Raw genomic sequence first — 56,049 nt, forward strand, 5'->3', positions numbered from 1 at the left:
CGAGCTGTCGGCCACCGATGGTCATTGTGCGCTCGGTCGCCGAGTCGATTGGCAACAGGCTCAGTACACTATCGTCAGATGCCCGCTGTGTAGAAGCATCGCCTCCGCCCTCCTGCGATACGGCGGGAGTGATCGGGGCAAGCAGGGCGGTTGCGAGCAGAATGGCGGACAGGAAACGCAAGACTTCTCCTCCGGCGGAAGCGGCATGGAAGAGGTCAGCCTAGCATCGCCCGGTGAGGGGAGAAATCAACAGATGGTGAGGCGGACGTCAGTCCGCCTTCTCGATCGTCCGCGCATTGACGAATTGTGCACGGCCGGCGTTCCAGCCATTGATGGCGGCACCGGTGCCCAGCGCCACGAAGAGCACCGCCGACCAGCCAAAGCTGCCGGTCCAGCTGCGGATCAGCCCAACGACGAGCGGACCGATCGCCGCAAGCAGGTAGCCGACACATTGGGCCATGCCGGAAAGGTGGGCCGCGACATGCGGATCGCGAGACCTCAAGACGATCGTCGTCATGGCAACCGCAATCAGTCCGCCTTGGCCGATACCCTGCAGCACGGCCCAGACCCAGACCGTGGACAGCGGCGCAAATAGCAGGCCGAACAGGGCGACGACGGCGACGGCGCAGAGCGACGCGTTGATCACCCGCTGATCCTTGCCCCTGACCGCGATCTGCGGGGCGACAAGGCATGCCGCGGCCTGAACCATCACCGACACGGAAACGATCGCCCCCGCAGTGATGCCGTCAATGCCGCGTTCGCGCAGGATCGGAACGAGCCAGCCGAACACGCAATAGGCCAGTGCTGATTGCAGCCCCATGAAGAGTGTGACCTGCCAGGCCAGGCGATCGCGCCAGAGCCCTTGCACCGAAAAGCCGGTGCGCTTGACCTGGTTCTTCGTGGACAGCACCTGCGGCAGCCAGATAATCGCGACGACCAGCGCGGGTATCCCCCACGCGGCGAGCGCCGCGGAAAGGGAATCACCGAGAATGTGTTCGAGCGGCAAGGTGAAGCCCGCCGCGCTCGCGGCGCCGGCGCACAGCGCCATCGTGTAGAAGCCGGTCATCAATGCGGCGCGATCGGCAAAGTCGCGCTTGACCAAGCCCGGCAGCAGCACGTTCCCGACAGCGATGCAGCCGCCGGCGAGGGCAGTGCCGACGAAGAGCAGCGGAATCGAGGAAAGGCCACGCAAGGCTGTCCCGAGCGCCAGCAGGACGAGCACGCCGAGAAGCGTGCGTTCCGTGCCGATCCGCTGGGCAAGCCGCGGCGCCAGCGGTGAAAAGGCACCGAGGCAAACAACGGGCAAAGTGGTCAGCAGGCTGGCGCCCAGCGCGGAGAGGCCGAGTTCAGATTTGATTTCGGGCAACAGCGCCGAGGCGCTGGAGAACACCGGACGCAGATTGAACGCAATCAGAACGAGGCTTGCCCCAAGCAGAAAGCGCGCCGCGGCGCTGCTGCCGACCGGCGGCTTCGGTTGCGGGACGCTGTCGGCCTCGGCGTCGATGAGCTGTTCGTCCGCCAGGTCGTAGACGTGAGCGGAATCCTGGAGGGGCGTTGTCATGAATGGAGCATCCGGTCGAGAGCACTGATGATCGGGGCCATGAAGCGGCGTACGGCGGCGTCGGCCTGCTGCGGATTGCCGCTGGCGATTGCGTCGATGATGTCCGCATGCGCCCGCATATCGGGCTCCGGAATTTCATCATCCAACGTCGCCTTGATCGTCTCGGTGATCGAGGCGGAGAAAAACTCATAGATTTCAATCATCGCACGGTTGGCAGACGCGGCGATGACCGCCTTGTGAAAGGCAAGATCGCGTTCGACGAAGGCGCTTTTGTCGCCGCCTTCGAAATTGCCGCGCTTTTCAAGAAGTGCCCGAAGCTCCGCGATGATCGCAGGCGTCTGCCGTAGGGCCGCGAGCCGTGCCGCCTCGACGTCGAGCGCGCACCGGGCCTCGAACAGATCGCGCAGACTGGCGCGACGGGCCATGGTGAGCGGCAGCCGGGTATCCGTGGTCGAGAGCACGTAGGTTCCCGAGCCCTGCCGGGTCTCCAGCAGGCCTTGCGACACCAGCACCCTGACCGCCTCGCGGACAGTTCCGCGGCTGACGGAGAGCATGGACGAAAGCGTCGCCTCGTTCGGCAATTTATCGCCAACCGCCCACCTTTTTCCGAGGATCTCCGCACGGATCGCCTCAATGGCGGTATCTGCTAGCTTGGTTTTTGCGAGTGGTTCCATCGTTCGTATTCGTAAAGTCATCAGATGACTTTACGAATACTCCGAGATCATGATGTTCGTCAATGCCATCGCGAAAATTGGAAAAGGGCCGCGCGAGCGACCCTTTCCATGAGTTCTGGCCTGTAAATGGCCGGACCGTCAAAGCGGCCCTAGGAAGGTGGGCTTAGAGCGAGGGCTGCCTCGCTTTCATCACCACTTCCATGCCTTTTACGAGGTCTGAAATCTCATTAGACATTGGATCACCTTCCTTTCGTTCTGTTGTCGATAAGAAGAAGGTAGGATGATTCGCCGGCGATGCAAGAAGAATTCCTGACGAGGACGGCGCGACAACTTGCCAATCCCACGATTTCATTTCGCTGTCATCGGTGATCCTGTAATGATTACAACGGAGTGCTTGCTTCTGTTCCATTGTAGACTTTAGTGGGAAAGCCTGTGGATTGAGCCGGCTCAATGTGCGGCCTTGATGAACGTGCCATTCTGCAGTTCGCGCATCGCCTGCATGATCTCTTCGCGGGAATTCATGACGATCGGCCCGTGCCAGGCGACCGGTTCCTCGATCGGCTTGCCCGAGACAAGCAGGAAGCGGATACCTTCGTCGCCGGCCTGCACTGTCACTTCGTCACCGCTGTCGAAGACGACCAGCGTTCGGTTGCCCGACATGTCGCGGATGTTCAGCTCTTCGCCGTTGACCTCTTTCTCGACGCGGACGCCGAAGGGTTTCGACGCGTCGCGGAACGTGCCGGAGCCAGCGAAGATATAGGCAAAGGCATTGCGATAGGTATCGACCGGCAAGCGCTTCTTCTTGCCTGGCGGTACCGAGACATCGAGGTAGATCGGCTCGGCTGCCACGCCGTCGACTGGGCCTGCCTTGCCCCAGAAGTCGCCGCAGATGACGCGCACAGCCGTGCCATCGTCATCGACCACGACAGGAATGTCGGCGGACTTGACGTCCTGGTAGCGTGGCGCCGTCATCTTCAGCGACGAGGGGAGATTGGCCCAGAGCTGGAAGCCGTGCATGCGTCCGGCAAAATCGCCCTTCGGCATTTCCTGATGCATGATGCCGCTGCCCGCCGTCATCCACTGGATGTCGCCGGCGCCGAGCAGGCCGCGATTGCCGAGGCTGTCGCCATGCTCGACCGTGCCGGCGAGAACATAGGTGATCGTCTCGATGCCGCGGTGCGGATGCCATGGGAAGCCGCGGATATATTCGGCCGGATTGTCGTTGCGGAAATCGTCCATCATCAGGAACGGATCTGTCATCGACGGATCTCCGAAGCCGAAGACGCGATGCAGCTTCACGCCGGCGCCTTCCATTGTCGGCGTTGCAGTGCTCATATGCTTTACGGGACGGATCGACATGGCATCCTCTCCAAGGTTCAACTTAGCCCGAAATATAGCCATCGGGCCGGCCCGAGCGAAACCGCCGGAGGCAGGAACGCACTGTTCACAAAAGAAGATGCGCCATTGCGCAATGTGAACGCGTCAACCGTCAGAAATTTGTCATCTTCCGCTTGCAAGCCACGAAGCCGTTCAGGTCTTATTAACCATCGGATTCGACAATCATTGTCGCGTTTCAGCATTTCTCCCGCTTCCGACGGAGCGGGTTCCGGAGTGGAAAGAGCATGTGTCGCTGGGCAGCCTATCGCGGAGAACCCCTCTATCTGGAGGAACTGGTGTCATCGCCCGCGCACTCGCTGATCGAGCAATCGCATTGCGCCACCCGGGCCAAGACGCCCACCAATGGCGACGGCTTCGGCATTGCCTGGTATGGCGACCGACCGGAGCCGGGTCGCTATCGCGACACCTTGCCGGCCTGGTCCGACTGCAATCTCAAGAGCCTTGCGCGGCAGATCCGTTCGCCGTTGTTCCTGGCGCACGTGCGGGCGGCGACCGGCGGCGGTACCCGTCGCGACAACTGTCACCCTTTCACCTACGGCAACTGGTCGTTCATGCACAACGGCCAGATCTCCGGCTTCGAGCGGCTGCGCCGACCCATGGAAGGCATGCTGGACGACGAACTCTTCAATGCCCGCGGCGGGACGACCGATTCAGAGCTGATGTTCCTGCTTGCCCTGCAGTTCGGTCTACAACAGACGCCGGTGGCTGCGATGGCGGAGATGATCCGCTTCGTCGAAAGCCTCGCCGACAAGCTGCTGGGATCTGTGCTGCTGCGCTATACGGCGGCCTTCTCCGATGGCAAGTCGCTCTATGCGATCCGCTATGCGACCGATCGCAAGGCGCCGACGCTTTACGCCTCACCGCTCGGCAAGGGCTATTGCCTAGTGTCCGAGCCGCTCAACGATGACGTCGATGCCTGGGCAGAGATCCCGGACGGCAGCGTCGTCACGCTCGGCGACGGTGGTCTCGACATCGTACCGTTTCGTCCGGTGCAGGCTGTGGTGAGAGCCGCTCCGGTCGCCATCACGGCTTGAGCCGTTCGGCAATCATTGCCGCCAGCCTGGTGGCAACCTCTTCCTTTGCAAGGTCCGGCCACTGCTCGATGCCGCTGTGGGCGACGATCTTTACGCGGTTGCGCACACCGCCCATGATGCCCGTTGCCGGCGAAACATCGTTGGCGACGATGATATCGGCGCCCTTGCGATCAAGCTTTGCCCTGGCGTTGTTTTCGACGTCCTGGGTTTCTGCGGCGAAGCCGATCACCAGCTTCGGCCGCATCGTGTGATGGCCGACTGTTTTCAGGATGTCCGGATTTTCCGTTAGCGCGAGCGTCGGAATGGATTCGCCCGGATGCTTCTTGATCTTCTGGTCGGCGGCTGAGGCCACGCGCCAGTCGGCGACGGCCGCGACCATCACGGCGACATCGGCGGGCAGCGCTGCGAGCACGGCATCCCGCATCTGATCGGCGCGCTCCACATGGACAACCTTGACGCCAAAAGGATCGGGAATGGAAACCGGTCCGGAAACGAGGGTCACATCTGCGCCAAGCGTGGCGAGTGCCGCGGCAATTGCATGCCCCTGGCGGCCGGAGGAGCGATTGGCGATGTAGCGCACGGGGTCAATCGGCTCATGCGTTGGCCCGGAGGTGACGATGGCCCTGCGACCGGCAAGCGGTTTTGGCCCATCGCTGAGCAAAGCTTCTGCCGCAGCAACGATCTCCAGCGGTTCGGCCATGCGACCGATGCCCGCCTCACGGCTCTCCGCCATCTCGCCGGACATCGGCCCGATGAAGCGGATGCGGTCGCCGCGCAGCGTCTCGACGTTGCGCTTCGTCGCCGGATGCGCCCACATATGCGGGTTCATGGCGGGTGCGACGAGAACCGGCCGGTCGGTCGCAAGCAACACCGTAGAAGCAAGGTCGTCCGCAAGCCCGTTCGCCATCTTGGCAAGCAGGTCCGCCGTCGCCGGCGCGATCAGGACAAGGTCGCAATCGCGCGCCAGCCGGATGTGCCCGACATCCTGCTCGTCCTGCCGAGAAAAAAGATCGGTGAACACATGGTCGGCGGCAAGCGCGCCGACGGCAAGCGGCGTCACGAATTCCTGCGCGCCTGTGGTCATCAGCGGTCGCACGGAAGCGCCCCGCTCCCTGAGCCGTCGGATCAGGTCCAGGCTTTTATAGGCCGCGATCCCGCCTGAAATGATGAGGAGGATGCGTTTGCCGCTGAGAACCATGGCTCTTTCCATCGATTAGCTGATTGCATCAAACCCTAAGCCTTTGGGGAATAATAAGCAATCGGCACTGGAAGCGCATCGGTCGCAGTGACAACGCGGACGTCCTGTGGCATGGAGCGAAGCATGGGGACCATGCGGAGAATCTTGCGGGATCGGGTATCGGTAAGCGCCGTCGCGCTGCTGTTCGCCTGCCTGCTTTTGATCCAGGGGCTGCTGACCGGCACCGCGCAGGGATCGATGGCGGCATCCGCCGTCGATCCCTTCGCGATCATCTGTTCTTCGAGCGGACACGGTTCCGTCGATGATGCCGGGCACGGTAATTTGCCGGCCAAGAAGATGCCGGAGTGCCCGTGCGGCACGCTCTGCCGCCTCGCATCGACTGCCATGCCGGCAATTCTCGGCGGGCAGACAGCTCCTCTTTATGTTGCGGTCGAGGCCTCTATCGACATAGCGGCCCGAGCGGATGCCGTTGTTTCATATCCTTTGCGCGGACGGATCGCCGAACCGCGTGCACCTCCCATCACAGCCTGACGTCATCGTCGTCCGCCTCTACGCCTGTTGCTGCAGAGGCCGATTTTCTCACGTTGGGAGTCCTCCATGTCCGATCTTACCATCGGTCGCGAGAGCGTTGGCGCTTCGGTGCGCTCCGCCTCCGACCTCTACCGCGCCGTCTGGCGTTGGCATTTTTACGCAGGCCTTCTCGTCCTGCCTTTCATGATTACGCTGGCAATCACCGGCGGCCTCTATCTCTTCAAGGATGAGATAGACGCGGCGATCCATTCCGATCTCAAGCGCGTCGAAGTGCAGCCGGGCGTAAACCCTGCGGCACCTTCAGCTATGGTGGCCGCCGCGCTTGCTGTCCACCCTGGAACTGCAGTCAAATTCACCGACCCGGTCACGCCCGACGCTTCTGCCGAAATCACCGTCGGTACCGAGACGGAAGGTAAACTTGCTGTTTACGTCAACCCCTACACCGCCAAGGTGCTGGGCGCATTGCCGGATCGCGGCACCGTCATGTGGACGATCCGCTATCTTCACAGCCTAAAATATTTCGGAAACTACGCACGCATGCTGATCGAAATCGCGGCCGGTTGGTCAATCCTGCTGGTTGCCACGGGCATCTACCTCTGGTGGCCGCGACGCCAGACTGGGGGCGTTCTTTCCGTTCGCGGCACGCCGAAGCGCCGGGTCTTCTGGCGGGACATGCACGCCGTGAGCGGCATATTCGTCGGCTTCTTCATCGTCTTCCTGGCCATCACGGGCATGCCGTGGTCCGGGGTCTGGGGTGGCAAGGTCAATGAGTGGGCGAATGGTAATAACTTCGGCTATCCCGCAGGGGTGCGCGTCGCCGTACCGATGTCCGACGAGCACCTCGATCACATTGCCAAGACCTCGTGGTCGCTGGAGCAGGCGCAGGTCCCGCAGTCTGCCGGGCACGCGCATCATGCACAGCCGATCAGTCTCGACGGCGCCGTCGCCACCTTCGACCGTCTTGGCCTGCATCGTGGCTACGCCGTGAATATTCCGACGACGTCGGACGGTGTGTTTACCGGATCGGTCTATCCCGATGACCTTACCAAGCAGCGGGTCGTACATCTCGACCAGTATTCCGGAACGCCACTGATCGACATGAGCTATGCCGACTACGGTCCGCTCGGAAAGTCGCTCGAGTGGGGCATCAACACCCATCTCGGTCAGCAATTCGGGCTTGTGAACCAGCTTGTGCTTATCGTCGCTTGTGCGGCGATCATCCTGCTTGCGGTTTCGGCTGCGATCATGTGGTGGAAGCGACGCCCGGCCGGATCGCTCGGCGTTCCGCCGATGCCGGCGGACAAACGCGTGTTTCGCGGCCTGATTGCGATCCTTGCCATCGGCGGGGTGCTCTTCCCGCTGGTCGGCCTGTCGCTCATCGTTATGCTCGGCTTGGATTGGCTCTACGTCAGGTCCAGAAGGTTGCGATCGATGTGACATCGCGGGGGAGGCGGACACACTCGCGCCTAGCCCGATCGACAGATAGCAGAAAGGCCGTGGAGGAGAGAATCCACGGCCTTCTCACGCATCCTCTCTCGGGGTCTCGGTCCTCAGAGGTTGCTCATCCCGCCATCGATGACAAGTTCGCTGCCGACGATGTAGGCAGCTTCATCGGAGGCGAGGAAGATGATCGTCTTGGCAACCTCGCCGGCGTCGCCGAACCGGCCGACCGGAATTTGCGCCTGGATCTGCGATGCCATCGCCTTGGCGTCGGCTTCCGACATTCCGAACTTGCCATAGAGCGGTGTCGCGATCGGACCGGGGCTAACCGCGTTGACGCGAATGCCGCGGCCGATCAATTCGCCGGAGAGCGTCTTTGCCAGCGTCAGCAGCGCGCCCTTGGTCAGGGCGTAGACGCTGGAATTCGGCATGCCGATATGGGCGTTGATCGAGGTGTTGAGAACGATCGAGGCCTGCTTCGAAAAGAGCGGCAAGAGTGCCTGGATCAGGAAGAACGGACCCTTGACATTGATCGCGATCGACTTGTCGAAGGCTTCCTCGCTCCATTGTTCGAGCGGGCCGAACTCGGCCACGCCGGCATTGACGAAGAGGATGTCGAGATGACCGAAAACTTCCTTGATGGTGGCGGCGACGGTCTTCTGGCCGGCAGCGTTGCCGGCATCCGCCTGGATGACCAACGCCTTGTCGCCAAATTCGGCACGGGCGGCCTCGACGCTCTTTTCGCTACTGCCGGTGATGGCAACGCGAGCGCCTTCGGCGATGAATTGACGGGCGGTTTCGAGGCCGATGCCGCTGGTGCCGCCAGTGATGAGAGCTGTCTTGTTCTGCAAGCGTGCCATTGTCGTGGGTCCTTATGATCCATTGATGTTGGGAGGATGCGATTGCAATTGCTAGCCGCGATATCCGCTCTTTCCACAATCTTTCCGGTCAGAGCGGATAGCTTTCGAACTCAGGTGCGGGTGATCGAGGCGCCACCGTCGACCAGCGAGGCGGTGCCGGTGACGAAGCTCGAGTCGTCGGATGCGAAGTAGAGCACGGAGCGGGCAAGTTCCTCAGGCGCAGCGACACGCTTCAGCGCATGCAGGTTGGTGATGAAGCTCTGCTTGCCTTCGGTGTCGTTCATCTCGCGATACATGTCGGTGTCGACAGCACCCGGCAGAACCGCATTGACACGCACATTCTTCGGGCCGAATTCGGCGGCGAGCGCCTGCGTCAGGCCGATGAGGCCGGACTTGCTGGCGGCATAAGCGGCAACGCCCGGGAAGGCGAAGCTGTAGCCGACGAAAGTCGAGGTGAAGATGACCGAGCCGCCGCCGTTCTTTTCCATCTGGCCGATCTGATGCTTGGCAGCCAGGAAGGAGGCCGTCAGGTTGATCGTCAGCGCCTCCGTGAAACCGGCTTCAGAAACGCCAGTGCTAGGACCGGCTTCGCCAAGGATGCCGGCATTGTTGAAAGCAATGTCGAGCTTGCCGTAGCGATCGACTGCGGTGGCGACCAGCGCCTTGTGATAGTCTTCCGAGCGGACGTCGCCGGCAACGGCAACGGCGTCTCCACCGGCTGCCTTGATCTCTGCCACCAGGCTTTCAAGTTCTGCCTGGCGGCGGGCGCCGACCACGACCTTTGCGCCCTCGGCAGCAAAGAGCTTGGCCGTTGCGCGACCGATGCCGGCGCTTGCGCCGGTGACGATGGCGACTTTTCCATTCAAGCGGTTCATTGTTCCATCTCCAGTGTTGGGTAGTGGGTGGCGATTGCCGTCCCTTTCGATGAGCAGAAGATGGCATTTTCTTTTCGTTCGGATTAGTCTCCAAATGGTGGAACTCGAATTCGGATTTGCCGAACGATGATCAGGGTTGAGGGAATAACGGCTTTCGTGGCGATCGTGGAAGCCGGCTCGGTCAGCGAGGCCGCCCGGCGCCTGCGGTTGTCGAAGTCTGTCGTCAGCGAGCGACTGGCGGAGCTTGAAAAATCGCTTGGCGGTGTGCTCCTTCATCGCACCACGCGAAAACTCACCCTCACGGAAGACGGCACGGCCTTTCTGGAGCGCGCGACGCGGATCGTTCAGGAAATAGAGGAAGCCACCGCCGAGATGGCGGTACGCCGTGGCACACTATCCGGACCGCTGCGCATTGCCGCCCCCGTCACCTTCGGGCGCATGCATCTTGGCCCTGCGCTATACCCGTTTCTGGCCGAGCACCCGGAGATCCAGCTTGTGCTCGACATCGACGACCGCCGCGTCGATGTCTCCTCGGAAGGGTATGATGCCGTGGTCCGCCATGGCCCGATTGTCGACTCCCGGCTGGTTGTATGGAAGCTCAGCCGCAGTCGTCGGATTTTGGTCGCCTCGCCGGATTATCTCGGCCGCCATGGTATGCCGAAGACCCTTGCCGACCTTGATGACCATAAAGGCATCTTCTACACCAACCGGGGCGTTGCCGACTGGCGGTTCCAGACCCCGGATGGAGCGATCGTCGTGCGGGCAAGCCAGGCCGTCGGCATGAACAACGGAGACATGATCCGCGATGCCGCGGCCGCCGGTCTCGGAATCGCGCTGCTGCCAGCCTTCATCGCTGGACCTGCGATCAGTAAGGGACAGCTGCAGGAAATCGATGTCGGCTACAGGCCGGAAGCCGAGTTCATCTATATGGCGCATCCGGAGGGCCGCAATCCGTCCGCGAAGTTGCGCGCCGTCGCGGACCATCTGCGCAGGACCTTCGGAGATCCGCCCTATTGGGATCCCGCCGGCTGATCAGATGAGGCTCATCATGTTTGCGGCGACGCGCGACCGCTGTGCCTTCAACATAGCAAGTCCGAGACGCGCCACCAGCGGTGGCCCCTCGATCGGTCGGTAGGCGACGCCATCGAGAGCCAGATGGGCAATCGAAGCCGGAACGATCGACACGCCGAGATCGGCGGCCACAAGATTGACGACCGACGGAATCTGTGGCGCCTCCTGTGTCACGACGAGCTCGAAACCGGCATCGCGGCATCCGCGCACGATATCGTCATAGAGACTGAGACCAACCGTGCGTGGAAACAGAATGAAAGGTTCGCCAGCAAGCGCCGAGAGTGGCACCTTCCCGTATTTTGCAAGCGGGTGGTGCGCCGGCAAAGCAATCAGCATCGGCTCGTCCGCCAGTCGCTTCAGCGTGACGTCTTTCGGATCTTCCAGACCGGGTCTGATGAAGGCGACGTCGATTTCCTGCCGCAGCAATTTCTCCATCAACCAATTGCTGTTCATCTCGGTCAAGGAAAGGCTGACATCGGGCCACTGGCTGCGAAAGCGGCGGATCGTGCCGCTGACCGCCGTGTTGAAGGCGGAGGATGCGGTAAAGCCGAGTGCCAGCCGCCCGGTCTCGCCACGTGTCGCGCGCTGTGCGGCGAGTTTCGCTTTTTCGGCCGCAGCAATGGCAGCCCGGCCTTCCGGCAGGAATGCGCTGCCCGCCTCCGTCAGTTCCGCGCCATGCGGGACGCGATGAAACAGCGCGGCGCCGACCTCATGTTCAAGGTCGCGGATCTGCTGGCTGAGCGGCGGCTGGCCGATGCCGAGCTTCGCGGCGGCGCGGGTGAAATTCCCCTCTTCGGCCACTGCCAGGAAATAGCGGATATGGCGCAACTCCATTGGTATCTCCAAAAGCTATCAACAATGGCACTTTCATATATTGGACAAATAGCGCGCTGCTGGCTAGGTCAAAAGGCGTGAAAGGTTGGTGCCCCGATGCAACGCGCCGCAGATAAGCCCTTAGACGCCTCCGAAATCCACTCGCGTCCAAATCTCCACGTCGTGCGAACGACGGCGGGGCCGCAGGACAGGCAGTTCCTGCTGCGCGGCACCTCGTCCTATCGGCGCGCCAGCCTCGCGCTCTTCCTTTCCGGCTTTGCTACCTTTTCGCTGCTCTATTGCGTGCAGCCGCTGATGCCGATCTTTGCCGCGGACTTCGGAGTAAGCCCGGCGGCGAGCTCGCTATCATTGTCTTTGTCGACCGGCTTTCTCGCCTTCGCCATCTTCTGTGCCGCGGCCGTCTCCGAAAGCTTTGGCCGCCGCAGCCTGATGTTCGCTTCGCTGCTCGGGGCCGCGCTTTGCACGATCGCCTGCGCCCTCGTCCCAAGCTGGCACGCGCTGCTTGTTATCCGCGCGCTTGAAGGGCTGTTGCTCGGAGGCGTACCGGCTGTCGCGATGGCCTATCTCTCCGAGGAAATCGATCCGCGGGGACTTGGCGCTTCGATGGGCCTCTATATCGCTGGGAATGCCTTCGGCGGTATGGCAGGCCGTGTCGTCACGGGCACGCTGGCTGAATTTTTCTCCTGGCGCGTCGCATTGGGCGCGCTCGGCGTGCTCGGCCTTGCTGCAGCAATCGGCTTCTTCCTGCTGCTCCCCGCATCGCGCAATTTTACACCGCGCAAGGGTTTCGACGCCCGATTTCACGTGAGGGCCTGGGCCGGACATCTTAGCAATCCTGCCCTGCCGCTGCTCTTCGCCATCGGCTTTCTCGCCATGGGCACCTTCGTCACGGTTTACAACTACATCGGCTTCCGCCTAGTTCAGCCGCCATACAACCTCAATCAAACCGAGCTTGGCCTGATCTTCACGGTTTACCTCTTTGGCATTGCTGCCTCGTGGGTTGCCGGCATGCTCGGTGATCGCATCGGTCACTTCATCGTCCTGCCGGCCGGCATTGCGGTCGCGGCATTGGGTGTGACCGCGACGCTCTCGTCCTCCTTGCCGCTGATTGTCCTTGGCATCGTGCTGCTGACATCGGGCTTCTTCGTCGCCCATTCGGTGGCAAGCGCGCTCGTCGGTCGCCTTGCCCGCGGCACCAAGGGGCACGCTTCCGCGCTCTATCTGCTGTCATATTACATCGGTTCCAGCGTTGCCGGTTCGGTCGGTGGCTATTTCTGGGGTGCCGATGGCTGGGATGCCGTCGTTTCCTTCACGCTGGCGCTGCTGGTGCTCGGTATGGTCGCGGCGCTCGCCGCCGCGAGGCTGGCCAAACGATAGGCGTCATAACCAAAGATAGTAAGCGGACTAAACAGTCTTTGCTGTGCGCCGCGGTTGAGCCCCTCTCATGCCGCTCCACAGATACCAGAAGACGGAGATCAGGATGATCACACCGCCGATGATTGTGGAAAGGGTGGGCGTCTCCGAGAAGGCGAGCCAGACCCAGAGCGGACCGAGTACGACGTCAAGCAAGCCGATCAGTCCAGCCTCGCTCGACGGAATATAGCGGCCGCCGGTCATGAACAGCAGATAGGCGATCCCCGATGTCGTCGACCCAAACACCACGAGCACGAGGATTTCCTGCCAGCTCGGTAGCGTGTGGGACATCAGCGGCAGACAAAGCAGCACACAGAGGCCCGACCCCAGCGCGTTGACTGGCGCCAGCCGCAGCGCCGGATAGCGTCGCGCTGCCACGAGCAGAATGCTGAAGGTTAGCGTCATCAGGAACGCCAGGGCATTGCCCGCGATGTCCTGGGGCCTCGCCCCGAAACCTGCAACAATCAGGACGCCAACGAAGGCGATCATACTGGCGATAAGCACGCGCCGGCTGATCTTCTCCTTCAGCCAGAGATAGGCGATGGCTGCGGCGACGAAGGGAACGGTCGCATAGATCGCCAGCACGTTGGCGACGGTCGTCAGCTTGAGCGCGCCAATATAGCCGTACATCGAAATCGCGGCCATCAGACCAAACAGCGGATAGAAATAGAGCGGTACCTTGCCAGGCGCGGCACTAATCCGCTTCTTTGCCAAAATGATGATCGTCAGCGCCAGTCCACCAAACAGTGAGCGCCAGCCGAGCACCGTCCAGACATCGAGGTCGAGCGCCCGGACGAAGAGCCCCGCGGTGCTCCACATGATCGTAGCAATGCTGACGAGGAGCATACCGTAGGTGCGGGGCTGCATGGTGAGGTCCGTTCGTTGGAATGGCAGCTGTCGAGTCGACATCCGATCTCTATCAGAGACGCCAGACCAGCGATCGATCGGTTGCGCCACGCCATAGCGTAATCCGACACAAAATGCCTCCAGACAGCCGCCGCGGCGCTATCCGAGCCTGATGTAGGGTACGTCCTTCTTGGCCACTTCGTCGAGAGCCTCGTCATAGCCGGCATCGGCATAGCGCATGACGCCAAGTGCCGTGTCGTTGGTGAGCGCATGGTCGAGCCGCTCGTCGGCGGCATCGGTACCATCGGCCACGACGGTCACGCCGCAGCTCGTCATGTAGCCGGCATAGCCGCCGCCGCCGGAATGAACGACGACGAGATCAGCCATCGACGAGCAGAGCATCATCGCATCGATCAGCGGCCAATCGGCGATCGCGTCGGAGCCGTCCTTCATCCGCTCGGTCATGATGTTCGGATGCGCCATCGCGCCGGCGTCGAGATGATCCCGCGAGAAGGCGACGGGCCCTTTCAGCTCACCGCTTGCGACGAGTTCGTTGACCCGGCGGGCGAGCATCGTGCGCTCGCCGTGGCCGAGCCAGGCAATGCGGGCCGGCAATCCCTCGAAAGGCACATGCTCGCGCGCCAGCCGGATCCAGTTGGTGATGATCTTGTTGTCTGGGAACAGTTCCAGCAGCAGATCATCGATCCGGGCGATGTCGCTTTCTTCGCCCGACAATGCCATCCAGCGGAAGGGGCCGATTGCCCGGGCAAAGAGCGGCCGCAGATAGGCTTCGGTGAAGATCGGAATATCGAAGGCGTTGGCGACGCCGCCTTCCTTCGCCTGTGTGCGAATGAGGTTGCCGTTGTCGAAGACCTCAGCACCTTTTTTCTGGAAGTCCAGCATCGCCGTCACATGCTGCACGATCGAGGCGCGGCTTGCCGCCATCAGCTGTCCCTGGCCGTCGTCGCGCAGCTCGCGCACCTGCGCGAGGCTCATCCCCTTCGGCACGTAACCGTAGACAAGATCGTGCGCGGAGGTCTGGTCGGTGACGATATCGGGCACGATGCCGCGCCGTGCGATTTCGGGATAGATTTCCGCGGCGTTGCCCACGAGACCGACGGATAGCGCCCGCTTTTCCTTCACGGCGGCGTCGATCATCGCAAGCGCCGTACCGACATCCGGCGCAATTTCCTGCAGGTAGCCGATCTCCTGCCGCTTCTTCGCGCGCTCCGGATCGATGTCGACGCAGAGGATGGCTGCACCCGCCATGCGGCCAGCCAGCGGCTGCGCGCCGCCCATGCCACCGAGCCCCGCCGTCAGCACGAAGCGTCCGAAGAGATCGCCGCCGAACCGGCGTTCGGCAATGCGCATGAATATTTCATAGGTCCCCTGGATGACGCCCTGGCTGCCAATATACTGCCAGGCGCCGGCCGTCAGCCCGCCCCAGCAGATCAGTCCCTTGCGCTGCAGCTCGTAGAAGACCTCGGCCTTCGCCCATTGCCCGACGATGTTGCAGTTCGCCATGATGACAAGCGGCGCCTTAGCGTGCGTCTTCACAAGGCCGATCGGCTTGCCGGACTGGATGAGCAGCGTCTGGTCTTCGTCCATTTCGGTCAGCGCCTTGACGATGCCCTTGTGCGCCGCCCAGTTGCGCGCGGCTTTGCCGAGCGCGGCGTAGACCACGAGATTGTCCGGATCCTCGCCGACGGAGAGAACGTTTTCCAGAAGCCGCAGCAAGGCCTCCTGCCGCCAACCCTTGGCGCGCAGGTCCGGCCCGCCCGGAATCGGAAATTTCGGATGACGTGGATTGGGCTTCGGCATCTTGGTTGTTCCTCTATCTTCGCTTGCCGCGTCGGAATCCGGCGCGGCTCAGGCTCTTGCCGCGAGCGCGTAGCGGGCAAGCTCGATGCCCATCGCCTTCTCCACCGGGGGGTAGACGGCCGGGTCGAGAACGCTGGCCGACAGCGGAATGATGTTCATCGGCACATGCAGGATGAAGACATGCATGCCGCCCTTCAACTGGCCGACGCTCAGCGGTTCGCCCTCGGGCGAGAGGGTTGTGATGACCGAGGGGAAGGTGGCGATCCGTTTGCCCTCGATGTCGTCGACGGCCATGTATTCATTCATTACATGCATGGTCACCGCCTTGTCGCCGGAGCCGACGACGATTGAGCCGATGTCGAAGGCCTCCTTGGTATAGACGACGTCCTTCTTGGTGATGATACCTTCGGCCAGGATATGGCCGCCGGTTGTGTTGCAGATGGCGTCGATCACGGCTGAACCGCCTTTCTTCTCAGCCGCAATGATCGCCTCGCCCAGTGCCAATGCCATCGATATGCCGCCAAGTGCTGCGTGGGTGCGCACATAAGAGGCACGCAGCGGGTTGCGGCAGCTGGCGATGAAGCCGCCCGACTGGTCGGAAGCTGCCCGCAGAATCGGCGAGATCTTCGCTGTCGCGCCCTTCACGACAAGCTCGATGTATCGGTTCTCGGCGCGGTTCCCGCCGACCGCCGTCTGGATCATCTGTTCAGGCGAACCCGCCATGCCGATCGAGCCCATGTCTCCGGTCGGATGCGCGCGGATATCGCCGACGGCGTCGACGACCTTGGTTCCGAGAATGGCAGAGGGCAGCCAGCCGTTCAGCGTTGACGACTTGCCGTTCTGGCCGATGATCAGGCCGGACAGTTTCTCGCCGAGTTCGTCCTGCAGCAGCTGGACCGCCTTCACATAGTCGATGCCCTGCATTTCCCAGGCTGTCGTGGAGGCGGGTGCGCCGATCGCGGCGGCCGTCGCGATCCAGTCGTCATCTTTCAACTCGTCGATCGACACAAGTTCCGGCTTGCCGACGTTGACCGCTGCATAGCCGAGCATGCGGCCGTGATCCGCCCAGCCGCCGCCACCGGCAGCATAGACCGACCCGCCCTTGACAGCTGCTTCGACGTCCTTTTCAACCAGTATGCGTCCCATCAGGCATTCTCCTGCTTCAAGCTCTTGTCCATGTCCAAGACGGCTTCGAAAAGCACGGCCGCCCCAAGCGCAATGTCGTCGTTGTCAGCCCATTCGTCAGCGGAGTGGCTGCGCCCCTCCCTGCAGGGCACGAAGATCATCGCGGCGGGCGCGACCTTGGCAATCCAGGCCATGTCGTGGCCGGCGCCCGATGCCATTCGGCGGTGGCTGGCGCCTACGGTTCCGCACGCCTTTTCAAGTGTCTTCAACAGTCCGGCATCGCTTGGCGTCGGACGGTTATCCGAAACCCGCATGGGACTCTTGATCGATACTCCGTAAGCGATGGCTAACTTTATGACATGTTCATCCAGCCACTCGCAGAAGGCTTCCATGTCGTTGCGGACCTCGGCGCGTCCATCGATCAGCAGGACGACCTTCGAGGGAACGACGTTGGCCGCGTTCGGCTCGATCCGGAACTCGCCGACCGTCGCCGCGAAATGCCCCGGTGTCTTCGCACGGGCGGCTGCGGCATTGCGGATATCGAGAACCAGTTGTGCGGCGGCGACCAGCGCATCCGAGCGGCTATCCATGGGCGTCGTGCCGGCATGGTCGGCGCGCCCCTCGACGACAATCTCAATCCGGGTGATCCCGGCGATCGCAGTGACGATGCCGATATCCTTCTTCTCGTTCTCGAGGACTGGGCCCTGCTCGATATGCAGTTCGAGAAAACCGGCAATGTCAGGCCGGTTCTGCTGCGAGAGCACGCCCGGGCGGCCGCCAACCTCGGCAATCGCCTCGGCGAGATCACGTCCTTCAGTCACGCGCGAAAGCCAGGCTTCCGGCAGTTGCCCGGTCATGCCTCGGCTTCCGATACAGGAAACGCCGAAGATGCTGACCTCCTCCGCAAGGAAATCGACGATCTCCAGGTCGTGATCGAGCTCGAGGCCCTTGTCGCTGAGCGCACGAGCGACCTCAAGTGCGGCCACCACGCCGGCAATACCGTCAAAACGGCCACCATCAGGTACGGTATCCGAGTGCGAACCGAGCATCATCGTGCCGCGCCCGTCAATGGCGCCCCGCCGCTTGCCGATCAGATTGCCGGCGGCATCGATCCTTGTCTCAAGGCCAGCCGCCCGCATGCGCGCTTCGATATAGGTGCGGCCCTCGAGAAAGAGTGGCGAGAAGGCGCGACGGGTCCAGGGATGGCCGGGCTCGGTGATCCCGGCCAAGGCGTCGATATCTTCCGCGATACGACCCGTATTGACCGGCAGGTTTCTGGTCATTCTGCGGCTCCGGCGATTACTTGCCTCGGCAGCGGACGCACAAATCGGCCGGTCCGAGGTTCAGCCAATACGGTCGCGCCGTCGCTGATCTTCTCCCCGCGCAGATAGGTCGCAGCGACTGTCCAGGGAAGGCGGATGCCGTTGTACGGGCTCCAGCCGACCACGTTGTTGCCGCTGGCTGCGGCGTCATAGACCGTTTCGCGTGGCTCAAGCACGACGATATCGGCGTCCTTGCCTGGCGTCAGCGCGCCCTTCACGTGGTCGAGACGAAAATGCCTCGCCGGGTTTTCCGCCATCAGCTTCGCCGCCCAGGTCAGCGGGATGCCGCGCTCGAAGGCACCCTTGATGAAGAGCGGTATCATCACTTCGAGCCCGGGCACGCCGGACGCGTTTGCGAGCATGTCAGGGTTGGTCTTGCGATTTTCGGACCAGCTGACGTGGTCCGTCGAGACCAGCCAGACATTGCCTTCCGCAACCTTGCGCCACAGCGCCTCGACCTCGGCGCGTGGTCTGATCGGCGGATTGATCTTTGCCTTGCCGCCGAGCCGCTTGACGTCGTTTTCCTCGTCCAGGGTCAGGTAATGAATGCAGCATTCAACCGTCGCCTCGAAACCATCGCGGCGGTAGGCGCGTGCGATGTCGTAGCCGCGTCCAAGCGAGCAATGCACCACATGTGACGGGCATCCCGTATTGGCCCCGGTTTCGAAGATCGTGTGCATGGCGAGCAGCTCGGTGATCGGCGGCCGGGACAGTCCATGCGCGCGCCAATCCGTGATGCCGCTTGCCTTCACGCGATCCATGTAGGTGCGAACGGCCTCGTCGTCCTCGTTGTGAACGCCGGCGGTCAGCCCGGTCGGTGCAATTGCGGCAAAGCATTCGTCCAGCAGGGCAAGGGGGATGCGCGGAAAGCGTTTCGGATCCGTACCGAACGTCGAAAACTTGAACGCGGCAACGCCGGCATCGACCATTTCGGCAACCCGCTTGGCGCCTTCCTCAGGATCCACGGTGCCGTAGAGCGCAAAATCGACCCGCGCCTGCGGGCCGGCATGGGCAATCTTCTTCTTCACGGCTTCTGCCGAGCAGACGAGGTTGCCTTCATCATAGGGCATATCGACGATCGTCGTCACACCGCCGGCAGCAGCCGAGCGAGTCGACCAGATGAAATCCTCCTGGTCCTTCTGCGACAGCGAGTGAACCTGGGCGTCGATGGCGCCCGGCAGGATCAGGGCCTTGCCGAGGAGATGGCGCTCGCGTGCAGCAGGCGGCACGCCGAGGCCGACTTCCGCAATCTTGCCGTCGCGGACGGCAACGTAGCCGGCTTCCAGGATGCGCTCCGGCAAAACGACCGTGCCTTGCAGAACGAGATCGAAATCAGCCATGCCGCTTTCTCCGTGGCAGATATTGAAGGGATCAGATGGCGACGGGTTCCTGGGTCAGGCGCTGCTCGATGCGCGCCAGCGAGCCGAGTGCAAAGAAATCGTCGAAGGATGCGATCGGCACCTCTTCGATCAGCTTCGACATGAAGGCGTCGGAGCCGAATTCTTCCTCGATCGCTTCCACCTCGGCAGAGAGTGGCCGGTCGACCGTATAAAAGTCCGCATGCTTGCGAACGATGTCATAGAGCATCCCGCCGACGCCTTTCGGCTTGTCGCCGAGAATGTCCACCGCCTGCGCTGAAAGCAGCGCTTCGAGAGCGGCGAGGCGCATCAGCGCGCGCGTCTGGCGTTCGAAGCGCTCGATCACCAGCGGCAGGAAGGCAGCCTCATCCTCGAGGCCGGCTGCAACCACCAATGACTGCGCCGAAACCGGGTTGGACATCGACAGCACGCGAGAAAAGATTTCGCCGGCCAGCTTGATGATCGGACCGAAGCCAGTGGCGATACGGCCGGGCGGCACGAGATTGACCGGCAGGTCACGGCGCTGGCCGTTGCCGAGCAGGACACAGCGGTTGAAGGCATTGCGGGCGGCGTGCGCCATGCAGAGAGCAGCTGATTCCAGCAGGATTGTCACGTCGAGCGGCAGCGATCCGCCCGAGGTCATTACCCGCCCCTCGACGACGACTGGATTGTCGTCGGAGCGTCCGGTGGCGGCGAGGATCTTGTGACCCGTCGTCAGCAGGTTCTCGATGACGGCGCCGAAGACCTGCGCGATCATGCGCAGGCTCAATGGGTCCTGGACGTGAGTCTTGATCGGCCAGTGCCAGGCGTCCGACGCATTGCAGAGCCAGGAGCCGATCAATGCCTCCCGGGAGGTGCCGACATGGCGAACGGAAAGCCACGGGTCGCGGGAAGCGCCAAGCGCGCCTGAAGCCATCATGCCGGAGGCGAGCAGCACGCGAATGGAAGACGCAGCATTGCGAGTCGCGTCCGCTGCCGCGGCAAAACTCACGGCATTGACGCTGAGCGAGGCCAGGCTGTCGCGCGGTGCCATGGTGAAGGGTTTCATGCCGGCAGCGGCGAAAGCGTCGGCTGCCTGCATGCGCTTGCCGCGATGGACGGCTTCACCGACTCCCGTCAGTACAGCGCCGATCTGCCCCATCAGGCCGATGTCGGCGCAGCCAATGGAGCCAGTACGGCGGACGACCGGAATGATATCCGCCTCCAGCATCTGCATGTACGCATTGACGAGTTCGGGTGTGCAGCCGACTTGGCCTGTCAGCGCAGTATTGATGCGGATGGCCATAGCGTTGCGCACGACCGAGCACGAAAATGGCGTCCCGGTGCCGAAGTGATGCGCCCGCACCAGCCCGAGATTGAAGGCATCGAGGTCCTCGGGGGACCACTCGACATCCTTCATGGCGCCGACGCCGGTGGTCGCTCCATAGACGGGCATTCCAGACTTGATCGCATCCTCGACGATCCCGCGCGCGATCTCGACGCGAGCCATCCCGGTCGCAGAAGCCGAGATCGCCACCTTTCCCGATCCGACCCTCACCATTTCGGCAAAGCTGAGCGGCTGTCCGGAAAGTTCGATGCGGGGGCGTTCATGCTTCATCTGCCATATCTCCTTGAAAAGTGAGACTATGCGACGGCGCTACTCGATGGGATATCCCAAATATCGAACACAACATGCATTGCTGCGATGGATCAGGTGACCACCCAAGCAATATAAAGAAGGGCGAGCGCGATAATCCAGAGGGCGAACCGGCCGGAACGATTGTGTCGCGCCTCGGATTTGCCGATCGCCTCAGCCGTTTCCGCGTCGAACCGCAATCCGTTCTCGCTCATCTGCAGCAGTTGATGGTGGAATTTCTCGGTCTTGGCGGCAATCTCGGGCGCTGCTTCGGCTAGCTTCACAGCCGCCTTCAGCCCGTCCTTGAGATCGGTGACGATGCGCTTCGGGCCAAGATTGTTGCGGATCCAATCGCCGACAACGGGTTCGGATGCCTTCCACATGTTGAAGCGTGGATTGAGCATGCGCGACACGCCTTCGACCACGACCATGGTCTTCTGCAGCATGACCAGTTCGGGCCGCGTCGCCATGTCGAAGAGTTCGGTCACCTCGAACAGCAGGGTCAGCAGCTTGCCCATCGAGATCGTCTCGGCAGGCTGGCCGTGGATCGGCTCGCCGATCGCGCGGATCGCCTGCGCGAAGCTTTCGACATTGTGGTGGCCCGGCACGTAGCCCGCCTCGAAGTGGACTTCGGCGACCCTGATATAGTCGCGGGTGATGAAGCCGAAGAGAATTTCGGCCAGGAAGCGGCGTTCCTTTTTCCCCAGTCGTCCGACGATCCCCATGTCGACCGCGACGATGTCGCCGTGCTCGTCGACAAACAGGTTACCGGGATGCATGTCGGCATGGAAGAAGCCGTCGCGCAGCGTGTGGCGAAGGAACGACTGAATCAGCGTGTCTGCAAGCAGATTGAGATCGTGACCGGCGGCGCGCAGGCCCTCGACATCCGACATTTTCACGCCGTCGATCCACTCCATCGTGATCACGTCGCGGCCGGTGCGCTCCCAATCGACCTTCGGGACACGAAAGCCCGGGTCTTTCTCGGTATTTTCGGCGATCTCGGAAAGGGCCGCCGCCTCGAGCCGCAGATCCATCTCAACCTTGGTCGTCTGCTCCAGAGTCTTCGTGACTTCCACCGGCCTCAGGCGCCGGCTCGAGGGCATGAAGCGCTCCTGCATGTGAGCGACGAGATACATCGCTTCGATGTCATGGGTGAAACGCTGGCGCACGCCGGGGCGGACGACCTTCACCGCAACCTTCTTGCGTCCCGCAGGCGTATTGACTTCGGCGGGGTGCACCTGCGCGATCGAAGCGGCGGCAATCGGCTCGCCGAAGCTTGCATAAAGTTCTTCTGTCGGGCGGCCGAGCGATCCGGCGATGCTCGCCTTGGCGGCGGCGAGCGGAAAGAATGCCATGCGGTCCTGAAGCTGCGACAGATCGTCGGCGAACTCGACACCAACGACATCGGGGCGCGTTGCCAGGAACTGGCCGATCTTCACATAGGAGGGGCCCAGCCGCTCAACGGCTTGCGCCAGCCGGTCGCTGCGCTTCTTCGATTTTGAACGATTGCGCGCGAACAGGCCCACAAACGACTTGGCAAGGCCGACCGATGGCGGCAGGTCTTCCGATGGCAAAGCCGAAATCACGCCTTCGCGCACCAGAATCCAGCCGACGCGCCAGAGCCGGAAATATGCCCCCAGAGTGCTCATGCCGGATTGCCTGCCTGCGAAAGCGAGCGGGTGAACGATTGTTCTCGAACCATCCCTTAGAGCTTCCAGCCGGAGTGGAGGGCCGCAATCCCGCCGGTGTAGTTCGTAAAGCTCACGCGCGAGAAGCCGGCGTTGCGGATCATCTCGGCGAAATTCTCCTGGTTGGGAAACTTGCGGATGGATTCGACAAGATATTGATAGGGCTCGGCCTCGCCGGTGATCGCCTTGCCGAACTTCGGAATGGCGTTGAATGACCAGCTGTCATAGACGCGGTCGAGGAGCGGCATGTCCACTTCAGAGAACTCGAGCACCAGCAGGCGGCCGCCACGTTTCAGGACACGATAGGCTTCGCTGAGCGCCACGTCGATGCGCGGGACATTGCGGATGCCGAAGGCTATCGTGTAGGCGTCGAAGCTGTTCGGCTCGAACGGCAGATCCTCGGCATTGGCCTCGACGAAAGTCAGGTTGTCAGAAAGCTTCTTCTTGGCGGCGCGCTCGGCGCCGACGGCGAGCATCGAGCCGTTGATGTCGAGCACGGTCGAATGCGCCATCCGGTTCGAGGCTTCGATGATGCGAAAGGCGATATCGCCGGTGCCGCCGGCCACGTCGAGCGTCCTGTAGCCGGGTTCCTTGCGCGGATTGAGTGCCGCAATCATTGCGTCCTTCCAGACGCGATGCATGCCGACCGACATGACGTCGTTCATGATGTCATAGCGCTTGGCGACCTTGTGGAAGACCTCGTTGACGAGACCCTGCTTTTCACCGTCCGCCACTTCACGGAAGCCGTAGGATGTTTCCATGCCGCCTTCGGCGGAGGTACGGCTTTCTGACATCGAAATACTCCATCTATCTGAAATCGGCGCGGCGACCATAGCGAACGGACGCGCGCGGCGCTATCTGTGGGCCACGGTCAAGGCCGCGGCACCTTGGCGCTATAGCGCACAACGCCCGTGGTTGAAACATGTTAGATATAGATGGGTTAAGATGCCGGAATTGCCAGAAGTCGAAACCGTCCGACGCGGGCTTGCCCCCACGATGGAAGGCGCGCGGATCGCCCGCCTAGAGCTGCGTCGCAAGGACCTGCGGTTTCCCTTTCCGGACGGTCTGGAGACGCGGGCAACCGGCCGCGAGATCGTCGCGCTCGGTCGCCGCGCCAAATATCTGCTGATCGACCTCGACGACGGCACGACGATCATCTCGCATCTTGGCATGTCCGGCTCGTTCCGCATCGAGACCGGGCCAGTGTCCGATCAGCCTGGCGACTTTCATCATCCGCGTTCGAAGGATGAAAAGCACGACCACGCCATCTTCCATCTCGAGGGACCGACAGGCATCAGCCGCGTCATTTATAATGACCCGCGCCGCTTCGGCTTCATGGATATGGCGCGGCGCTCCGAGCTTGAGCTCAATCCCTTCCTCTTCGGCCTCGGGCCGGAGCCGACCGGTAACGCACTCAGCGCCGCCTATCTGGCGGAACGTTTCATCGGCAAGGCGCAGCCGCTGAAGAGCGCGCTGCTCGATCAGAAGAATATCGCAGGGCTCGGCAATATCTACGTCTGCGAGGCGCTATGGCGCGCGCACCTGAGCCCGACCCGTGCTGCGGCGACGATCGTGACCAAGACGGGGAAACCGGCCAAGCAGATGGATCTTCTGGTCACCTCGATCCGCGACGTCATTGCCGACGCCATCAAGGCGGGCGGCTCGTCGCTGCGGGACCATATCCAGACGGACGGTTCGCTCGGTTACTTCCAGCACTCCTTCTCGGTCTATGATCGCGAAAGTCTGCCTTGCCGTACTCCGGGCTGCGGCGGTACGGTCGCACGCATTGTTCAGGCGGGGCGTTCGACCTTCTATTGCCCTACCTGCCAGAAATAACGGGAGGATTGTCCATGGCCTACGAAACGCTGATCGTCGAAACCCGCGGTGCAGTCGGGTTGATCACCTTGAACCGCCCGCAGGCGCTGAATGCGCTGAACTCGACGGTGCTGAAGGAACTCCTGCAGGCCTACGAAGCCTTCCAGGCCGATGATGCCATCGGCGCCATGGTCCTGACCGGTTCCGAGCGCGCATTCGCGGCCGGCGCCGACATCAAGGAAATGCAGCCGCTCAGCTATGTCGATGTCTACAGCCGCGACCTGATGAGCGGCTGGGACGATGTCGCCAAGGTGCGCAAGCCCGTCATTGCGGCCGTCAGCGGCTTTGCGCTCGGCGGCGGCTGCGAGCTCGCCATGATGTGCGACATGATCATCGCCTCGGAAACCGCCAAGTTCGGCCAGCCCGAAATCACCCTCGGCGTCATCCCCGGCATGGGTGGCTCACAACGGCTGACGCGTGCCGTCGGCAGATATAAGGCGATGGACCTGATCCTGACCGGCCGGATGATGGATGCTGCTGAAGCCGAGCGCGCAGGACTCGTTTCGCGTGTGGTGGCGCCGGATCGGCTGCTGGACGAGGCGCTGGAGGCGGCCGCCAAGATTGCCTCGCTGTCGCGTCCGTCCGTGCTGATGGCGAAGGAGGCGGTAAACCGCGCGCTGGAGACGACCTTGGATGAAGGTCTGCGCTTCGAACGCCGGCTTTTCCATAGCCTGTTTTCCACCGAAGATCAGAAAGAGGGGATGACGGCTTTCATCGAAAAGCGTAAGCCTGCCTTCAAGAACCGCTGAGCCTTGGAGAAAGGCGGCGTTTCCTCGAAAATGCGCGTTGACGTGGGTCGGCTTTAGGGTTATATGCCCGCCCACGGTTCGGGAAGCCACTCCGGTTTTCCGATTATGCTCCCGCATTGCTGTATGAAGTGGCCGCAAGGCCCGCGGTAATGACGGAGTTTGTTCGAATTCTTAGAGAGGCATCCATGGCCAATACAACTTCGGCGAAAAAAGCGACCCGCAAGATCGCCCGCCGTACCGACGTCAATAAGGCTCGTCGCTCGCGCGTTCGTACTTTCGTTCGCAAGGTCGAAGAGGCAATCGCATCTGGTGATGCTGCCAAGGCAAAGGAAGCTTTCCTGGCCGCGCAGCCTGAACTGGCTCGCGCCGCAAGCAAGGGCGTTGTTCACGCCAACACGGCTTCCCGCAAGGTTTCGCGCCTCGCAGCTCGTGTGAAGGCCCTGTCGGTTTCTGCGACAGCATAATCCTTCGTTAATAAACGCATCATTATGATTAGCCCGGCAACTTTGTCGGGCTTTTTCGATTCTGCCGACTGGCTTCCGTATGGTTAACTCGGCGACGATTTCATGTCGAGCGTGTGACACGAAAAATATAACAAAAACAAATACTTGTTGTAGGATACTTCAGGTGCACGCGACTCGGGCTCTACAATCTGCGGTCTGAGCAGAGTCAAGAAGCTTTTTTATTTTTTTCTTTTTATGCGTGTCAAAAATGTCAGCGAGGCGAATCTCCTTGATTCAAAAGCGATTCTTTTTTGACACGGATGTGACGCCCTAAAGGTGCCGCGGGAGTCAACGGGCCGCTCTTAATTTTGCGTAAAATTCATCGTTGATTCCCGCAATCGATCCTGCCTAAATGCCCTCCAACAAGGGGTCCAGACATCACCTGCGAAGGCTCGGTCTGAAACTGCCACGTCGGCAGGACGATGATCCTGTGCCACTTGTTACGGAGAGTCAAAGTCTCCGGTTTTTCACGCACTTGAGCATTTTTGACCGCGACGTGGCTGTCGCGGAATGGTGATGTTTTGTGTGTTGGTTGCACGCGTGGCGTGAAGCCGGAATGGGGAAGAGAAGTCGTGACAGGACGACCGGATGCTGGCTTACGAGGAGCGGCATCCAGTCCGACAGGGGGCAGTCGGGCCGCATGAAGCGGGCTCGCGCTTTCTCGGGAAGTCTTGTGAGTGGGGCAGTATTCGAGTGAACCGGCAGGCGAGTGGCTCATGAGGGTGCCACTTTCTGGTCATAGCGGGGAAATAATCGGGCGACGAACAAAGTCGGCCGACGAATGGAAGGCGGCATGATGCAGATGAATACAATGACGGCGGATGTCCTGGAGAGTGGGGACAATGAACCGCAGGCGTTTGGCTCTATTTGCGCCGAAACGGCAGGGGAAAAGGGAGAAATGAAGCATGGTGTACTTTTCGATCGTGTCAGCGCCCGTCTGAAGGCGCAAGTCGGTCCGGATGTCTATGCAAGCTGGTTTGCGCGGCTGAAATTGCATTCGGTTTCAAAGAGCGTCGTGCGCCTCACGGTGCCGACAACTTTCCTGAAGTCCTGGATCAACAATCGGTATCTTGAGCTGATCACCAGCCTGTTCCAGGCCGAAGACTCCGAAATCCTGAAAGTCGAAATTCTCGTGCGCACCGCAACGCGTAGCGTTGGCAAACCGGCTGAAGAGCCGGTTTCTCCAGAGCCTGTTGCTGCCGCACAGACGCGCCGCTCCGTGGCGCAGCATGCCGGGCAGATTGTTCAGCACACGGTCTCATCCGCGGCTGCGGCCCGTCCGGCCAGCTCCGGCCAGCCGCTCTTTGGCTCGCCGCTGGACTCCCGTTTCACCTTCGACACCTTCGTTGAAGGCAGTTCGAACCGTGTAGCGCTTGCTGCTGCCAAGACGATTGCGGAAGCCGGACAGGGCGCTGTTCGCTTCAACCCGCTTTTCGTCCATTCCAGCGTTGGACTCGGCAAGTCGCATCTTCTGCAGGCGATCGCCAATGCCGCGGTTCAAAACCCGCGTGCGCTGCGCGTCGTCTACCTGACGGCGGAGTATTTCATGTGGCGTTTCGCAACCGCGATCCGCGACAATGATGCTTTGACGCTCAAGGACTCGCTGCGCAACATTGACCTTCTGATCATCGACGACATGCAGTTCCTGCAGGGCAAGATGATCCAGCATGAGTTCTGCCACCTGCTGAACATGCTGCTCGACAGCGCCAAGCAGGTCGTGGTCGCTGCAGACCGCGCTCCCTGGGAGCTGGAATCGCTCGATCCACGCGTCCGCTCGCGTTTGCAGGGCGGTGTGGCCATCGAGCTCGACGCCCCGGATTACGAGATGCGTCTCGAAATCCTGAAGCGTCGTCTCACTGCTGCTCGCCTCGAGGATCCGTCGCTGGAAATCTCGGCCGAGTTGCTGAACCACGTTGCGCGTAACATCACGGCAAGCGGCCGCGAGCTGGAAGGCGCCTTCAACCAGCTGCTTTTCCGCCGCTCCTTCGAGCCGAACCTCACGGTCGAGCGCGTCGATGAGCTTCTTGCGCATCTCGTCGGCTCGGGCGAGCCGCGCCGAGTCCGCATCGAGGACATCCAGCGCATCGTCGCACGGCACTACAACGTGTCGCGCCAGGAGCTGGTTTCGAACCGCCGTACCCGCGTCATCGTTAAGCCGCGCCAGATCGCCATGTATCTGTCGAAGACGCTGACGCCGCGCTCCTTCCCGGAAATCGGTCGTCGCTTTGGCGGTCGTGACCACACGACCGTGCTGCACGCCGTGCGCAAGATCGAGGAGCTTATTGCCGGGGACACGAAGCTCTCGCACGAGATTGAACTGCTGAAGCGCCTGATCAACGAATAATAAGTAGGCAACCTCTCTGAGCAACTTTTAACGGCCGGGCTATGCTCCGGCCGTTTTCCTTTGCCGGCAATCTTCTGTACGCTTGACGCTGGGAACGTGTCGCCATGCGCTCGTGGGAGGGATCGATGGGATTTGACAGGATTGCCGTACTTGGGCTGGGCAAGGTCGGGCGGCTGGCAGCCACGCTCCTCCACGAAGGAGGCTTCGACGTTCTCGGCGTCGACCTTCAGGCGCCAAACGAGGAGGTGCCGTTCAAGTGCTGGAGTGGAGACATTTCCGATCCGGTCGTGATCGGTGAACTGCTATCAGGCGTCGAGGCCGTGCTTTCCTGCCTGCCTTATCACCTCAATATCGGCCTGGCGCGTGCCGCCCACCTTGCGGGGATCCACTACTTCGACCTGACCGAGGATGTGCCGACCACCAATTTCATTATTGAATTGTCGAAGACAGCGCGTGGGCTGATGGCGCCACAATGTGGCCTTGCCCCCGGCTTCGTCGGCATTGTCGGATCCAGCCTTGCGGACGGATTCGACAAATGCCGTTCCATTCGCATGCGGGTAGGCGCGCTGCCGCAGAACCCGACCGGTCTCCTTGGTTACGCCTTCAACTGGTCGCCGGAGGGCGTGGTCAACGAGTATCTGAACGACTGCGAAGTGATCGAGGGCGGCGTTCGCAAACTCGTCTCGCCGATGGAATGGCATGAGACGATTTATGTCGAAGGCGTCAAACTTGAGGCGTTCACGACGTCAGGCGGTCTCGGAACCATGTGCGACACGCTCCTCGGCAAGGTCGAGAACCTCGACTACAAGACGATGCGCTATCCGGGGCACATGGATCTGATGAACTTCTTCTTCCACGAACTGCTGATGCGCGACAGGCGCAAGCTTGCCGGCGAGATACTGACCAATGCCAAGCCTCCGGTCGATGACGATGTTGTCTATGTCCATGTGGCGGCGGAGGGTACGGTAAACGGCACCCTGCGCCGCAAGGAATTTGTCCGCGCCTATTATCCGATCGAGATCGCGGGGGCCCGCCGCACCGCGATCGCGTGGACGACATCGGCCTCGGTGGTTGCCGTCATCGAGATGGTGCGCGACGATCTGCTGCCGTCCACCGGCTTCCTGCATCAGGAGTACATTCCGCTGGCGATGTTCCTGAACACGCCAACCGGCAGCCTTTTCAAGACTGGCGCGCCTGCCCGTTAGCCTGTCAGGCTCGTCCAATATGCGCCCTCGAAGGGCACAGCCGCAAAACGCTCGTTGATCTCGGCGAGGCTGCCCGTCGGATCGAGATCGCCGAACAGGTCGGGCCTGATCCAGGATGCTACCGCTTCCGCCGCCAGCACGTTCAGCGGCACGGCGTTGAAGAAGTTCCACATGCCATGCACGTTCCCTTCGCGCACCGCCTTCAGCGGCGCAAGCGTGGGGGCCTTCACGGTCTCCTCGAGCGACCGACGCGCTTCCGCAGGATCGACGCCAGGGCCGATCGAGAAGGTGTAAGTCCCGCCGGGCGAGCCGGTGGCGATATAGACGTCCGGCTCCGCCGCGATGACATATTCCGCCGTAACCGGACCGCCCTGTGGCGGCAGGTTCTTGTCCGCGATGTTGCGTCCGCCGGCAAACGCAATCAATTCGCCGAGGCTGGTTCGACCGTATGCCCAACTGCCGCGCGTTGCGCTCGGGAAGGCATCCATTAGCACCAGCGGCCCATCCTCGCCTTTCCCCGTCGCTCCCGCTCTGATGCGCTGCACCCGTTTTTCGAAAAGCTGGGCATAATCTTCAGCCTGCTGATCACACTCCAGGATGCGACCAAGGAGGCGGATGTCCCGCGGGGTGCTCTTCAGTGGATCGACATTGAAATCGACGACGATGACAGGCACGCCGGTCAATTGGAGATAGTCGATGGCACGCTTTCCTTGCTCGCCCTCTGCCTGCCACATGCCCATGACCGCCAGGTCGGCCTCCAACGAGAGGGCAGCTTCGAAGTTCATACCATCCGCCAGGCCGTTGCTGACAAGCGGGACTTCGTTGAGGGCGGGAAACTTGCCGCGGAAGGCATCATAGATGAACGGATTGTCCGTTTTCATGTCCGTCGCCCAGCCGGCCAGCAGGCTGACCGGATCCGGATGGATCAGCGACAGCGCGACAAGATTGAAACCCGTGCCGAGGATGATCGACTTCGGCTTTTTGGGTATCGTGACGGTCCGCCCGACGGCATCGATCACGGTCAGCGGCCATCGCGTCTCAGCCTTCAGCAGAGCCGGCGCACAGAGCGTCGCAGACGCCGCGGCGAGAAAGCCACGCCTTGTGATGGTGAGGCAGGTCATTGCATATTCCTTTGACTGGGAAGGGCGCAAAGCTTGCCGCAGCTCTGGACGCCAGGCAGCATGTAGCGCAGGCAGCATATCTTCCGGCGAGCGACGCGCTCTCCGTCTTCCTCGACATATCGCAGGCTGCCGCAAAGTGGGTTGACGCCGCCATCGGGCAGACAGCCGCGCACAAAGACGGTGAGATCCGGGCCTTCCGGCGGCAGGGTCAACCGCAGCACGTAGTCGAGATACACCGCGGCATTGTTCCAGCACAGCTTGGCCGAAACACCGCAGGCGGTGAGCCTCCTGATCGCTTCCGGAAGGTGTTCCTCCAGCAACGGGCCAATCGCCTCAAAGCCGTCTTCCTCGCCGTTCCGGGCATTCCGGCCCCGGTGCGGCACGCCGAACGCCCGCGGCAGGCCATTATCCTGCAAAGCAATCGTCATGTCGTCAAAAGCGACCGGCAGCTCCTGTGCGGCGAGACGGCGAGCCAGCACATAGGGAATGGAGAGAGCGGAGAAGTAATACAGCGACCACATCGACACGACCGCACGCCGGTCACTGTCGCCACAGGCCGTGGCATAGCGACCGATCGCCTGCTCGAACCCGCCATTTCCGAAGAACGACGGCAGCGGCACGCCGTCGGGCAGATCGGCGGAAAGAGCCATTTTCTCGCTGCACCATGCATGCTCGCCGGCAAAAGCCGGCGAGAGGACCGAGGCACTGGCGCCCGGAGCAGCGATATGGTGCCCAGCACTCGCCATCAGCTCACCACGTATAACGCAGGCTGCCGATCACGGTGCGACCCTGATCGCGATAGCAGAAGCCAGCCGAGCAGATGGGCTCGCGGCGGTCGAAGAGGTTGGTGGCATTCACCTGCAGGCTCAGGCCCTCGTATTTCTTATCGAGCGCCGCAAAATCGTAGCTGACAGCGGCGTCGAAGAGGACGCGCGACCCGTTCTGGGCGGTGTTGGTGTCGCTCGTATAGCTCTTGCCGAGATACCGCGATCCGAAACCGATACCGAGACCGTAGATCGGGCTACTCTCCCGGAATGTATAATTCGCCCAGAGCCCAGCCATGTGCCTCGGAACCGATGAGACGGAATTGCCTACAGTCCCGGTCGTTCCTTCCAGGATCTCGGTATCGGTGTAGGTATAAGACGCAACCAGCGACAGGCCATTATCGAGGCTCGTGTTCGCTTCGAGCTCCAATCCACGAGAGCGAATCTTGCCGCGCTGCACCTGAATGTTCGCCGGTCCGGTCGGCAGATTCACGACCTCGTAGTAAAGGCTATTCTTCTGGTCGATATTGAACAGCGCCGCCGTGAGCAGCGTATTGCTGTTCGGAAGGAGGTACTTGACCCCTATCTCTTCCTGGTCGCTTTCCGTCGGTTTAAAGGGCTGGTCTGTCTCCTGGTTGATGCCCGCATTGGGTGAGAAGGCGGTGGAGTAGCTGGCATAAGGTACGACGCCGAAATCTGTCTCGTAGCCTAGACCGATGCGGCCGGAGAATGCCTTGTCCCTCTGCGAAATGGTCGTCAAGGCGTTCGTGCTGAGGTCGGTATTGTCGGTGTCCGTCGAAACCCAATCGTAGCGACCTCCGAGGGTCAGTATCCATGCGTCATAGCGGATCTGGTCCTGCAAATAGGTGCCGACTTGCCATTGGTCCTGGACGGTACGCGTGTCGAAATCGATCGGCGCAACGAAAGCCCCTGCCGTCGGATTGTTGGTGTCGAGCGGCGGCGACACGCCGCGGCCATCGAGCGAACGCCAGCGCAGCTTTGTCAGGTCCAGACCCGCAAGCAGCGTATGGTCGACGGCGCCGATCTCGAACTGCGCTTCTAGCTGGTTGTCGATAACGAAGGCCGTCAGCCGCTCGTCGAACGTTCCGGCGCTGCGATCGAGGAGACTTGGATCGATCTCATTGGGGGCGTAGGCGAAGGCCCAGTCGGCGTCGATATTGAGCGTCGATGCACGGGCGTTTTGGCGGAATACGAAGACATCGTTCAGCCGATGCTCGAATTCATAGCCGATGCGGGCCTGGTTTTGGACTGAATCGTTGAAGGCCGGATTGCCTGCGAAAAAGTCCGTTACGTTGCCGGCAGGGTCGTTGTAATAGGCCGCGGTGCCGCCGGTCTTCGTTCGGGAGTATTCGCCGAGAATGGTGAGCCTCGTGTCTTCGTCCGGCTTCCACATGAAGGCTGGCGCGATATAGATGCGGTCGTCGGGAACGCTGATCTGCTCGGTATTGGCATCGCGGTAGAGGCCAGTCAGACGATAGTAGAAGGGATCCGTATTGTTGACGGGGCCTGAAACGTCGAACTGGGTTTGATAACGCTGTTCAGTGCCGTACTGCAGCTGAACTTCATGAAATGGCTCTTCCGTCGGCCGTTTGGTGATGAGGTTGAAAAGACCACCGGCACCTGTTGCCCCATAAAGCGCGGAGGAGGGACCACGAAGGATGGAGACTCCTTCAAGCCCGTAGGGCTCGGTCTTGAAGAGCGATGAGCCTGCGCCTGGCTGACGGAGGTTGTCGCGGAAAATCCCGGTATAGGTCACGTCGAAACCGCGTACCGAGAACGAATCGAAACGCGGATCGAAGCCATAGGCGCCGACGCGTGTGCCGGGTGTGTAGGCAACGGTATCGAGCAACGTCTGCGGATTGCGATCCTTCAACTGCTGTTCGGTCACCGACGAAATCGATTGTGGCACCTCGATAAAGGGTGTGTCGGTCTTCGTGCCCGTGGCGCTGCTCTTGCCGACATATCCCTCTGCCTGGATCACGCCGCCGCTGCCGCCATTGACAATGATGTCTTCCAGAACCGTCGCACCGTCCTGCTGCTTTCCCGTCGCGTCCTGTGCTGCGACTGGCGTGAGAAGATGAACGAGCGCCATGCCGGCCAATGCCGACGTTGAAAGGATTCGAGAGGAAAATCGGAGACTATTCATTGGCTTATCACACCGGGAATGTGCATAGAGAAAAATATGTGGAGTGTAATAGTCAAGAAATTGTCCGAAGAAAACCCTATTTTATGATTAAATTACTCCACTTTTTAATCAGCATGATTTTAATCAGCATGATAAAGTGAGCGCATCCAATCAGGCTTGTGCCTCCGACAACAGCCACCGACGGAAGGCAGCTGCAGCCGGCCGCTCCAGCGCAAGGCCCGGATAGACGAGATGAAAGGCAAGCCGGCTTGCAATGCCGATCGGGAAGGGCGTGACCACTGCGCCTTCTTTCAGGTCTCGTTCCAGAAACGAGCGTCGCATCAAGGCAAAGCCCAGCCCGGCCTTCATCGCGTCATAGGCTCCGTTGCCATGCATGAAGACCGGCCCGCGCGAGGGGTCGACTCCGGTCGCGCCGGCTGCTTCCAGCCAGAGCTGCCAGTCATGGCGATAGACATCATGGATCAGCTGGAAACCAGAGAGGGCGCCCGCGGACGGATTGGGCCCCAGTTCTGTGGCGAGCTTTGGCGTGCAGACCGGCACCAGTTCGTCATCGACAAGCCGTTCGCTGATCAGGTTATCATATCCGCCGAGGCCGTGGCGGATCGCGAGGTCGATCCCGTCACGCTGAAAGTCGAGGACGCGGTGTGATGCGCTGATGCGGACGTCGATTTCAGGGTGCATAGCCTCGAAACGTCCAAGGCGCGGCACCAGCCAGTAGGTTGCAAATCCCGCCGTGCAGGTGACATTGAGGACGGCGCCGCGTCCACGCGCCGTGATCGCCGCCGTCGCTTCCCGAACCAGACGAAATGCCGCCCTCAGGGTCGAGAAATAGTCCGCACCCTCCACCGTCAAGGCGAGCGCCCGCGTCTTGCGCTCGAAGAGCTTGATGCCAAGCGACGCCTCCAGGTCGCGAATCTGCAGGCTGACGGCGCCTGGTGTGACGTTCAGCTCCTTTGCCGCCAGCGTCATGCTGAGATGCCGGGCGGCAGCCTCGAAGGCCCGAAGCGCTGAAAGCGAGGGGAGATAATCACTCATGGTTTAGCTCAGCTATATCATGTATCGAGAAAGACTCGTTTGTCTCATGCCAGGAATGGCAATAATATCAGCAGGAAAGCCATCGCAAAAGCCGTTTCCGGCTGAATGAAGAGCGAGAATAAATCGAGAAAACCGCTCTTAGATCGCGCAACAATCGGGTGGTGGCCGTTGGCGATGGCATATATGCCGTAGCAGACTGACTTTGGGAGTAGATGATGCAGCAGAAACAGATGGGTTTTTCCGAATGGGGGATGTTGCTGGTGCTTTCCCTCTTGTGGGGCGGCTCCTTCCTCTTCAACGGCATTCTGGTGAAGACCCTGCCGCCGTTCACGATCGTCACGGGCCGGGTCCTGATCGCCGCGCTGGCGTTGAACATGATCGTCCGTGCAACCGGCCATACCATGCCGCGTGACGGCAAATCCTGGGCGGCGTTCTTCGGCATGGGCATCCTGAACAATATGATCCCCTTCTGCCTGATTGTCTGGGGCCAGACGCATATCGCAAGCGGTCTCGCTTCCATCCTGAACGCCACCACGCCGCTCTTCGGCGTCGTTGTCGCGCATTTCCTGACCGCGGACGAAAAGATGACCGGCAATCGCCTGCTTGGCGTTCTCGTCGGATTTGCCGGCGTCGCCTACATGATTGGCTTCGACGTTTTGCGTGATCTCGGCTCGAACGTGCTGGCGCAGCTGGCGGTGCTCGCTGCTGCTCTGTCCTATGCCTTTGCCGGGATTTTCGGCCGCCGCTTCCGCCAAATGGGCATGGCGCCGCTCATTCCCGCCGCAGGGCAGGTCACCGCCTCCACGGTCCTGATGCTGCCGATCGCGCTCATCGTTGACCAACCTTGGACACTAGCCGCCCCGTCAGTCGAGACTTGGCTGGCGCTGCTGGGTCTGGCCCTGCTATCGACCGCGATCGCCTACGTGCTGTTCTTCCGCATCCTTGCGACGGCAGGGGCAACGAATCTGATGCTGGTGACCTTCCTGATCCCGGTCAGCGCCATCCTGCTCGGCGCGGCCATCCTCGGCGAACAGCTGCAGTCCAAGCATCTGATCGGTATGGCGATGATCGCGATCGGCCTTGCGGCGATCGATGGGCGGTTGTTCTCCCGTTGGCGCGGGCGGGTGGCGTGACGGGTGAAGATTGCAAACCCGCAGGGTATGGCTACTATCCCGAAGACCGCAATTTCGGGCGTCGAGATGAAGCAGCAGGCAGGCAATACGATCAGGATCGAGCGGGCGTCGAGCGATAATATCGACGCGTGGGCGAAGCTTCGCGCAGCCTTATGGTCGGACCAGTCGATGGAGGAGCATTCCCGGGACCTGCGGCGGCTGCTCGATGATGACGCTGCCGATTTCCGCGGTTTTCTGGCCTTTCGGCCGGATGGCGAGGCGGTCGGCTTCGCCGAAGCATGCTTGCGGCGTGACTACGTTAACGGCTGCAGATCGTCGCCGGTTCTCTTCCTCGAGGGCATCCATGTCGAACCGGCGTTTCGGCGGGGCGGCATCGGGCGGGCTTTGCTTGAGGCCGTGCGCGCCTTCGGCAAGGCGTCAGGCTGTACGGAATTTGCGTCGGATGCGCTTTTGGACAATGTCGACAGCCACCGCTTCCACGCTGCCCTCGGCTTCGAGGAAACTCAGCGCGTCGTCTATTTCAGACAGCCGCTCTAGCAGGCCAGATCGGCGACGACGGAATCGAGGATCAGCATGCCCGACGGCGTGCAGCGAAGCCGGGAATTGCCGATCCGCTCGATGAAGCCGTGCTCCAGCAGGAACTCCTCCCGCTTCGGGTCGAGATCGCGGCCCGAAAGCTGCTGCCAGCGGGCGAGATCGACGCCTTCCTTCAGGCGCAGCCCCATCAGCAGCAGTTCGTCCGCCTGCTCCTCGTAACCGAGTTGTTCCTGGTCGATCATCCCATGGCCGTCGCGCTCGACAAGATCGAGCCAGCTTTCAGGCTTGCGTTCGGTCGCGGTTGCGATCTTCATGGAGCCGCGTGTCAGTCGTCCGTGGGCGCCGGGGCCGATGCCGGCATATTCGCCATAGCGCCAATAGGTGAGGTTATGGCGGCTCTCGGCACCTGGGCGGGCGTGGTTGGAGACCTCGTAGGCAGGCAGCCCTTCGCGGGCCGTGATCTCCTGGGTCGCCTCGTAGAGCAGAGCCGACTGATCGCCATCCGGAACGATAAGCTTGCCGGCCTTGTGAAGGCCGAAGAAGGGCGTGCCCTCTTCGATCGTCAGCTGATAGAGCGAGAGATGGTCGACCGCGTAGGAGATCGCCTCCTTCAACTCGCGCTCCCACTCGTCGACCGTCTGGTTCGGGCGGGCATAGATCAGATCGAAGGACATGCGCGGGAAGATGTCGCGCGCGAGCTTGATCGCCTTCAGCGCATCGGCAACGTCGTGCAGTCGTCCGAGGAACTTCAGATCACGATCATTCAGCGCCTGGACGCCGAGCGAGACGCGGTTGACGCCGGCGGCGCGATAGCCGCGGAAACGCTCCGCTTCGACGCTGGAGGGGTTTGCCTCCATGGTGATCTCGATACCATCTGGCATATGCCAGTGCTTGCCGATGCCGTCGAGAATGGCCGCAACCGTCGAGGGGTTCATCAGCGAGGGCGTGCCGCCGCCGAGGAAGACGCTCGTCACCGTCTTCGGCCCGCTCAGTTGGCGCACCGTCGCCATCTCCTTCAGGAAAGCCGCGGTGAAGCGCTCCTGATCCACCGGCTGATGGCGGACATGGCTGTTGAAATCGCAGTAGGGGCACTTGGCGGCGCAGAACGGCCAATGCACGTAGACGCCGAAGCCGGGTTCACCGGTATCGGGCAAAAGAGCGGCATAGCGCGTCAGGTCAGGCTGTTCCAAAGTGTCCACGTTTGCCCTTAGGCTTCCAGGCAGGTTTCGACGAAAATCTTGAAGGCGCGGGCGCGGTGCGACAGGGCTTCTGCGTCGCCCGGCTTCCAGCCGTGCTTTTCTTCCGCGCTCATCTCGCCAAAGGTAGTGTCATAACCCTCGGGTTGAAAGACCGGATCGTAGCCGAAGCCCTGGCTGCCGCGCGGCGGCCAGACGACAGCGCCTTCGACTTCCCCACGAAACAGCTCGGTATGGCCATCTGGCCAGGCCAGGCAGAGCACGCTAACGAAGCGGGCGGCGCGTTGTTCAAGTTCGGAAGCGCCGGCCTTGTCCAGCGCCACCTCGACCTTTTCCATCGCCATCGCGAAGTCGCGGGTGCCATCCGGCTTTTCTGCCCAGTTGGCGGTGTAGACGCCCGGGTCGCCGCCGAGCGCATCGATAACGAGGCCGGAATCGTCAGACAACGCCGGCAGTCCGGAGGCTTCGGCAGAGGCGAGCGCCTTGATCTTTGCGTTTTCCTCGAAGGTGGTGCCCGTTTCGTCGGGCTCGACGAAGTTCAATTCGGCCGCCGACTTCGCGGTGAAGCCGAAGGGGCCGATCAGGTCCTGAATTTCCCGGATCTTACCGGCATTGTGGCTGGCAACGACGATGGTCTTGGTTTCGAGCTTGCGCATGATGGTCCTATTCGATGCCCCAGATGCGGGCTTCAGCGCATTCGAGGCTGTTGCCCGCCGGATCGCGGAAATAGATCGAGCGGCCGCCTTGCGGCCAGGTGACTCCGGATTCGATGGCAACGCCGTTGGACTTCAGCCGGGCCGCAATTGCATCGAGATTTTCCCCGGAGACACGGAAGCAAGCGTGTCCCGCGCCGGTCGTGCCATGCGGCGGCACCTGCAGGGAGCCGGGCGAGGGTGGCTTGATCGTTTCGTCAGGGTTGAAGATCAGCAATACACCGGCACCGCAGCGAAAGAAGACATGCCGGTTGCCGCCCCGCGAGATCTTCGAAAGGCCGAGGATGCCTTCATAGAAGGCTTCTGCCTTGTCGAGATCGTCAGCATAGAGCGCCGTTTCCAGCATGCCTTCCAGCATGTCGTTCATCCGGCGATTGCCTGCTTCTGCATTGCGACGAGTTCGGCGATACCTGCCTTGGCGAGCGTCATCAGCGAAGCGAACTCCTCGTCGGTGAAGGGCGTACCTTCTGCAGTGCCCTGGATTTCGACGATACCGCCGGTGCCGGTCATCACGAAGTTCGCGTCGGTCTCGGCCGAGGAGTCTTCGAGGTAGTCGAGATCGAGCACCGACTGGTTGGCGAAGATTCCGCACGAGATGGCAGCGACATGGTCCTTCAGCACCCGCTCGACCTTGAGCATGTTGCGGCTCTCCATCCACTTCAGGCAGTCGTGGAGCGCAATCCAGGCACCGGTGATCGATGCCGTGCGCGTGCCGCCGTCCGCCTGGATGACATCGCAGTCGAGCGTGATCTGGCGTTCGCCGAGTTCCTTGAGATCGACGACGGCGCGCAGCGACCGGCCGATCAGGCGCTGGATTTCCTGGGTGCGGCCACCCTGCTTGCCGGCCGCAGCCTCGCGCTTCATGCGGTCGCCGGTTGCGCGCGGCAGCATGCCGTATTCAGCCGTGACCCAGCCCTTGCCGGTGTTGCGCAGCCACGCCGGCGGCTTTTCCTCGACGCTAGCCGTGCACAGCACATGCGTATCGCCGAACTTCACCAGACAGGAGCCTTCTGCATGCTTGGAGAAATTGCGCTCGAAAGAGACCTTGCGCATCTGGTCGGTTTTTCTGCCTGAGGGCCGCATACTATTCTCCTAATCGTCATGCCGAAGACGCGAGCAGCCTTCGGATAGATCATGCGTGCTGTGGTGTTGAGAGCTTCTACGATTGGCAGCGCCCATTTGCAATTTCCCTTTTGCCGCTGCGGGGAGATTGGCTATATTTTGTCGGATCATCGTCAGCACGGGTACGCAAGGCTTCATGGAGTTCAGATCGACGTCGGTTTCAGATGCAGTGGCTGCGCTGGATGAACGCTCTAAGGAAATCTTTCGCCGCATTGTAGAGGGCTATCTGGAAACGGGTGAACCGCTCGGCTCCCGTAACCTTTCGCGCATCCTGCCGATGTCGCTGTCGCCGGCATCTGTGCGCAACGTCATGAGCGATCTGGAAGAACTTGGCCTCATCTATTCACCGCATGTCAGCGCCGGCCGTCTGCCGACGCAGATCGGCCTACGCTTCTTCGTCGACGCCTTCATGCAGGTAGGCGATCTCTCAGCCGAGGATCGCGCCAATATCGATCGGCAGGTGCGCGCCGAAAGTCGCGACAATCCGATGGAGTTGATGATGAACGAGGCGAGCCGCATGCTCTCGGGCATTTCGCGCGGCGCCGGACTGGTCATCACCTCGAAGAGCGATCCTGTTCTCAAGCATGTCGAATTCATCAGGCTTGAGCCGACCAAGGCGCTCGCGGTGCTCGTCGGCGATCACGACCAAGTGGAAAACCGGATCATCGAGCTTCCGGCAGGCGTCACGTCATCGCAATTGACCGAGGCCGCAAACTTTCTCAATGCGCACATGACCGGGCAGACGCTGCCGGAACTGCGCAATCAGTTGAGCCGACTGAAGGATGATGTGCGCCGCGAGCTAGACACGCTGTCGCAGGATCTCGTCGAGCGCGGCATCGCCGTCTGGTCCGGTAGCGCCGACGAAGGCAAGCCCGCGCAGCTCATCATTCGCGGCCGTGCCAATCTGCTGGCCGGTCTCGCCGGTGCCGACGATCTTGACCGTCTGCGCATGCTGTTCGACGATCTGGAGAAGAAAGACAGCTTGCTCGAGCTTCTGAACCTGGCCGAAAGCGGCCCCGGGGTGCGGATTTTCATCGGCTCGGAGAACAAGCTGTTCTCGCTCTCGGGCTCGTCGTTGATCGTCGCGCCCTACAGGGACGACGATGACCGCATTGTCGGCGCCGTCGGCGTCATAGGGCCGACGCGTCTCAACTACTCGCGCATCGTTCCGATGGTCGATTACACCGCTCAGCTGATGACGCGATTGTCGCGCGGCACGAAGTAGAAGGGCTACTCCGGCAGAGTGTCGCCCGATCCGCCCATCTCCGCCGGCATATCTTTGTATTTTGGCAGGCCATCACGGATGCGCAACACGCTTTCCTGATAGTTCACGTGCAACGCCGGGGCATAATCGAGATCGGGCAGAAGGGCTGCGTAAACGTCGGTGACGCCCCAGGTCGGGTGCTCCGTGTAGAGATGACCACCGCAGCGGTCGCAGAATTTCCGAACGCTGGTATCGGACCTCTGGTAGCCCTCGACGTGCTCTCCACCCTTGGTGACGTGGACCGCCTGGGGCTGCCAGAGCGTGAAAGCGTTGACCGGCCCGGCCGACCAATGCCGGCAGGAGGCGCAGTGGCAGTATCCCATTGCCACCGGTTCGCCGGTCGCAACAATCTCGACCGTGCCGCAGAAGCAGCGCCCGGTATAGCTTTTCTGATCGTTCATGGTAGCAGCTCCCTGACCCATGATGAGGCCGAAGCACTGAAGATTTAGGCGGCACTAAAATAAAAGAACTTTAGCGCGAGCAAGTCAAGCTGCCCCTCTCGCATCCCCCGCATCGGTTGCCTTACATCGCGCGCTTTTCGGTCACGCAGACTTGATTTTTGCCCGCCAAAGCTCGATATCGGGCACATCCTAAAAGACACCAATCACCGGAGAACGTCATGACTGACGAAACGACGAAGAACGGACCTGACGCAGCCGCGGCCGAAGCCGCAGCGGACGCCGCCGCAAACGTCGAGAACGAAGCCACGGTACAGCCCGATCCGCTGGAACTTCTGAGGACCGAGAATGCGGAGTTGCGCGACCGTTATCTTCGGCTTGCCGCCGAGATGGATAACCTGCGCCGTCGCACCGAGCGCGAAGTCAAGGACGCGAAGACCTACGCAGCCGCCGGCTTCGCCCGTGACATGCTGGCTGTTTCCGACAATCTGCGCCGCGCCATCGATGCTGTTCCGGAAGAAGCAAAGGCTGCTGCCGATGCTGGCCTGACAACGCTGATCGAAGGTGTCGAAATGACCGAGCGTTCGATGCTGTCGGCGCTCGAGCGTCATGGCGTCCGCAAGCTGGAGCCGGTCGGCCAGAAATTCGACCCGAACTTCCACCAGGCCATGTTCGAAGTGCCGAATGCCGAAGTACCGAACAACACCGTCGTTCAGGTCGTTCAGGCCGGCTACACGATTGGCGAGCGTGTCCTGCGTCCGGCCATGGTCGGTGTCGCCAAGGGCGGCCCGAAGCTCGTCGAACCCGAAACCAATTCGGTTTTTGACCAGAAGGACGCCTGATCCGATCGACCCGCTTCCGCGGGCCTGATCTCTCAGGCGCCCTAAAACGCACTAGGCATCAGATGCGGGCGAAGCGCTCGATCAGCAGATCGAAGAAGCCGTCCGCATCGACATCGCGCATGACTTGAACATTGCGCTTGCGATCCGTCACGTGCCACCAGTCGACAACGGTCATGCCGACCGTCAGTTCCGACTTAACTTCGATCTCGACATTGCAGGTCCGCCCCTTGAAAAGCTCGGGCTTCAAGAGATAGGCGATTACGGTCGGATCGTGCAGCGGGCCGCCGTCCGAGCCATACTTTTCGACATCGAAGCGCTCGAAGAATTCCAGCATCTCGACCATGGCGATGGCCGGGCGCGTGCCGAGATCGGCCATGCGCTTGACGCGGTCCTGGCGGGTCAGGAGCTTGTGCGTGACGTCGAGCGGCATCATCACGATCGGTATGCCGGAGCGAAGGACGATGTCGGCGGCCTCGGGGTCCACGTAGATGTTGAACTCGGCGGCCGGCGTAATGTTGCCGCCTTCAAAGAAGCCGCCGCCCATCATGACGAGTTCACGGACACGCGGGACGATGTCGGGCGCTTTCTGGAAGGCCAAGCCGATGTTGGTCAGCGGCCCAAGCGTACAGAGCGTCACGGTGCCTTGCGGCTCGCTGCGCAGCGTGTCGATGATGAAGTCCACGGAATGCTGCGGCTGCAGAGCCATGGTCGGCTCGTCAAGGACAGGACCGTCGAGTCCCGTCTTGCCGTGGACGTGCTCCGCAGTGACGAGCTTGCGCGCGATCGGCTTGTCGGCGCCGGCAAAGACCTTCGTATCGGTACGGCCGCAGAGCTCGCAGACAATGCGCGCGTTGCGGCTCGTATAGGACAGCGGAACGTTGCCGGCGACCGTAGTGATCCCCAGCACCTGAAGTTCTTCCGGGCTGCCGAATGCCAGCATGATGGCCGCGGCGTCGTCCTGACCGGGGTCAGTGTCGATAATGATCTTCCTAGGGTCCGCCATTCCGGTCGTTCCATCCTCATGGTGCGCGTCTTCGTTGCATGCACCGTTTGTTTATGCTTCCGTCGCAAATCGGCACAGCCGCCGCGGGCACGTTTTGATGCGAGGCGGCGCTTGCTTTGTCAAGGTCGGACCGTTGCGGGGCTTTCCAAGTGCGAGCGCGACATCCGCCTTGCGCCTGCGCCTGTCAGTTCCCATATTGGAAACATTCGGATGCTGTATTCAGGTCCGGCAAGGTCGCTTGAATCAAGGACTTGAAGACGATGAGCCGCATGACGCCTTTCGCAAGCCCGCTACTCCTGGGCTTTGACGCCATGGAAAAGACGCTGGAGCGCCTTTCCAAGGCCAGCGACGGATATCCCCCCTACAATATCGAGCGAGTTGCCGCCGACCGTGCTTCCGGCGATCCGGAGAGGTTGCGCATAACCCTGGCCGTCGCCGGCTTCAGCGAAGAAGAATTAGACGTTTCGGTCGAGGAGAATCAGCTTTCAATTCGCGGTCGCCAGGTCGAGCAGGGGGAGCGGGATTACCTGTATCGCGGCATCGCCGCACGCCAGTTCCAGCGGACTTTCGTTCTGGCCGACGGGATGCAGGTTTTGGGCGCTTGCCTGAAGAACGGATTGCTCTCGGTGGATCTCATCCGCCCGGAGCCCAGCCGTATGGTGAAGAAAATTAACATTTCGGTCTCACAGTAGGACAACGGCGCATGTTGAGCCGTTGGTCCCTTCTCTTGGAGGTACAGGAATGTTGATGAAAGAAGCCAATTCGCACCTGACCAAAACCGAACTTGCCGGTATCGGCAACGGCGAGGTCGCCTATATCCGCAAGATGCGCAACGAAGAAGTTGCCAAGTGCTTCCCGGAAGCGCCCGACATCGATCCGAGCGTTGACCTTTGGGCGCTATTCGGCGCCGATGGCACGCCGATCCTGTTGACTGACAATCGTTCCAGCACCTTCTTCAAGGCAGCCGAGGATGAACTGAAAACGGTGAGCCTGCACTAAGGCAGGCTCAGACGCGCTTGAATGTGAGATAGGCGGAAGATCTGCCTTCGCGCCGTGCCTTGGCCTCGTAGCGTGTGCTCGGCCAACCCTCGTAGGGCTTCAGCCAATCTGCTGCATCCTGTGCAAGCCAGTCGAAGCCGCCATGGTCGCGGCACTTCAGAAGCGTCCAGTTGACGTAGGTATCGATGTCCGAGGCGAAGCAGAACAGCCCGCCCGGCTTTAGCACGCGGTGGAAGCGGTCGAGATTGGTTTTCGACACGAAGCGGCGCTTCCAATGCTTCCGCTTTGGCCACGGATCCGGGTAGAGCAGGTCGATCTGGTCGATCGAGGCGTCCGGCAACCAATCCAGCAATTGCGTCGCATCGTCGTTGTAGACGCGGACATTCCTGGCGTCCGCCTTGTCGACGTTCGTCAGCAGCTTCTGCATGGAATTGATGAAGGGCTCGACACCGATGAAGCCGGTGGACGGCATCTCGACGGCGCGATGAATCAGATGCTCGCCGCCGCCAAAGCCGATTTCCAGGCGCAGCCTTTGGGTCGGCGTCGGAAATAGAGTGTTCAGCGGCTCGGGCGGAGCCGCTGAAAGGTCGATAAGGAACGTCGGAAGCAGGGTGTTCAGTCGCTCTGCCTGATGTTCGCGCAGAGCCTTTCCCTTGCGGCGACCGAAGAAGGCTTCGGTCGCGCGTCCGCGACGTTCCATGTCGGTCATGCTGCTTCCTTGACCTTGACGGCGTCCTTGAGCGCCTTGACGAGATCAGTGCGCTCCCAGGAGAACGAGCCGTCGCGGCCAGCCTTGCGGCCGAAGTGGCCGTAGGCCGAGGTCTTGGCATAGATCGGCTTGTTGAGGTCGAGGTGACGGCGGATGCCGGTCGGCGACAGGTCCATGTTCTTGCGGATCGCAGCTTCGACCATGTCTTCCGTCACGCCCTTGCCGGTACCGTGCAGGTCGACGTAAATCGACAGCGGCTGCGCGACGCCAATGGCGTAGGAGAGCTGGATCGTGCAGCGGTCGGAGAGGCCGGCGGCAACGACGTTTTTCGCGAGGTAGCGAGCAGCGTAGGCAGCCGAACGGTCGACCTTGGTCGTGTCCTTACCGGAGAACGCGCCGCCGCCGTGCGGAGCAGCGCCGCCGTAGGTGTCGACAATGATCTTGCGGCCGGTCAGGCCGGCATCGCCGTCCGGGCCGCCGATGACGAACTTGCCGGTCGGATTGATGTACCACTTGCAATCGTCGGCGATCGGCAGGTCGCCGAGAGCTTCACGGATGTAGGGTTCGACAACCGCGCGCACCTTCTTCGAGTCCCAGCTTTCGTCGAGATGCTGGGTGGAAAGGACGATCGACGTGACTTCGGTGGGCTTGCCGTTGACGTAACGCACGGTCACCTGGCTCTTGGCGTCAGGGCCGAGCTTCGCGACGTCGCCGTCGCCCTTCTTGCGGGCGGTAGCAAGGAGCTGCAGGATCTTGTGGGAGTAATAGATCGGCGCCGGCATGAGGTCAGGCGTTTCCTTGCAGGCGTAGCCGAACATGATGCCCTGGTCGCCGGCACCTTCGTCGCCCTGCTGGTCGGCAGCACTGTCGACGCCCTGGGCAATGTCGGCGGACTGCGAGTGCAGAAGCACGTCGATCTTAGCCGTCTTCCAGTGGAAGCCGTCCTGCTCGTACCCGATGTCCTTGATGGCGCGGCGGGCAGCAGCCTTGAACTTCGAAGGGTTGATGACGTCGTTGCCGTCCTTGTCCTTCTTCATCAGGCTCGGCGGCAGGCGCACTTCACCGGCGATCACGACGCGGTTGGTGGTTGCCAGCGTCTCGCAGGCAATGCGCACGCCCCAAGGGTTGACGCCGGTCTTGGCGGCTTCGCGGTAGACCAGATCCACGATCTCGTCGGAGATCCGGTCACACACCTTGTCCGGGTGACCTTCGGCAACTGACTCGCTGGTGAAAAGGTAATTGGCGCGCATTCCGGGATTCCCCTCAAAGAACAAAAGCTGCGTAGTAGGTACTCAGTTCGCGCGGGAAAAACAAGCGTAGAAGGACATAAATATATCTTTATATCTGCGACTAAGTGGCAATTTGTGCCCAAAAAACGCCAAAAAGCGGCCGCTGTGGCCGCTTTCACTCTTGCTCCAAATTTTCAGTGGCTATTATTCGCTGTCTGCTTCGGCCGCGAGCGCCTTGACCAATTCCACGACCTTGCGGCGAACCTTGGGGTCGGTGATCTTCACAAAGGCGCGGTTGAGCTGCAGTCCTTCGGACGACGAAAGAAAGTCGACCACATAGTTGGAGCTGGAGGCTTCCGCCATGCCGGACAGTCCGGAGGACTGTTCGCCGGGGGCATCTTCAAAGAAGAAGGAGACCGGGACGTTCAGAATGCTGGAGATGTTCTGGAGACGGCTGGCACCGACGCGGTTGGTGCCCTTTTCGTATTTCTGGATCTGCTGAAAGGTGATGCCGAGGCTCTCCCCGAGCTTTTCCTGGCTCATTCCGAGCATCGTTCTGCGAAGGCGAATGCGACTACCTACATGGACGTCGATGGGGTTCGGCCGCTTCTTGTTCTCAATCATGGTCCTGCCCTAACAATAATTTTCAACCTTGTTTAAACCGGCATGCCCAAACCCACCCCAAAACGCCACGTTGCAAAGTCTTGCTTAACCACCTTGAAACATACGCTAAGAACGCCGATCCCAACCACTATGCAATTTTAGGGGTTTTCGGTCAATTCTGCTTGAAAACAAAACCAAAGCGAGAAACGATAGCAATTACAAACAGAAGTATTTCCAGCAACCAGAAGTAAGTTTGGCGTGGATAGCCCGCAGGACGATGCGCGTCGAAGCTCGTGATAGTTGCATCGACGAAGCCCGTTTCATTGAGATCAAGACCAGTAATGACTTCGCCGCGAGCGTTCACGAGGGCCGAAATGCCGCTGTTACCATTACGAATCAGCGGCAGCCCGGTCTCCACGGCACGCAGCCTGGCCTGCTGGAAGTGCTGGTAGGGTCCAGGTGTAGCGCCGAACCAGGCATCGTTCGTGACGTTGAGGATGGCATTGGCGGCACCAAGGTCGCCCGTCATCTCGTCAGGGAAAATGATCTCGTAGCAGACGAGCGGATAGAATTTGATCCCGGTCGGCAAGGCCAGCAGCTGGCGGCTGGCGGCGGGCGAGAAGCCACCCGGCATCTCGACCACGTTCTGGATGCCGAAATCGTCGAGGACGCTCTCGAACGGTACGTATTCGCCGAACGGCACAAGATGCACCTTGTCGGCGGCGCCAACGATCTGTCCCCGGCCATCGATGACGTAGATCGAATTGTAGTAGCGCGGCGGATTGCCGGGCCCGGTATCCTCCACCCGAACGGCGCCAGCGATCAGGATCTGGTTGTCGTCGAGCGTATCGGCGATCCGGCTGAGTGCATCCTGATTGTCGGTGAGTATGAAGGGAATGGCCGTCTCCGGCCAAACGATGATGTCGGGCTTCCGGCCGCCATCCTTCGGGGGCTCTGCCGAGAGCTTCAGGTGTTTCTCGAAGATGGCGGCGCGGTCGCCGTCGGTGTCCATCTTCGCGGTCTGCTCGATCATCGGCTGAACGAGGCGGATGATAGGGCTTTTGGCGTCCGCCGCTGGTGTCGGCTGCGGGCCATAAAGGATATAGGCGCCGTAGCCGATATGCGCAGCGAACAGCAGAGCCGCCAGGGAGAGACCGAGCTTGGTGCCCTGGCGGGTGCCGAGCAGTGCGGGCGCGGCGAAGACGAAGACCGACAGTGATGTGATACCCATGATGCCGATGACATGCGCCGATTGCATCATGAGGGGCACGGGCGTCATGCCGTAGCCGACCGCGTTCCAGGGAAAGCCGGTGAAAAGCACGCTCCTCAGCCATTCGAGCAATCCGAAGCTCGCAGCAAGTGCCGCAATCCGCCCCATGCCATCGGACCACAGGGTCCGTGCCAGCGCGGCGGCAATTCCGTAATAGATGGCGAGCACCGCAGGCAGGCCGAAGATCGCCAGCGGCAGCGCCCATGCAAAAGCCTCCGCGTCGATCATCAGGGCGTGGCCAAGCCACCAGAGGCCGGCAATGAAATAGCCGAACCCGAAGAGCCAGCCGACAGCGAAGGAAGGCCATAGACGGCCTATCCACCCGCTTTCAGGAGCAGCCGCCGAACCGTCGATCAGCCAGACAAGGAGCGTGAACGACACGAACATCGCGGCAAAGAAGCCAAATGGCGGGAGGGCCAAAACACCGACGGCGCCTGCAAGGATTGCCACTGCAACCCTTTTGAACCCCCAGGCCAGGATAACCCTGTCTGCAAGCCGCTCCATGCGCACTCCCGTCAAGCCGCGAATCAACCCGACCGCAGTGTTTCAAAAAAGCCGCCGTTTGTCGTGCTTTGCGGCAATCAGTTTGTCGTGGGGACGTCCGTCTGCCGCTCTTCGCCCTGGTCCGAGCCGGCTGTGCCGTCACCATCGAGCTTGGCGCGGCGACGAATGGCCTGGCGCTTGCGGGTAATCCTCACGCGCTTGATGCGACGCGGATCGGCATCGAGGATGTGGAACTCGAAACCGGGCAGGGCCTGCACCACCTCGCCCCGCACCGGAATGCGTCCAAGCTCGGAGAAGATCAGGCCGCCCAGCGTGTCGACTTCGTCGACCTGCTCGGTGATGTCGAAGTCCGGTCCGATCGCCTCGGCGATCTCCTCCAGTTCGACACGCGCATCCGCGACGAAGACGTCTTCCGACACCCGCTTGAACATCACCTCTTCGTCGTCGTGTTCGTCATCGATGTCGCCGACGACCATCTCGACGATGTCCTCGTGCGACGCCAGGCCGTCAGTGCCGCCATATTCGTCGATGACGAGCGCCATCTGCGTGCGGTTCACCTGCATGCGGCGAAGCAGATCCGACGCGAGCATGGATGGCGGGACGAAGAGGATCTTGCGGATGATCCCGGCCTCCGACAGGGTCTTCTGCAGGTCGACGCGGCTGAGATCGAAATTCGCCTTCACGGAGCGGGTCGGCTTCTGCAGATGTTCGGGGGAAACGTCCACGAGAGGCGTCGCCGGCTTGATGGCCCTGGCGCTACCGCGGCGCTTGTTCCGCGCCTGCTTGGCGACGTAGGAGAGGAGATCACGGATATGCACCATGCCGCGCGGGTCGTCGAGCGTATCGGCATAGACGGGCATACGCGAACGACCGGATTCCTCGAACAGGATCATCAACTCGCCGATGGTGATGTTCTGATCGACGGCTTCGATATCGGCACGGGGGACCATAACATCGGCAACGCGCACTTCGCGGAAGCGCAGAATGTTATGCAGCATCGCCCGCTCATCGGGCGAAAAGACGTCTCCGACCGCAGCGTCGGTCATCAAAGCATCCGCAATATCTTCGCGAAGGCGTGAGTTTTGCTGCGGTCTTAAGATACGCGCCGCACGCGACCAGAAGGATTGGGATCGTCCAGACTGCCTACTACTGCCACCCTCGTCGGAGGAGGATGATTGATCGGCGTCCTTGGCCTCGGCGGCCGGTCTCGTCGTAAAGTCGCTCATGGTTCCATTTTAAGGTCTTGACCCTCGTATGGGTCAGATAGGCCGAGTACCGCCAAAATGCGAGTCTCCAGCCCCTCCATTATTTCGGCTTCAGCGTCATTATTATGGTCGTAGCCGAAGAGATGCAAGAATCCATGCACGATCAGATGCGTCAGGTGGTCGTCAAAGCGCTTCTCGAGCTCGATTGCCTCCCGCTCCACGGTCTCTCTTGCGATGATGATGTCGCCTAGCATCGGACCTGGCACCTTGCCCGGCGTGACGGGAAAGGCGGGAAAGGAAAGCACGTTGGTCGGCTTGTCCTTGCCGCGCCACTCGGCATTGATGTCCTGGATCGAGGCGTCGTCCGTGAAGACCAGCGAAACCTCGGGCACCATTTTCGGAAATGGCTGTTTGACCGTCTCGCGCAGATAGTTGGCGGCCGTTTCAAGCACCCGGTCCGCCAATGCATGCAACGCATCTTCGGAGGGCCAATTGCCCTCCTCGACGCTAATCTGGATATCGAGTTCCGCCATCAGTCCTGCCGGCTAACCTCTTCGGTTTCCGTTGCATAGGTGGAATCGTAGGCTCTGACTATGCGCCCGACAAGCGGATGGCGCACCACGTCGGTATCCTTGAAGCGGACAATCGAGATGCCCTCGACGCCGTTCAGCAGTTGAAGAGCCTCCACCAGTCCCGACTTGACACCGCGCGGCAGGTCGATCTGGCTCGGGTCGCCGGTGACGATCATACGTGAGTTCTCACCAAGACGCGTTAGGAACATCTTCATCTGCATCGAGGTCGTGTTCTGCGCCTCGTCGAGGATGACGGCGGCGTTCGCGAGCGTCCGACCGCGCATGAAGGCGAGCGGCGCGATTTCGATAACGCCTGCGGTGATCGCACGATCGACCTTGTCGGCCGGCATCATGTCGTAAAGCGCGTCATAGAGCGGGCGAAGGTAGGGATCGACCTTTTCCTTCATATCGCCGGGCAAGAAGCCGAGGCGCTCGCCGGCTTCCACGGCCGGGCGGGAAAGGATGATCTTCTCGACCATGCCACGTTCAAGAAGCTGGGCGGCATGGGCGACGGCGAGATAGGTCTTGCCGGTACCTGCGGGTCCACAACCGAAAACCAGTTCGGCTCGCTCCAGTGCCCTGAGATAGGCGTCCTGGGTCGGAGTCCGGGCAATGATGGTCTTCTTGCGCGTGGAAACCTGTGCCATGGTCAGCTTGGCCTTGCGCTCCATGGTTGGCAGGCTCAGCTGATCGTCCGCCGCGACCGCCATGCGGATCGCGCCTTCAACGTCGGATCGCTCCACGCTGCCGCCTTTCTGGAGTTTCTCATAGAGATAGTCGAGGGTGCGCCGCGCCTGGTTGGTAGCGACGATGTCCCCTGATATAACGACGGAATTGCCCCGCGCTCGAGCGTCGATGTGCAGACGCTCTTCAAGCAGCTTGAGGTTCTGGTCAAACTGACCGAACAATTCGCTGGCGAACCGATTGTTCTCGAACGTCAGAATAAAGTGATTGGCGTCGCTCGCAATGCGTGGGTGGCGCGGTGAAGAAGAAACCAATTCTTGTCCGTTCAAGCGGTCGAGCTCCTAGGGTTTAAACCTCAGCCTCTGCTATCTCGGCAAACAGGCTGTTGGTTCCGGTTCCGGTGATTCGCACATTAATAATGTCACCGATTTGCAATGCTTTTGCATCAACATTCACGGACTGAAGCCAGGGAGAACGGCCTATAAGCTGTCCTGGCATACGACCGGGCTTTTCAAGCAACAGTTCGATCGTTTTCCCGACACAGGATTCGGCAAATTCCTGCTGTTGCTTCAGGAGAAGCGCCTGCAGGCATTCAAGCCGTTCTGCCTTGATCTCTTCCGGCACCTGGTCCTTCAGCTCCGCACCGGGCGTGCCCGGCCGTGTCGAGTACTTGAAGGAGAAGGCCTGTGCATAGCGGACCTCCTCCACCAGGCGGAGTGTATCTTCAAAATCCTGGTCTGTCTCCCCCGGAAAACCGACGATAAAGTCGCCGGAGAGAGCGATGTCCGGACGGGCGGCGCGGATCCGCTCAATCAGGGTCAGATACTCGGCAGCCGTATGGCGCCGGTTCATCGCCTTCAGGATGCGGTCGGAGCCGGCCTGCACCGGCAGATGCAGGTATGGCATCAGCGCTCGGAGATCCCGATGCGCTTCGATCAGGCGGTCGTCCATGTCGCGCGGATGGCTGGTGGTGTAGCGCAGGCGCGCAAGCCCGGGAATTTCCGCCAACCGGTAAAGCAGGTCGCCAAGGGTCCATTCCTGACCGTTGGCGCCGACACCATGCCAGGCGTTGACGTTCTGGCCGAGCAGGGTGATCTCGCGTACGCCGCCCTCGACGAGCTTTTGCGCTTCCTCGACGATCTGGCTGACCGGCCGCGACACTTCCGAACCGCGGGTGTAAGGCACGACACAGAAAGTGCAGAACTTGTCGCATCCTTCTTGGACGGTAAGGAAGGAGGTGACGCCACGCGAGCGGATTTTCTTGGCTTCGGCGATCGGCAGATGCTCGAACTTGTCTTCCAGCGCATATTCGGTGTCGACGATGCGCTGGCCTTCCTTCGCCTTGCGCAGCGCTTCCGGCAGGCGGTGATAGGTCTGAGGACCGATGACGACATCGACGGCTGGCGCCCGGCGCAGGATTTCCTCGCCCTCGGCCTGTGCGACACAGCCGGCAACGCCGATCATGAACTCCCGGCCTTGCTTGCTGCGTTCCTTCTTCATGTCGCGCAGACGACCCAGCGCCGAATAGACCTTTTCAGCAGCCTTTTCGCGGATATGGCAGGTGTTGAGCAGGACAAGGTCAGCCTCTTCCATGACTTCCGTCGGCTCATATCCGTCACGGGCGAGTGCATCGCTCATGCGCGTCGAGTCGTAGACGTTCATTTGGCAGCCGTAGGTCTTGATGAATACCTTGCGGCTGTTGCTGCCATCGCGGAGATCGGTCTCCGGGGCCTGAAGAAGGGCGCTGTCCTGGGTCATGGCCGGCTATTTAGTGGTTTTTCATGCGCGAGAAAAGGAAATCTTGTGCCTTAGGCCGTCTTGTGACCGCGCAAAGCGGCGCCAAGCATCGTGCGGATGCGTCGGGCAATCGTCGCGCTGACTTCCTTGCGGTTACTGTCGGCACGATACTCCACCGCCTCGCCGAAACAGACGTCAACCTCGAAGGCACCGCATTGCAGCATGTCCTTCAGGTGCGGGAACATCTCGACATCGCCTGGCCAAGAGGCGAGGGGCCGGTGATAACGGCCCATCGGCAGGCCGTAGACACCCGTATAGGCAACCGCGACCGGTTGAACCACGACGGCGCCTGTTGGCGACGCCGGCACCGCCATGGCGGCTGCGCCAAACAGCGAGGATTTGACCTCGAGAAGCCGATTCCCGTCCGAGGTCGTGCCCTCCGGGAACAGAACGACGATCTCGCCATCCGCCATGCGGGTGGCAATTTCGTTGGCCTGGTGGCCGGTCTTGCGCTTTTCCTCGCGCACCACGAACACGCTCTTCTGCAGCTTCGCCAGGTTGCCGAAGATCGGCCAGTCGCGCACTTCGATCTTGGCGATGAAGGCGACGTCGGCGACCGCGGACAACACCATGATGTCCATCCACGACGAATGGTTGGCGCAAAGCATCAACGGCCTGTGGGTCTCCATCTTGCCATGGACGCGGATTCGGATGCCGAGGCAGAAACAAACGATGCGATGCCAGATGCGCGGCAGCCAGCGTCGCAGCTTCCAGTCGAAGCGCAACGCAAGAAGCTGCCAGGGCATAAGCACTATGCTGGCGAAGAAAATGACGATACCGGCGAGGGCGAGACGCAGCCAGGCGATCAAAACGAAGACTCCGCGGCTGCGCTCATGGCCTCAGCGCTCGTCCTTTTTGAGTGGGATGCCATAGAGCTCCAGTCGATGGTCGACGAGCTTGAAGCCATGCTCGCGGGCAATGCGTTCCTGCAGGGCCTCGATCTCCGGCGAGTGAAACTCGATGACGACGCCCGACTTCAGGTCGATGAGATGGTCGTGATGCTCTTCCGGCACCGTCTCATAGCGCGAGCGGCCGTCTCGGAAGTCGTGGCGTTCGATAATGCCGGCGTCCTCGAACAATTTCACGGTGCGATAGACGGTGGAGATGGAGATCTTGGCGTCGACCTTGACGGAGCGGCGGTAGAGTTCCTCCACGTCAGGGTGGTCGGCCGACTCCTCGAGGATGCGGGCAATCACCCGGCGCTGCTCGGTCATGCGCATGCCGCGTTCGGTGCAAAGCTCCTCAAGGGTCTTGGCGACGTCAGTCATGGGCTGCCTTCCGATAGTCAACGTTTGAGCAACGGACTAGCGAAGAACGCGCTTCATGACAAGCGCCGTGGAAACCGCGCCCTGGGTATCCTTGTAGTAACCCTTGCGTTCACCGACTTTCTCGAATCCAAGCTTGCGGTAGAGCCCGAGCGCTGCCGCATTGCCGTCATCGACCTCCAGGAAGATGCTCTCGCCACCGCGCAGCTTCGCTTCACGCATCGCAGCTTGCATCAGCCGCCAGCCAAGGCCGGCGCGAGCGACCTTCGTCTGCACGGCGACTGTCAGGATCTCCGCCTCGCCAGCGACCTGACGCGCGAGCACAAAACCCGGCAGCGGCTTCTTCAGAAATGCGTTGGTCTGCCGAGCGACGAAGCCGAAGACGGTGTCCTGGCTGAGCAAGCTATAGAATTCGCCATCGCCCCATGGTCGTGCGAAGCGTTCGCCGTGTAACGCCGCCACGGCGCGGCAGTCATCGGCGTCCATCGGGACAATCTCGAATTCCGGCTTCAGCGTCAGATAGGATTCCAACATGGTCATACTCGCGCAATCGCAAACCCGGCCTGCGGCTTGGCATCGGGTCCGCGCAGATAGAGGGGCTTCGGCTTTCCGGAAGACGGGTCGGCGGCAGCGCCGAGACGCGCCACGATGGAAATCGGGAAATGGTTGGCGCAATCGCCGATCGTGCCGGGTTTCAAGAGCGGCGTAGCCGAACCGGCAATTTCGCCCTCGAACGTCGCAGCAATTGCCTGTGCTTCCTCGACGGCGACAGCGCGGGCCTCATCGAGCGGTTCGCCATCGGCATCGAATGTCTGCAGATAGATCTCGTTTCGCTTGGCATCCATGGCGGTAAGCACGCTCCGCCCTGGCGTCTTCAACCGCTGCGCCTCGGCCATGACCGCAAGCGTGGTGACGCCGACGGCCGGAACGCCGAGCGACAGCGCAAAGCCACGGGCGGCGGCGACGCCGACGCGAATGCCGGTAAAGGAGCCTGGGCCGATGGTAACGGCAATGCGATCGACAGCCGAAAGCGCGACGCCGGCCTGCTCCAGCACGCGGTCGACGATTCCCATCAGATGTTCAGCATGCCCCTTGCCGATCATGTCCGATGCCTCCCCCAGCATCGTATCCCTGCCGCTGTCATAGAGAGCGGCAGCGCAATCCACACCTGCGGTGTCGAGCGCCAGTATGATCATGGCATCAATTTCCGAATAAAGCGTTCCTCAGCGTCCATACATTCACCCTGCCGCGCTTGCAAATGCTGCGCCAGGACAAATGCCGGGACAGGGCGTCGTCGTCAGGCGGCGACGACTTCCTCGACTTCCGGAACGAAATGGCGAAGCAGGTTCTGCACGCCATGCTTCAGCGTCGCCGTCGAAGACGGGCAGCCGGAGCAGGAGCCTTTCATGTTGAGATAGACCTTGCCGTCCTTGAAGCCACGGAAGGTGATGTCGCCGCCATCCTGTGCAACGGCGGGACGGACTCGGGTATCCAGCAATTCCTTGATGGTGAGCACGATCGATTCATCGGCTTCATCGAAGAATTCGCCGCCGGCATCAAGATCTTCGGAAAGGACAGAAGCGTCGCCCATCACGGGCTTGCCGGACATGAAGTGTTCCATGATTGAGCCGAGGATCGCCGGCTTCAGGTGCTGCCACTCGGCATTGTCCTTGGACACGGAAATGAAATCGTAGCCGAAATAGACGCCGGTCACGCCAGGAATCTCGAACAGGCGAGCCGCGAGCGGCGATGCCTCAGCCTCGTCCGCGTTGCGGAATTCGGCGGTTCCGTTTTCCATGACGACCCGACCCGGCAGGAACTTCTGCGTGGCGGGATTCGGCGTGGCTTCGGTCTGAATAAACATCTCGCTCTCCGTGCGGCGGGCAGCGGCCCACGCCGTCTTTAGAATTCTTCAAAAAAGAAAATAAGCCGATTGGCAACTCTATTCAAGAGACTGGTACTCAAGAAATCGCTTTATGCGAGCGCATCCAGTTCCTCGTCCGTCAATGTATCAGGCAGGACCGTGACGGGGATCGGAAATGTCGCGCCACGTCCGGCGATCGACGACACCAGCGGCCCCGGTCCCTCCTTGGCGGAGCTTGCGGCCAGCACCAGGATCGCGATATCGCGGTCTTCTTCGATGACGGCGTTGATCTGCTCGGTGGCACTTCCCTCGCGGATGACGATCTCCGGGTCGATGCCGATCGTTTCGCGAACCACGTGCGCCGCTTTCGCGACCACCGCTTCGGCTTCCTCGCGCGCCTCGGCCCGCATAATCTCCTCAACCCCCAACCATTGCTGGAAGTCCCCCTCCGGAATCACGTACATCAGCACTAGGCCGCCGTTCGAGTTCTTGGCGCGCCGACCGGCGTAGTGGACGGCGCGGGAGCATTCGGGCGTATCGTCGATGACCGCAATGAATTTGCGGCGATGACCTTCGAGCCGGGAGAGTCGTTTCGATACCATGGGCCGGACTCTGACACCTGAACCTGAAAATTTGCAAGCCCTCGTTTTTGACCCTCGAACGGTCTGCCGGGCCAGTCTGCGTCAGACGGGAACCAGTCCGTAAAGGCGCAT

At 61.3% G+C, this 56,049-nt stretch carries 57 protein-coding genes (2 of these 57 cut by a window edge); 16 read left to right on the top strand and 41 right to left on the bottom strand.

Features of this window, described 5'->3' with window-relative positions:
• The 4 genes from FHX16_RS01910 to FHX16_RS01925 all read right to left on the bottom strand — a co-directional run.
• Positions 1–181, bottom strand: the start of a protein-coding gene (locus FHX16_RS01910; RefSeq protein WP_183860605.1) for a S10 family peptidase. 1,343 nt of this gene lie to the left of the window's left edge; only the first 181 of its 1,524 coding nucleotides appear in the window; it begins with the start codon at positions 179–181; its stop codon lies beyond the left edge, outside the window.
• Between the two features lie 87 nt (positions 182–268).
• Entirely contained in the window at positions 269–1,561 is a 1,293-nt protein-coding gene (locus tag FHX16_RS01915) for an MFS transporter (RefSeq protein ID WP_183860603.1), read from the bottom strand.
• Positions 1,558–2,235, bottom strand: coding sequence for a FadR/GntR family transcriptional regulator (locus FHX16_RS01920; RefSeq protein ID WP_183860601.1), 678 nt, complete (start codon positions 2,233–2,235; stop codon positions 1,558–1,560). The genes FHX16_RS01915 and FHX16_RS01920 overlap by 4 nt, the downstream gene beginning before the upstream one ends.
• Before the next feature lie 447 nt (positions 2,236–2,682).
• Entirely contained in the window at positions 2,683–3,594 is a 912-nt protein-coding gene (locus FHX16_RS01925) for a pirin family protein (RefSeq protein WP_016552455.1), read from the bottom strand.
• Between the two features lie 263 nt (positions 3,595–3,857).
• Between FHX16_RS01925 and FHX16_RS01930 the strand changes: the two genes are divergently transcribed.
• Positions 3,858–4,667: a class II glutamine amidotransferase gene (locus FHX16_RS01930; RefSeq protein WP_183860599.1), complete on the top strand. Its 810-nt coding sequence runs from the start codon at positions 3,858–3,860 to the stop codon at positions 4,665–4,667.
• Here FHX16_RS01930 and coaBC read toward each other — a convergent pair.
• Entirely contained in the window at positions 4,657–5,865 is a 1,209-nt protein-coding gene (gene coaBC / locus FHX16_RS01935; RefSeq protein ID WP_183860597.1) for a bifunctional phosphopantothenoylcysteine decarboxylase/phosphopantothenate--cysteine ligase CoaBC, read from the bottom strand. The two genes, FHX16_RS01930 and coaBC, sit on opposite strands and share 11 nt — an antisense overlap.
• Before the next feature lie 132 nt (positions 5,866–5,997).
• Here coaBC and FHX16_RS01940 point away from each other — a divergent pair, with 132 nt between their 5' ends.
• A complete protein-coding gene (locus FHX16_RS01940; RefSeq protein WP_246712557.1) occupies positions 5,998–6,396 on the top strand; it encodes a DUF2946 family protein in 399 nt (132 codons plus the stop codon).
• 66 nt (positions 6,397–6,462) lie between these two features.
• The gene (locus FHX16_RS01945; protein WP_183860594.1) at positions 6,463–7,833 is read left to right on the top strand and encodes a PepSY domain-containing protein; all 1,371 of its coding nucleotides are present in this window, start codon (positions 6,463–6,465) and stop codon (positions 7,831–7,833) included.
• A 113-nt stretch (positions 7,834–7,946) separates the two neighbouring features.
• Here FHX16_RS01945 and FHX16_RS01950 read toward each other — a convergent pair whose 3' ends face one another.
• Complete coding sequence (locus tag FHX16_RS01950) at positions 7,947–8,696, bottom strand: SDR family oxidoreductase (protein ID WP_259126392.1); 750 nt, start codon at positions 8,694–8,696, stop codon at positions 7,947–7,949.
• 110 nt (positions 8,697–8,806) lie between these two features.
• Positions 8,807–9,571, bottom strand: coding sequence for an SDR family oxidoreductase (locus tag FHX16_RS01955; RefSeq protein WP_016552461.1), 765 nt, complete (start codon positions 9,569–9,571; stop codon positions 8,807–8,809).
• Positions 9,572–9,697: 126 nt separating this feature from the next.
• On the opposite strand from FHX16_RS01955, the gene FHX16_RS01960 reads away from it, so the two are divergent.
• On the top strand, positions 9,698–10,603 hold the full coding sequence (locus tag FHX16_RS01960; protein WP_112657784.1) for a LysR family transcriptional regulator: 906 nt from the start codon (positions 9,698–9,700) through the stop codon (positions 10,601–10,603).
• Here FHX16_RS01960 and FHX16_RS01965 read toward each other — a convergent pair whose 3' ends face one another.
• Positions 10,604–11,476, bottom strand: a complete 873-nt coding sequence (locus tag FHX16_RS01965; protein WP_183860590.1) for a LysR family transcriptional regulator — start codon at positions 11,474–11,476, stop codon at positions 10,604–10,606.
• Between the two features lie 96 nt (positions 11,477–11,572).
• On the opposite strand from FHX16_RS01965, the gene FHX16_RS01970 reads away from it, so the two are divergent.
• Complete coding sequence (locus FHX16_RS01970; RefSeq protein ID WP_183860588.1) at positions 11,573–12,853, top strand: MFS transporter; 1,281 nt, start codon at positions 11,573–11,575, stop codon at positions 12,851–12,853.
• Positions 12,854–12,880: 27 nt separating this feature from the next.
• Here FHX16_RS01970 and FHX16_RS01975 read toward each other — a convergent pair whose 3' ends face one another.
• From FHX16_RS01975 to ubiE, 8 genes are all read right to left on the bottom strand, one after another.
• On the bottom strand, positions 12,881–13,756 hold the full coding sequence (locus tag FHX16_RS01975; RefSeq protein WP_183860586.1) for a DMT family transporter: 876 nt from the start codon (positions 13,754–13,756) through the stop codon (positions 12,881–12,883).
• 138 nt (positions 13,757–13,894) lie between these two features.
• Positions 13,895–15,556, bottom strand: coding sequence for a urocanate hydratase (locus FHX16_RS01980; RefSeq protein WP_183860584.1), 1,662 nt, complete (start codon positions 15,554–15,556; stop codon positions 13,895–13,897).
• A 48-nt stretch (positions 15,557–15,604) separates the two neighbouring features.
• Positions 15,605–16,702 carry a DUF917 domain-containing protein gene (locus FHX16_RS01985; RefSeq protein WP_259126393.1) on the bottom strand — a complete coding sequence of 366 codons (1,098 nt, stop codon included), beginning with the start codon at positions 16,700–16,702 and terminating at the stop codon, positions 15,605–15,607.
• Positions 16,702–17,964 (bottom strand): Zn-dependent hydrolase, encoded by a 1,263-nt coding sequence (locus FHX16_RS01990; protein ID WP_183860580.1) that lies wholly within the window; start codon positions 17,962–17,964, stop codon positions 16,702–16,704. Before FHX16_RS01990 ends, FHX16_RS01985 begins: the two co-directional genes overlap by 1 nt.
• Positions 17,961–19,343: a dihydroorotase family protein gene (locus FHX16_RS01995; RefSeq protein ID WP_259126394.1), complete on the bottom strand. Its 1,383-nt coding sequence runs from the start codon at positions 19,341–19,343 to the stop codon at positions 17,961–17,963. The genes FHX16_RS01990 and FHX16_RS01995 overlap by 4 nt, the downstream gene beginning before the upstream one ends.
• Positions 19,344–19,374: 31 nt before the next feature.
• Entirely contained in the window at positions 19,375–20,958 is a 1,584-nt protein-coding gene (locus tag FHX16_RS02000; protein WP_183860576.1) for an aromatic amino acid lyase, read from the bottom strand.
• Between the two features lie 92 nt (positions 20,959–21,050).
• Entirely contained in the window at positions 21,051–22,625 is a 1,575-nt protein-coding gene (ubiB, locus tag FHX16_RS02005; protein ID WP_183860574.1) for a 2-polyprenylphenol 6-hydroxylase, read from the bottom strand.
• Positions 22,626–22,681: 56 nt separating this feature from the next.
• On the bottom strand, positions 22,682–23,458 hold the full coding sequence (gene ubiE / locus FHX16_RS02010) for a bifunctional demethylmenaquinone methyltransferase/2-methoxy-6-polyprenyl-1,4-benzoquinol methylase UbiE (RefSeq protein ID WP_183860572.1): 777 nt from the start codon (positions 23,456–23,458) through the stop codon (positions 22,682–22,684).
• A 151-nt stretch (positions 23,459–23,609) separates the two neighbouring features.
• On the opposite strand from ubiE, the gene mutM reads away from it, so the two are divergent.
• From mutM to FHX16_RS02035, 5 genes are all read left to right on the top strand, one after another.
• The gene (gene mutM / locus FHX16_RS02015; RefSeq protein WP_183860569.1) at positions 23,610–24,500 is read left to right on the top strand and encodes a bifunctional DNA-formamidopyrimidine glycosylase/DNA-(apurinic or apyrimidinic site) lyase; all 891 of its coding nucleotides are present in this window, start codon (positions 23,610–23,612) and stop codon (positions 24,498–24,500) included.
• Between the two features lie 14 nt (positions 24,501–24,514).
• On the top strand, positions 24,515–25,288 hold the full coding sequence (locus tag FHX16_RS02020; RefSeq protein ID WP_183860568.1) for an enoyl-CoA hydratase: 774 nt from the start codon (positions 24,515–24,517) through the stop codon (positions 25,286–25,288).
• 185 nt (positions 25,289–25,473) lie between these two features.
• Positions 25,474–25,752: a 30S ribosomal protein S20 gene (gene rpsT / locus FHX16_RS02025; RefSeq protein ID WP_016552476.1), complete on the top strand. Its 279-nt coding sequence runs from the start codon at positions 25,474–25,476 to the stop codon at positions 25,750–25,752.
• Positions 25,753–26,587: 835 nt separating this feature from the next.
• Positions 26,588–28,135, top strand: coding sequence for a chromosomal replication initiator protein DnaA (gene dnaA, locus FHX16_RS02030; RefSeq protein WP_183753895.1), 1,548 nt, complete (start codon positions 26,588–26,590; stop codon positions 28,133–28,135).
• Between the two features lie 125 nt (positions 28,136–28,260).
• Positions 28,261–29,340, top strand: coding sequence for a saccharopine dehydrogenase family protein (locus FHX16_RS02035; RefSeq protein WP_183860566.1), 1,080 nt, complete (start codon positions 28,261–28,263; stop codon positions 29,338–29,340).
• Here the strand turns inward: FHX16_RS02035 and FHX16_RS02040 are convergent.
• From FHX16_RS02040 to gcvA, 4 genes are all read right to left on the bottom strand, one after another.
• Positions 29,337–30,461, bottom strand: a complete 1,125-nt coding sequence (locus FHX16_RS02040; protein ID WP_259126395.1) for an ABC transporter substrate-binding protein — start codon at positions 30,459–30,461, stop codon at positions 29,337–29,339. The genes FHX16_RS02035 and FHX16_RS02040 overlap by 4 nt on opposite strands.
• Entirely contained in the window at positions 30,458–31,207 is a 750-nt protein-coding gene (gene fhuF, locus FHX16_RS02045; RefSeq protein ID WP_183860562.1) for a siderophore-iron reductase FhuF, read from the bottom strand. Before fhuF ends, FHX16_RS02040 begins: the two co-directional genes overlap by 4 nt.
• A gap of 4 nt (positions 31,208–31,211) precedes the next feature.
• Positions 31,212–33,392, bottom strand: a complete 2,181-nt coding sequence (locus tag FHX16_RS02050; RefSeq protein ID WP_183860560.1) for a TonB-dependent siderophore receptor — start codon at positions 33,390–33,392, stop codon at positions 31,212–31,214.
• Between the two features lie 150 nt (positions 33,393–33,542).
• Complete coding sequence (gcvA, locus tag FHX16_RS02055) at positions 33,543–34,427, bottom strand: transcriptional regulator GcvA (RefSeq protein ID WP_183753271.1); 885 nt, start codon at positions 34,425–34,427, stop codon at positions 33,543–33,545.
• Between the two features lie 215 nt (positions 34,428–34,642).
• Here gcvA and FHX16_RS02060 point away from each other — a divergent pair, with 215 nt between their 5' ends.
• Together FHX16_RS02060 and aac(6') are read left to right on the top strand one after the other, a co-directional pair.
• Positions 34,643–35,560, top strand: coding sequence for a DMT family transporter (locus FHX16_RS02060; protein ID WP_183753269.1), 918 nt, complete (start codon positions 34,643–34,645; stop codon positions 35,558–35,560).
• A gap of 66 nt (positions 35,561–35,626) precedes the next feature.
• Positions 35,627–36,097 (top strand): aminoglycoside 6'-N-acetyltransferase, encoded by a 471-nt coding sequence (gene aac(6') / locus FHX16_RS02065; RefSeq protein ID WP_183860772.1) that lies wholly within the window; start codon positions 35,627–35,629, stop codon positions 36,095–36,097.
• On the opposite strand, the gene hemW is transcribed toward aac(6'), so the two are convergent.
• Genes hemW through rph form a run of 4 tightly spaced genes read right to left on the bottom strand, consistent with a single transcriptional unit; the run spans position 36,094 to position 39,089 of the window.
• A complete protein-coding gene (gene hemW, locus FHX16_RS02070) occupies positions 36,094–37,296 on the bottom strand; it encodes a radical SAM family heme chaperone HemW (protein ID WP_259126396.1) in 1,203 nt (400 codons plus the stop codon). The genes aac(6') and hemW overlap by 4 nt on opposite strands.
• A gap of 8 nt (positions 37,297–37,304) precedes the next feature.
• Positions 37,305–37,949, bottom strand: a complete 645-nt coding sequence (rdgB, locus tag FHX16_RS02075) for an RdgB/HAM1 family non-canonical purine NTP pyrophosphatase (protein WP_183860556.1) — start codon at positions 37,947–37,949, stop codon at positions 37,305–37,307.
• Positions 37,950–37,956: 7 nt separating this feature from the next.
• Complete coding sequence (locus tag FHX16_RS02080) at positions 37,957–38,373, bottom strand: VOC family protein (protein WP_183860554.1); 417 nt, start codon at positions 38,371–38,373, stop codon at positions 37,957–37,959.
• A complete protein-coding gene (gene rph / locus FHX16_RS02085) occupies positions 38,370–39,089 on the bottom strand; it encodes a ribonuclease PH (protein ID WP_016552488.1) in 720 nt (239 codons plus the stop codon). The genes FHX16_RS02080 and rph overlap by 4 nt, the downstream gene beginning before the upstream one ends.
• A gap of 175 nt (positions 39,090–39,264) precedes the next feature.
• Here rph and hrcA point away from each other — a divergent pair, with 175 nt between their 5' ends.
• Positions 39,265–40,353, top strand: a complete 1,089-nt coding sequence (gene hrcA, locus FHX16_RS02090) for a heat-inducible transcriptional repressor HrcA (protein WP_016552489.1) — start codon at positions 39,265–39,267, stop codon at positions 40,351–40,353.
• 5 nt (positions 40,354–40,358) lie between these two features.
• Here the strand turns inward: hrcA and FHX16_RS02095 are convergent, their stop codons facing one another.
• Positions 40,359–40,793 carry a GFA family protein gene (locus tag FHX16_RS02095; RefSeq protein ID WP_016552490.1) on the bottom strand — a complete coding sequence of 145 codons (435 nt, stop codon included), beginning with the start codon at positions 40,791–40,793 and terminating at the stop codon, positions 40,359–40,361.
• A gap of 218 nt (positions 40,794–41,011) precedes the next feature.
• Between FHX16_RS02095 and grpE the strand changes: the two genes are divergently transcribed.
• Positions 41,012–41,632: a nucleotide exchange factor GrpE gene (grpE, locus tag FHX16_RS02100; protein WP_183860550.1), complete on the top strand. Its 621-nt coding sequence runs from the start codon at positions 41,012–41,014 to the stop codon at positions 41,630–41,632.
• 58 nt (positions 41,633–41,690) lie between these two features.
• Here grpE and FHX16_RS02105 read toward each other — a convergent pair whose 3' ends face one another.
• Positions 41,691–42,635, bottom strand: coding sequence for a nucleoside hydrolase (locus tag FHX16_RS02105; protein WP_183860548.1), 945 nt, complete (start codon positions 42,633–42,635; stop codon positions 41,691–41,693).
• 260 nt (positions 42,636–42,895) lie between these two features.
• Here FHX16_RS02105 and FHX16_RS02110 point away from each other — a divergent pair, with 260 nt between their 5' ends.
• Positions 42,896–43,327 (top strand): Hsp20 family protein, encoded by a 432-nt coding sequence (locus FHX16_RS02110; RefSeq protein WP_016552493.1) that lies wholly within the window; start codon positions 42,896–42,898, stop codon positions 43,325–43,327.
• Between the two features lie 49 nt (positions 43,328–43,376).
• Positions 43,377–43,634 carry a DUF1150 family protein gene (locus FHX16_RS02115; RefSeq protein WP_007799651.1) on the top strand — a complete coding sequence of 86 codons (258 nt, stop codon included), beginning with the start codon at positions 43,377–43,379 and terminating at the stop codon, positions 43,632–43,634.
• Positions 43,635–43,641: 7 nt separating this feature from the next.
• On the opposite strand, the gene FHX16_RS02120 is transcribed toward FHX16_RS02115, so the two are convergent.
• The 15 genes from FHX16_RS02120 to FHX16_RS02190 all read right to left on the bottom strand — a co-directional run.
• On the bottom strand, positions 43,642–44,343 hold the full coding sequence (locus tag FHX16_RS02120; RefSeq protein WP_183860546.1) for a tRNA (guanosine(46)-N(7))-methyltransferase TrmB: 702 nt from the start codon (positions 44,341–44,343) through the stop codon (positions 43,642–43,644).
• A complete protein-coding gene (gene metK / locus FHX16_RS02125) occupies positions 44,340–45,593 on the bottom strand; it encodes a methionine adenosyltransferase (protein WP_114711016.1) in 1,254 nt (417 codons plus the stop codon). Before metK ends, FHX16_RS02120 begins: the two co-directional genes overlap by 4 nt.
• 183 nt (positions 45,594–45,776) lie before the next feature.
• Complete coding sequence (locus tag FHX16_RS02130) at positions 45,777–46,196, bottom strand: helix-turn-helix domain-containing protein (protein WP_018855116.1); 420 nt, start codon at positions 46,194–46,196, stop codon at positions 45,777–45,779.
• Between the two features lie 151 nt (positions 46,197–46,347).
• Positions 46,348–47,949 (bottom strand): apolipoprotein N-acyltransferase, encoded by a 1,602-nt coding sequence (lnt, locus tag FHX16_RS02135; RefSeq protein ID WP_183860544.1) that lies wholly within the window; start codon positions 47,947–47,949, stop codon positions 46,348–46,350.
• A gap of 77 nt (positions 47,950–48,026) precedes the next feature.
• Complete coding sequence (locus tag FHX16_RS02140) at positions 48,027–49,175, bottom strand: hemolysin family protein (protein WP_183753251.1); 1,149 nt, start codon at positions 49,173–49,175, stop codon at positions 48,027–48,029.
• Positions 49,172–49,687 (bottom strand): rRNA maturation RNase YbeY, encoded by a 516-nt coding sequence (gene ybeY / locus FHX16_RS02145; protein WP_183860542.1) that lies wholly within the window; start codon positions 49,685–49,687, stop codon positions 49,172–49,174. The genes FHX16_RS02140 and ybeY overlap by 4 nt, the downstream gene beginning before the upstream one ends.
• The gene (locus FHX16_RS02150) at positions 49,687–50,739 is read right to left on the bottom strand and encodes a PhoH family protein (RefSeq protein WP_016552500.1); all 1,053 of its coding nucleotides are present in this window, start codon (positions 50,737–50,739) and stop codon (positions 49,687–49,689) included. The genes ybeY and FHX16_RS02150 overlap by 1 nt, the downstream gene beginning before the upstream one ends.
• A 19-nt stretch (positions 50,740–50,758) precedes the next feature.
• Positions 50,759–52,168, bottom strand: coding sequence for a tRNA (N6-isopentenyl adenosine(37)-C2)-methylthiotransferase MiaB (gene miaB / locus FHX16_RS02155; RefSeq protein ID WP_183860540.1), 1,410 nt, complete (start codon positions 52,166–52,168; stop codon positions 50,759–50,761).
• 50 nt (positions 52,169–52,218) lie between these two features.
• Positions 52,219–53,016, bottom strand: a complete 798-nt coding sequence (locus tag FHX16_RS02160) for a 1-acyl-sn-glycerol-3-phosphate acyltransferase (RefSeq protein ID WP_183860538.1) — start codon at positions 53,014–53,016, stop codon at positions 52,219–52,221.
• 30 nt (positions 53,017–53,046) lie between these two features.
• Entirely contained in the window at positions 53,047–53,475 is a 429-nt protein-coding gene (locus FHX16_RS02165) for a Fur family transcriptional regulator (RefSeq protein WP_016552503.1), read from the bottom strand.
• Between the two features lie 36 nt (positions 53,476–53,511).
• Entirely contained in the window at positions 53,512–54,012 is a 501-nt protein-coding gene (locus FHX16_RS02170) for a GNAT family N-acetyltransferase (protein WP_405049256.1), read from the bottom strand.
• Positions 54,009–54,668, bottom strand: a complete 660-nt coding sequence (tsaB, locus tag FHX16_RS02175) for a tRNA (adenosine(37)-N6)-threonylcarbamoyltransferase complex dimerization subunit type 1 TsaB (protein WP_183860536.1) — start codon at positions 54,666–54,668, stop codon at positions 54,009–54,011. Before tsaB ends, FHX16_RS02170 begins: the two co-directional genes overlap by 4 nt.
• 101 nt (positions 54,669–54,769) lie before the next feature.
• Positions 54,770–55,336: a NifU family protein gene (locus FHX16_RS02180; RefSeq protein ID WP_183860534.1), complete on the bottom strand. Its 567-nt coding sequence runs from the start codon at positions 55,334–55,336 to the stop codon at positions 54,770–54,772.
• Between the two features lie 110 nt (positions 55,337–55,446).
• Entirely contained in the window at positions 55,447–55,938 is a 492-nt protein-coding gene (locus FHX16_RS02185; RefSeq protein WP_007529542.1) for a universal stress protein, read from the bottom strand.
• Positions 55,939–56,019: 81 nt separating this feature from the next.
• A protein-coding gene (locus tag FHX16_RS02190; protein WP_183860532.1) for a cupin domain-containing protein crosses the window boundary here: on the bottom strand, positions 56,020–56,049 show its final stretch. 396 nt of this gene lie beyond the right edge of the window; only the last 30 of its 426 coding nucleotides appear in the window; its start codon lies off the right edge, out of view; its stop codon occupies positions 56,020–56,022.

Origin of the sequence: Rhizobium sp. BK661 (genome assembly GCF_024808825.1) — a bacterium.
GTDB lineage: Bacteria > Pseudomonadota > Alphaproteobacteria > Rhizobiales > Rhizobiaceae > Rhizobium.

Coding starts and splice junctions, on each gene's coding strand:
- FHX16_RS01945 (WP_183860594.1), top strand. CDS start 6,463: ATGTCCGATCTTACCATCGGTCGCGAGAGCGTTGGCGCTTCGGTGCGC.
- FHX16_RS01960 (WP_112657784.1), top strand. CDS start 9,698: ATGATCAGGGTTGAGGGAATAACGGCTTTCGTGGCGATCGTGGAAGCC.
- FHX16_RS02080 (WP_183860554.1), bottom strand. CDS start 38,373: ATGAACGACATGCTGGAAGGCATGCTGGAAACGGCGCTCTATGCTGAC.
- FHX16_RS01970 (WP_183860588.1), top strand. CDS start 11,573: ATGCAACGCGCCGCAGATAAGCCCTTAGACGCCTCCGAAATCCACTCG.
- FHX16_RS01955 (WP_016552461.1), bottom strand. CDS start 9,571: ATGAACCGCTTGAATGGAAAAGTCGCCATCGTCACCGGCGCAAGCGCC.
- tsaB (WP_183860536.1), bottom strand. CDS start 54,668: ATGATCATACTGGCGCTCGACACCGCAGGTGTGGATTGCGCTGCCGCT.
- ubiB (WP_183860574.1), bottom strand. CDS start 22,625: ATGAGCACTCTGGGGGCATATTTCCGGCTCTGGCGCGTCGGCTGGATT.
- FHX16_RS02050 (WP_183860560.1), bottom strand. CDS start 33,392: ATGAATAGTCTCCGATTTTCCTCTCGAATCCTTTCAACGTCGGCATTG.
- hrcA (WP_016552489.1), top strand. CDS start 39,265: ATGGAGTTCAGATCGACGTCGGTTTCAGATGCAGTGGCTGCGCTGGAT.
- FHX16_RS02000 (WP_183860576.1), bottom strand. CDS start 20,958: ATGAAGCATGAACGCCCCCGCATCGAACTTTCCGGACAGCCGCTCAGC.
- FHX16_RS01980 (WP_183860584.1), bottom strand. CDS start 15,556: ATGCCGAAGCCCAATCCACGTCATCCGAAATTTCCGATTCCGGGCGGG.
- FHX16_RS02165 (WP_016552503.1), bottom strand. CDS start 53,475: ATGACTGACGTCGCCAAGACCCTTGAGGAGCTTTGCACCGAACGCGGC.
- FHX16_RS02040 (WP_259126395.1), bottom strand. CDS start 30,461: ATGACCTGCCTCACCATCACAAGGCGTGGCTTTCTCGCCGCGGCGTCT.
- FHX16_RS02095 (WP_016552490.1), bottom strand. CDS start 40,793: ATGAACGATCAGAAAAGCTATACCGGGCGCTGCTTCTGCGGCACGGTC.
- FHX16_RS01940 (WP_246712557.1), top strand. CDS start 5,998: ATGCGGAGAATCTTGCGGGATCGGGTATCGGTAAGCGCCGTCGCGCTG.
- FHX16_RS01975 (WP_183860586.1), bottom strand. CDS start 13,756: ATGCAGCCCCGCACCTACGGTATGCTCCTCGTCAGCATTGCTACGATC.
- FHX16_RS02120 (WP_183860546.1), bottom strand. CDS start 44,343: ATGACCGACATGGAACGTCGCGGACGCGCGACCGAAGCCTTCTTCGGT.
- FHX16_RS01990 (WP_183860580.1), bottom strand. CDS start 17,964: ATGACCAGAAACCTGCCGGTCAATACGGGTCGTATCGCGGAAGATATC.
- FHX16_RS02180 (WP_183860534.1), bottom strand. CDS start 55,336: ATGTTTATTCAGACCGAAGCCACGCCGAATCCCGCCACGCAGAAGTTC.
- FHX16_RS02035 (WP_183860566.1), top strand. CDS start 28,261: ATGGGATTTGACAGGATTGCCGTACTTGGGCTGGGCAAGGTCGGGCGG.
- FHX16_RS02020 (WP_183860568.1), top strand. CDS start 24,515: ATGGCCTACGAAACGCTGATCGTCGAAACCCGCGGTGCAGTCGGGTTG.
- FHX16_RS01950 (WP_259126392.1), bottom strand. CDS start 8,696: ATGGCACGCTTGCAGAACAAGACAGCTCTCATCACTGGCGGCACCAGC.
- rpsT (WP_016552476.1), top strand. CDS start 25,474: ATGGCCAATACAACTTCGGCGAAAAAAGCGACCCGCAAGATCGCCCGC.
- rdgB (WP_183860556.1), bottom strand. CDS start 37,949: ATGCGCAAGCTCGAAACCAAGACCATCGTCGTTGCCAGCCACAATGCC.
- FHX16_RS01930 (WP_183860599.1), top strand. CDS start 3,858: ATGTGTCGCTGGGCAGCCTATCGCGGAGAACCCCTCTATCTGGAGGAA.
- FHX16_RS02110 (WP_016552493.1), top strand. CDS start 42,896: ATGAGCCGCATGACGCCTTTCGCAAGCCCGCTACTCCTGGGCTTTGAC.
- FHX16_RS01985 (WP_259126393.1), bottom strand. CDS start 16,702: ATGGGACGCATACTGGTTGAAAAGGACGTCGAAGCAGCTGTCAAGGGC.
- FHX16_RS01920 (WP_183860601.1), bottom strand. CDS start 2,235: ATGGAACCACTCGCAAAAACCAAGCTAGCAGATACCGCCATTGAGGCG.
- ybeY (WP_183860542.1), bottom strand. CDS start 49,687: ATGGCGGAACTCGATATCCAGATTAGCGTCGAGGAGGGCAATTGGCCC.
- grpE (WP_183860550.1), top strand. CDS start 41,012: ATGACTGACGAAACGACGAAGAACGGACCTGACGCAGCCGCGGCCGAA.
- metK (WP_114711016.1), bottom strand. CDS start 45,593: ATGCGCGCCAATTACCTTTTCACCAGCGAGTCAGTTGCCGAAGGTCAC.
- FHX16_RS02185 (WP_007529542.1), bottom strand. CDS start 55,938: ATGGTATCGAAACGACTCTCCCGGCTCGAAGGTCATCGCCGCAAATTC.
- FHX16_RS02170 (WP_405049256.1), bottom strand. CDS start 54,012: ATGACCATGTTGGAATCCTATCTGACGCTGAAGCCGGAATTCGAGATT.
- mutM (WP_183860569.1), top strand. CDS start 23,610: ATGCCGGAATTGCCAGAAGTCGAAACCGTCCGACGCGGGCTTGCCCCC.
- FHX16_RS02140 (WP_183753251.1), bottom strand. CDS start 49,175: ATGAGCGACTTTACGACGAGACCGGCCGCCGAGGCCAAGGACGCCGAT.
- ubiE (WP_183860572.1), bottom strand. CDS start 23,458: ATGTCAGAAAGCCGTACCTCCGCCGAAGGCGGCATGGAAACATCCTAC.
- FHX16_RS01925 (WP_016552455.1), bottom strand. CDS start 3,594: ATGTCGATCCGTCCCGTAAAGCATATGAGCACTGCAACGCCGACAATG.
- coaBC (WP_183860597.1), bottom strand. CDS start 5,865: ATGGTTCTCAGCGGCAAACGCATCCTCCTCATCATTTCAGGCGGGATC.
- gcvA (WP_183753271.1), bottom strand. CDS start 34,427: ATGAGTGATTATCTCCCCTCGCTTTCAGCGCTTCGGGCCTTCGAGGCT.
- FHX16_RS01995 (WP_259126394.1), bottom strand. CDS start 19,343: ATGGCTGATTTCGATCTCGTTCTGCAAGGCACGGTCGTTTTGCCGGAG.
- fhuF (WP_183860562.1), bottom strand. CDS start 31,207: ATGGCGAGTGCTGGGCACCATATCGCTGCTCCGGGCGCCAGTGCCTCG.
- FHX16_RS02130 (WP_018855116.1), bottom strand. CDS start 46,196: ATGATTGAGAACAAGAAGCGGCCGAACCCCATCGACGTCCATGTAGGT.
- lnt (WP_183860544.1), bottom strand. CDS start 47,949: ATGGAGCGGCTTGCAGACAGGGTTATCCTGGCCTGGGGGTTCAAAAGG.
- rph (WP_016552488.1), bottom strand. CDS start 39,089: ATGCGGCCCTCAGGCAGAAAAACCGACCAGATGCGCAAGGTCTCTTTC.
- FHX16_RS02115 (WP_007799651.1), top strand. CDS start 43,377: ATGTTGATGAAAGAAGCCAATTCGCACCTGACCAAAACCGAACTTGCC.
- miaB (WP_183860540.1), bottom strand. CDS start 52,168: ATGACCCAGGACAGCGCCCTTCTTCAGGCCCCGGAGACCGATCTCCGC.
- FHX16_RS01965 (WP_183860590.1), bottom strand. CDS start 11,476: ATGGAGTTGCGCCATATCCGCTATTTCCTGGCAGTGGCCGAAGAGGGG.
- FHX16_RS02060 (WP_183753269.1), top strand. CDS start 34,643: ATGCAGCAGAAACAGATGGGTTTTTCCGAATGGGGGATGTTGCTGGTG.
- FHX16_RS01915 (WP_183860603.1), bottom strand. CDS start 1,561: ATGACAACGCCCCTCCAGGATTCCGCTCACGTCTACGACCTGGCGGAC.
- dnaA (WP_183753895.1), top strand. CDS start 26,588: ATGCAGATGAATACAATGACGGCGGATGTCCTGGAGAGTGGGGACAAT.
- FHX16_RS02105 (WP_183860548.1), bottom strand. CDS start 42,635: ATGGCGGACCCTAGGAAGATCATTATCGACACTGACCCCGGTCAGGAC.